Source organism: Phenylobacterium koreense (assembly GCF_040545335.1).
GTDB lineage: Bacteria > Pseudomonadota > Alphaproteobacteria > Caulobacterales > Caulobacteraceae > Phenylobacterium > Phenylobacterium koreense.
Genome location: NZ_JBEPLU010000005.1, coordinates 1 through 57,671 on the forward strand (window position 1 = coordinate 1; position 57,671 = coordinate 57,671).

General features: G+C 66.5%; 47 protein-coding genes and 1 pseudogene. 17 read left to right on the forward strand and 31 right to left on the reverse strand.

The features are described from left to right. Window positions 1–125: 125 nt before the first annotated feature. The 9 genes from ABID41_RS18965 to ABID41_RS19005 all read right to left on the reverse strand — a co-directional run bounded on the left by ABID41_RS18965 (window position 126) and on the right by ABID41_RS19005 (window position 12,699). A complete protein-coding gene (locus ABID41_RS18965) occupies window positions 126–335 on the reverse strand; it encodes a hypothetical protein (RefSeq protein WP_354298523.1) in 210 nt (69 codons plus the stop codon). Further along, window positions 332–643: a hypothetical protein gene (locus ABID41_RS18970; RefSeq protein WP_354298524.1), complete on the reverse strand. Its 312-nt coding sequence runs from the start codon at window positions 641–643 to the stop codon at window positions 332–334. Before ABID41_RS18970 ends, ABID41_RS18965 begins: the two co-directional genes overlap by 4 nt. Next, the gene (locus tag ABID41_RS18975) at window positions 637–1,581 is read right to left on the reverse strand and encodes a peptidylprolyl isomerase (RefSeq protein WP_354298525.1); all 945 of its coding nucleotides are present in this window, start codon (window positions 1,579–1,581) and stop codon (window positions 637–639) included. The genes ABID41_RS18970 and ABID41_RS18975 overlap by 7 nt, the downstream gene beginning before the upstream one ends. Then, complete coding sequence (narI, locus tag ABID41_RS18980; protein ID WP_354298526.1) at window positions 1,578–2,369, reverse strand: respiratory nitrate reductase subunit gamma; 792 nt, start codon at window positions 2,367–2,369, stop codon at window positions 1,578–1,580. The genes ABID41_RS18975 and narI overlap by 4 nt, the downstream gene beginning before the upstream one ends. Before the next feature lie 10 nt (window positions 2,370–2,379). Then, the gene (narJ, locus tag ABID41_RS18985; protein ID WP_354298527.1) at window positions 2,380–3,075 is read right to left on the reverse strand and encodes a nitrate reductase molybdenum cofactor assembly chaperone; all 696 of its coding nucleotides are present in this window, start codon (window positions 3,073–3,075) and stop codon (window positions 2,380–2,382) included. Continuing rightward, window positions 3,072–4,598 (reverse strand): nitrate reductase subunit beta, encoded by a 1,527-nt coding sequence (gene narH / locus ABID41_RS18990; RefSeq protein ID WP_354298528.1) that lies wholly within the window; start codon window positions 4,596–4,598, stop codon window positions 3,072–3,074. The genes narJ and narH overlap by 4 nt, the downstream gene beginning before the upstream one ends. After that, on the reverse strand, window positions 4,598–8,335 hold the full coding sequence (locus tag ABID41_RS18995) for a nitrate reductase subunit alpha (protein ID WP_354298529.1): 3,738 nt from the start codon (window positions 8,333–8,335) through the stop codon (window positions 4,598–4,600). Before ABID41_RS18995 ends, narH begins: the two co-directional genes overlap by 1 nt. A 521-nt stretch (window positions 8,336–8,856) precedes the next feature. Further along, complete coding sequence (locus ABID41_RS19000; protein ID WP_354298530.1) at window positions 8,857–9,849, reverse strand: alpha/beta hydrolase; 993 nt, start codon at window positions 9,847–9,849, stop codon at window positions 8,857–8,859. 159 nt (window positions 9,850–10,008) lie between these two features. After that, a complete protein-coding gene (locus ABID41_RS19005) occupies window positions 10,009–12,699 on the reverse strand; it encodes a nitrate/nitrite transporter (protein ID WP_354298531.1) in 2,691 nt (896 codons plus the stop codon). Window positions 12,700–12,888: 189 nt separating this feature from the next. Between ABID41_RS19005 and ABID41_RS19010 the strand changes: the two genes are divergently transcribed. Further along, window positions 12,889–13,206: a hypothetical protein gene (locus ABID41_RS19010; RefSeq protein WP_331932255.1), complete on the forward strand. Its 318-nt coding sequence runs from the start codon at window positions 12,889–12,891 to the stop codon at window positions 13,204–13,206. Here ABID41_RS19010 and ABID41_RS19015 read toward each other — a convergent pair. Further along, window positions 13,203–14,315 (reverse strand): tellurite resistance/C4-dicarboxylate transporter family protein, encoded by a 1,113-nt coding sequence (locus tag ABID41_RS19015; protein WP_354298585.1) that lies wholly within the window; start codon window positions 14,313–14,315, stop codon window positions 13,203–13,205. The genes ABID41_RS19010 and ABID41_RS19015 overlap by 4 nt on opposite strands. A 96-nt stretch (window positions 14,316–14,411) precedes the next feature. Further along, window positions 14,412–14,714 carry a hypothetical protein gene (locus ABID41_RS19020; RefSeq protein ID WP_354298532.1) on the reverse strand — a complete coding sequence of 101 codons (303 nt, stop codon included), beginning with the start codon at window positions 14,712–14,714 and terminating at the stop codon, window positions 14,412–14,414. Between the two features lie 257 nt (window positions 14,715–14,971). Here ABID41_RS19020 and ABID41_RS19025 point away from each other — a divergent pair, with 257 nt between their 5' ends. Continuing rightward, entirely contained in the window at window positions 14,972–17,116 is a 2,145-nt protein-coding gene (locus tag ABID41_RS19025; protein ID WP_354298586.1) for a copper-transporting P-type ATPase, read from the forward strand. 1 nt (window position 17,117) lies between these two features. Here the strand turns inward: ABID41_RS19025 and ABID41_RS19030 are convergent, their stop codons facing one another. From ABID41_RS19030 to hemA, 8 genes are all read right to left on the reverse strand, one after another. Beyond that, the gene (locus ABID41_RS19030; RefSeq protein WP_354298533.1) at window positions 17,118–17,990 is read right to left on the reverse strand and encodes a ribose-phosphate diphosphokinase; all 873 of its coding nucleotides are present in this window, start codon (window positions 17,988–17,990) and stop codon (window positions 17,118–17,120) included. Between the two features lie 2 nt (window positions 17,991–17,992). After that, complete coding sequence (locus ABID41_RS19035; protein ID WP_354298534.1) at window positions 17,993–19,510, reverse strand: thymidine phosphorylase family protein; 1,518 nt, start codon at window positions 19,508–19,510, stop codon at window positions 17,993–17,995. Further along, a complete protein-coding gene (locus tag ABID41_RS19040) occupies window positions 19,507–20,874 on the reverse strand; it encodes an MBL fold metallo-hydrolase (protein WP_354298535.1) in 1,368 nt (455 codons plus the stop codon). Before ABID41_RS19040 ends, ABID41_RS19035 begins: the two co-directional genes overlap by 4 nt. 213 nt (window positions 20,875–21,087) lie before the next feature. Then, on the reverse strand, window positions 21,088–22,671 hold the full coding sequence (locus tag ABID41_RS19045; RefSeq protein WP_354298536.1) for an alkaline phosphatase D family protein: 1,584 nt from the start codon (window positions 22,669–22,671) through the stop codon (window positions 21,088–21,090). Window positions 22,672–22,709: 38 nt separating this feature from the next. Then, window positions 22,710–25,982 (reverse strand): TonB-dependent receptor, encoded by a 3,273-nt coding sequence (locus ABID41_RS19050; protein ID WP_354298537.1) that lies wholly within the window; start codon window positions 25,980–25,982, stop codon window positions 22,710–22,712. 91 nt (window positions 25,983–26,073) lie between these two features. Further along, window positions 26,074–27,006 carry a FecR family protein gene (locus ABID41_RS19055; protein ID WP_354298538.1) on the reverse strand — a complete coding sequence of 311 codons (933 nt, stop codon included), beginning with the start codon at window positions 27,004–27,006 and terminating at the stop codon, window positions 26,074–26,076. After that, the gene (locus tag ABID41_RS19060) at window positions 26,997–27,548 is read right to left on the reverse strand and encodes an RNA polymerase sigma factor (protein ID WP_354298539.1); all 552 of its coding nucleotides are present in this window, start codon (window positions 27,546–27,548) and stop codon (window positions 26,997–26,999) included. The genes ABID41_RS19055 and ABID41_RS19060 overlap by 10 nt, the downstream gene beginning before the upstream one ends. A gap of 161 nt (window positions 27,549–27,709) precedes the next feature. Continuing rightward, the gene (gene hemA / locus ABID41_RS19065; RefSeq protein WP_354298540.1) at window positions 27,710–28,933 is read right to left on the reverse strand and encodes a 5-aminolevulinate synthase; all 1,224 of its coding nucleotides are present in this window, start codon (window positions 28,931–28,933) and stop codon (window positions 27,710–27,712) included. A gap of 389 nt (window positions 28,934–29,322) precedes the next feature. Between hemA and cyoA the strand changes: the two genes are divergently transcribed. The 5 genes from cyoA to ABID41_RS19090 all read left to right on the forward strand — a co-directional run bounded on the left by cyoA (window position 29,323) and on the right by ABID41_RS19090 (window position 34,778). Further along, complete coding sequence (gene cyoA / locus ABID41_RS19070; protein ID WP_354298541.1) at window positions 29,323–30,291, forward strand: ubiquinol oxidase subunit II; 969 nt, start codon at window positions 29,323–29,325, stop codon at window positions 30,289–30,291. Beyond that, a complete protein-coding gene (gene cyoB, locus ABID41_RS19075) occupies window positions 30,273–32,267 on the forward strand; it encodes a cytochrome o ubiquinol oxidase subunit I (protein ID WP_435530041.1) in 1,995 nt (664 codons plus the stop codon). Before cyoA ends, cyoB begins: the two co-directional genes overlap by 19 nt. Before the next feature lie 2 nt (window positions 32,268–32,269). Next, window positions 32,270–32,899 (forward strand): cytochrome o ubiquinol oxidase subunit III, encoded by a 630-nt coding sequence (gene cyoC / locus ABID41_RS19080; RefSeq protein WP_354298543.1) that lies wholly within the window; start codon window positions 32,270–32,272, stop codon window positions 32,897–32,899. Continuing rightward, window positions 32,899–33,252, forward strand: coding sequence for a cytochrome o ubiquinol oxidase subunit IV (cyoD, locus tag ABID41_RS19085; RefSeq protein ID WP_354298544.1), 354 nt, complete (start codon window positions 32,899–32,901; stop codon window positions 33,250–33,252). Before cyoC ends, cyoD begins: the two co-directional genes overlap by 1 nt. A 155-nt stretch (window positions 33,253–33,407) precedes the next feature. Beyond that, complete coding sequence (locus ABID41_RS19090; protein WP_354298545.1) at window positions 33,408–34,778, forward strand: aminotransferase-like domain-containing protein; 1,371 nt, start codon at window positions 33,408–33,410, stop codon at window positions 34,776–34,778. Between the two features lie 98 nt (window positions 34,779–34,876). Here ABID41_RS19090 and ABID41_RS19095 read toward each other — a convergent pair whose 3' ends face one another. Together ABID41_RS19095 and ABID41_RS19100 are read right to left on the reverse strand one after the other, a co-directional pair. After that, window positions 34,877–35,464 carry a DUF308 domain-containing protein gene (locus ABID41_RS19095; protein ID WP_354298546.1) on the reverse strand — a complete coding sequence of 196 codons (588 nt, stop codon included), beginning with the start codon at window positions 35,462–35,464 and terminating at the stop codon, window positions 34,877–34,879. Window positions 35,465–35,489: 25 nt separating this feature from the next. Further along, entirely contained in the window at window positions 35,490–35,915 is a 426-nt protein-coding gene (locus tag ABID41_RS19100) for an organic hydroperoxide resistance protein (RefSeq protein WP_354298547.1), read from the reverse strand. A gap of 122 nt (window positions 35,916–36,037) precedes the next feature. Here ABID41_RS19100 and ABID41_RS19105 point away from each other — a divergent pair, with 122 nt between their 5' ends. Continuing rightward, on the forward strand, window positions 36,038–36,478 hold the full coding sequence (locus tag ABID41_RS19105; RefSeq protein ID WP_354298548.1) for a MarR family winged helix-turn-helix transcriptional regulator: 441 nt from the start codon (window positions 36,038–36,040) through the stop codon (window positions 36,476–36,478). Window positions 36,479–36,608: 130 nt separating this feature from the next. Here the strand turns inward: ABID41_RS19105 and ABID41_RS19110 are convergent, their stop codons facing one another. Continuing rightward, complete coding sequence (locus tag ABID41_RS19110) at window positions 36,609–37,061, reverse strand: ribonucleotide reductase subunit alpha (RefSeq protein WP_354298549.1); 453 nt, start codon at window positions 37,059–37,061, stop codon at window positions 36,609–36,611. Window positions 37,062–37,172: 111 nt separating this feature from the next. Between ABID41_RS19110 and ABID41_RS19115 the strand changes: the two genes are divergently transcribed. The 5 genes from ABID41_RS19115 (at window position 37,173) to ABID41_RS19135 (ending at window position 41,645) form a co-directional block, all read left to right on the forward strand. Next, window positions 37,173–38,150: an AraC family transcriptional regulator gene (locus ABID41_RS19115; protein ID WP_354298550.1), complete on the forward strand. Its 978-nt coding sequence runs from the start codon at window positions 37,173–37,175 to the stop codon at window positions 38,148–38,150. A 95-nt stretch (window positions 38,151–38,245) separates the two neighbouring features. Continuing rightward, a complete protein-coding gene (locus ABID41_RS19120; RefSeq protein ID WP_354298551.1) occupies window positions 38,246–38,863 on the forward strand; it encodes a nitroreductase family protein in 618 nt (205 codons plus the stop codon). A 43-nt stretch (window positions 38,864–38,906) separates the two neighbouring features. Further along, window positions 38,907–39,452, forward strand: coding sequence for a carboxymuconolactone decarboxylase family protein (locus tag ABID41_RS19125; protein ID WP_354298552.1), 546 nt, complete (start codon window positions 38,907–38,909; stop codon window positions 39,450–39,452). A gap of 72 nt (window positions 39,453–39,524) precedes the next feature. Continuing rightward, on the forward strand, window positions 39,525–40,223 hold the full coding sequence (locus tag ABID41_RS19130; protein ID WP_354298553.1) for a glutathione S-transferase N-terminal domain-containing protein: 699 nt from the start codon (window positions 39,525–39,527) through the stop codon (window positions 40,221–40,223). 183 nt (window positions 40,224–40,406) lie between these two features. Further along, on the forward strand, window positions 40,407–41,645 hold the full coding sequence (locus ABID41_RS19135) for a hypothetical protein (RefSeq protein WP_354298554.1): 1,239 nt from the start codon (window positions 40,407–40,409) through the stop codon (window positions 41,643–41,645). Between the two features lie 125 nt (window positions 41,646–41,770). Here ABID41_RS19135 and ABID41_RS19140 read toward each other — a convergent pair whose 3' ends face one another. The 8 genes from ABID41_RS19140 to ABID41_RS19175 all read right to left on the reverse strand — a co-directional run bounded on the left by ABID41_RS19140 (window position 41,771) and on the right by ABID41_RS19175 (window position 53,297). Next, window positions 41,771–43,624, reverse strand: coding sequence for an acetyl-CoA hydrolase/transferase C-terminal domain-containing protein (locus ABID41_RS19140; RefSeq protein WP_354298555.1), 1,854 nt, complete (start codon window positions 43,622–43,624; stop codon window positions 41,771–41,773). Further along, entirely contained in the window at window positions 43,621–45,714 is a 2,094-nt protein-coding gene (locus ABID41_RS19145; RefSeq protein ID WP_354298556.1) for a 3-hydroxyacyl-CoA dehydrogenase NAD-binding domain-containing protein, read from the reverse strand. Before ABID41_RS19145 ends, ABID41_RS19140 begins: the two co-directional genes overlap by 4 nt. Window positions 45,715–45,725: 11 nt before the next feature. After that, complete coding sequence (locus ABID41_RS19150; protein WP_354298557.1) at window positions 45,726–47,009, reverse strand: acetyl-CoA C-acetyltransferase; 1,284 nt, start codon at window positions 47,007–47,009, stop codon at window positions 45,726–45,728. Beyond that, a complete protein-coding gene (locus ABID41_RS19155; RefSeq protein ID WP_354298558.1) occupies window positions 47,006–49,276 on the reverse strand; it encodes an acyl-CoA dehydrogenase in 2,271 nt (756 codons plus the stop codon). Before ABID41_RS19155 ends, ABID41_RS19150 begins: the two co-directional genes overlap by 4 nt. A 157-nt stretch (window positions 49,277–49,433) precedes the next feature. Then, entirely contained in the window at window positions 49,434–50,123 is a 690-nt protein-coding gene (locus ABID41_RS19160; RefSeq protein WP_354298559.1) for an alternative oxidase, read from the reverse strand. 164 nt (window positions 50,124–50,287) lie between these two features. Then, window positions 50,288–51,130: a DUF6544 family protein gene (locus tag ABID41_RS19165; protein WP_354298560.1), complete on the reverse strand. Its 843-nt coding sequence runs from the start codon at window positions 51,128–51,130 to the stop codon at window positions 50,288–50,290. Window positions 51,131–51,306: 176 nt separating this feature from the next. Continuing rightward, entirely contained in the window at window positions 51,307–52,629 is a 1,323-nt protein-coding gene (locus ABID41_RS19170) for an ATP-binding protein (protein WP_354298561.1), read from the reverse strand. Beyond that, window positions 52,626–53,297: a response regulator transcription factor gene (locus ABID41_RS19175; protein ID WP_354298562.1), complete on the reverse strand. Its 672-nt coding sequence runs from the start codon at window positions 53,295–53,297 to the stop codon at window positions 52,626–52,628. Before ABID41_RS19175 ends, ABID41_RS19170 begins: the two co-directional genes overlap by 4 nt. A 132-nt stretch (window positions 53,298–53,429) precedes the next feature. Here ABID41_RS19175 and ABID41_RS19180 point away from each other — a divergent pair, with 132 nt between their 5' ends. The 4 genes from ABID41_RS19180 to ABID41_RS19195 are packed head-to-tail and all read left to right on the forward strand — an operon-like array spanning window position 53,430 to window position 57,389. Then, window positions 53,430–53,819 carry a PepSY domain-containing protein gene (locus ABID41_RS19180; RefSeq protein ID WP_354298563.1) on the forward strand — a complete coding sequence of 130 codons (390 nt, stop codon included), beginning with the start codon at window positions 53,430–53,432 and terminating at the stop codon, window positions 53,817–53,819. Window positions 53,820–53,832: 13 nt separating this feature from the next. Beyond that, window positions 53,833–54,309, forward strand: coding sequence for a DUF2271 domain-containing protein (locus ABID41_RS19185; RefSeq protein ID WP_354298564.1), 477 nt, complete (start codon window positions 53,833–53,835; stop codon window positions 54,307–54,309). 7 nt (window positions 54,310–54,316) lie between these two features. Then, entirely contained in the window at window positions 54,317–56,482 is a 2,166-nt protein-coding gene (locus ABID41_RS19190; protein WP_354298565.1) for a PepSY domain-containing protein, read from the forward strand. Next, on the forward strand, window positions 56,472–57,389 hold the full coding sequence (locus ABID41_RS19195) for an FAD:protein FMN transferase (protein WP_354298566.1): 918 nt from the start codon (window positions 56,472–56,474) through the stop codon (window positions 57,387–57,389). The genes ABID41_RS19190 and ABID41_RS19195 overlap by 11 nt, the downstream gene beginning before the upstream one ends. A gap of 80 nt (window positions 57,390–57,469) precedes the next feature. Here the strand turns inward: ABID41_RS19195 and ABID41_RS19375 are convergent. Beyond that, window positions 57,470–57,589 (reverse strand): annotated as a pseudogene (locus ABID41_RS19375) (PEPxxWA-CTERM sorting domain-containing protein); the annotation flags it as partial. Window positions 57,590–57,671: the final 82 nt, after the last annotated feature.

Here is a 57,671-nt window from a genome sequence, read left to right on the forward strand (position 1 = left end):
GAGATCTTGAAGATTGCTCCCGCAAGGGCCGTGGCGTTCGGTCGAAGGCATGGAACCTAATCAACACACCCCAACATGACAAGCCCAAAACACCCATAAATCGCGCACTTTCCAGGCGCCCCGACTCAGATGACCAACCAGATCGTGAGCAGGACCGCCACGATCGTCACGGCCAGCCAGATGAACGGCCAGATGGCGACCGCATTCTTCTTGACCGAGACGGTGGCCAACGGCTCGCTGCCGTGCATGGCCTCGGAATAGTCCTTGTCCACCGATCGCTTGAGATCGGGATTGAGGCCGGGTTGGGCGTCGTTCGACGGATCGGGGGAAGTCACGAGGTCGGCTCCGTCTTGCTGGGCGGCGCGGCGCCCGCCGCGTCGAGCCGCCATTTGACCATGGTCCACAGGCAAATGCGGCCAGCATCCAGTTGATCCCTCAACCTGGACAACAGGTGAGTCCAATCCTCGGGCTGTGCGAAATCGGCGAAATCGGCCACCGCCATGCGGACATAGTCCGCCGCCGACATCGCCTCCGCGGCGGCTTGCGCCGCCACGCGATCGACGAGATCCGACGGCAGCTCGGCCATGTCGAGGGCGGCCGCCGACCGCCGCGACGCGGCCAGGATGTCGCCCAGGGTCAACATCCGCCACCGTCTGCGCAGGCGCCGAAGCCGGCGTCAGCCGGGGTGACGCTCACGCCTTCGATTTGCGCGGCCTCGGCCAGCTCGGCGACGAATTGCGCAGCCCCTATCGTCCAGCCCCGCGCCTCCAGCATGTCGCGAATCTTCGGCTCAACCACCTCGAAGGGAAGCTGACGGCCGGGGATTCGGCGCTCAAGACGCACCACATGCCAGCCGAATCGCGACCGCACCGGCGCTTGCGCAGTATGCCCGTCCGCGAGCGCTTCGATCGCCTCCTGCACCTCCCCTACGAGCTCACCGCGGCGAATCTGGCCGAGCGAACCGCCTTGCGCGCCGGTCGGACAGGCCGAGCGGGTGGCCGCCTCGGCGAAGGCCTGACGGGAATCCCCGATTTCCGCCACCAACGCCCTGGCCTCGGCCTCGGCCTGCGCCCAGGCTGCGGCGTCGTCTCCGGCCGGCTCGATCAGTATGTGCGCAGGCTCGAACAAGGTCGGCGTGACGAACTTCTCCTGCAGGCCCTCGTAGACGCGCCGCAACTCGGAAGGGCTCGGGTCGGCGGGAACGACCGCCTCCTCGAGGATCTGGCGAATGAGGCTTTCATCCTCGGTCTCGTACCGCCCCTCCCCAACGCTCTCGGGCGCCGGTCGCATGCCTCTCCGCCGGGCCTCGGCCAGCAGCAGCCTGCGCACGACCAGGGCGCGTGCCGCCGCCTCCCATGCCGCCTGGGGATCAGGACCAGGATGATTCTGCGTCTCCTGGGCGATGGCCTCGGGCGTAATCTCCTCCCCATGGACTCGCACGATCGGTTGCAGAGGACGGCTGGCCCGCCCGCCGCCGCCACAACCACAGCCGCTCGCTTCCGCGGTCGCCTGGCTTTTCGGCGGCGCGGCCGCTCGCTCGCCCGCCCGTGAAGTCGTGAGGACAAAGCGGGCGTCGGTCATTGGCTTTCTTCCACCCCTGCCCTTTGCACGACGGGACCGCCATAGCTCGGGGCGGCGCCCGCCTCTCCGTGCGAGAGCGAGGCGGGCTGAGGACGACGCACGGCGCCGCGACTGCGCACCAACTGATAGCCAGGCCGCACGAGGTAGAAGATCGGGATGCTCCAGATGTGCACCAGCCGACTGAACGGGGTGATCATGAAGAGCGTCAGCCCCAGGATGATGTGCAGCTTGTAGACCAGGGCCGCATCCACGATCAGGTCCGCGGCGCGCGGATTGAAGGTCAGGAGCCCGTTGGCCCAGCCCATGAACAGCAGCATCTCCTCGCCATTGAGATGCTGCATCGTCCAGTAGGTGGTGGCGATGCCGAGCGTAAGCTGCAGCCAGAGCAGGACCAGCACCGCGATGTCCGTCCAGTGTGAGCTGCGGCGGATGCGCGAATCGAACAGCCGCCTATGAAGCAGCAAGGTCGCGCCGACCCAGGCCATGATCCCCGCAGCGCCACCGACAAGGAGGGCCGCCCGCTGCTTGAAGCCATGCTCGATACCAACGGCGTCGAACACGTTGACCGGCGTCAGCAGGCCGACGAAGTGACCCCCCAGCAGGATGAGGACGCCCATGTGGAAGAGATTGGAGCCCAGCACCATCTGCTTGCGCCGCAGGAACTGGCTCGACTGGGACCGCCAAGTGTACTGGGCCATGTCGAAGCGAAAGATGCTGCCGACGATCAGCACAGTCACGGCGAGATATGGATACCAGCCGAAGGCGAGCTGATTGATGAAGGACTGCATGACATGCTCCTCAGCTAGCCGACGGCGGGCGGTCGGCGGGTCGCTTCCAGGCTCTCAGCTTGGCGACGAACCCGGTGGGCTGCGGTGTCTCGGGCCCGAACCTGACGGGCGCCTCTTCCCAGGCCGCATCGACCGCGGTGAAGTCGTCGGCGCTGGCGTCGGGCTGGCGACGCAGGTCCTCGATGGCGTCCGGATCCACCCGGGCGCCGGAAAGCTCGACGATCGCCTGCAGCACGGCCGCATAGGGAGTCCGCCGCTTGGCCAGGCGCTCGAACAGGGCCTGGAAGACATGGGACGGTTGGGCCAGTAACCGCCGCGCCTCGCGCGCCGGCAAGAGCGAGGCGAACTCCAGGAACGCCGGCAGGTAGTCCGGCAACTCGTCGGGGGTCATGTAGAAGCCCTGAGCGAGATAGGTCTCGCGCAGGTCGATCATGGCCTGGCCGCGTTCGCGACTTTCGCCATGCACATGTTCGAAAAGATGCAGCGACAGCGAGCGCGTACGATCGAACAGGTCGGTGTAGCGCCCCTGGAGATCGAGCAGTTCATCGCGGGCGAACTCCTCGAACAGCGGGTCCAGCGCCGATCGCGTCCTGGGCTTGAGGTCGTGTTCGCTGGCGATCGCCGCGCGCAACGACTGAGCGTCGGCCTTCAGCTCCTCGGTCGGATAGGACAACAGGAGCGATAGCGCCTTGAGGGTGCGGCTCATGTGGGGATGTCCATGTACTTCTTGCGCGGTGTGTGACCTGGCCGGCCGAAGAGGTCGGCCTTGGTGGTGCCGTTGGAACCTTCCCGGAAGGCGAAGCCGGCCGCGCCACGCAGCCAGTAGGCGTCCTCCGTGTCCTCACGGTGCGTGGTCGGGATCACGTAGCGGTCTTCGTAGGCCGCCAAGCCCATGTATCGATACATTTCCTCGATGACCGCGCCCGACAGGCCCACACGCTGCGCGATAGCTTCATTGACTACCCCGTCGACCGTCTTGGACCGCATGTAGGCCCGCATCGCGAGCATCCGCTCCAGAGCCTGGGCGACCGGCTCTTCAGCGCCGGCCGTAAGGAGATTGGCCAGATACCGCAGGGGAATCCGGAGCGAGCGGACGTCCGGCATGCCGTCGTTGACGGTCATCTTGCCGACCTCGGCCGCCGACTGGATCGGCGACAGCGGCGGCACGTACCAGACCATCGGCAAGGTCCGGTATTCGGGATGCAGCGGGAAGGCCACCTTCCATTCGCAGGCCATCTTCCAGATCGGCGAGCGGGTGGCCGCCTCGATCCAGGTCTCCGGCACCCCGTCGCGGCGGGCCCGCTCCTGAACGGCGACGTCGTTCGGGTCGAGGAAAACCGACAACTGCGCGTCGTAGAGGTCCTTGGGGTCCTCGACGCTGGCGGCCTCCTTGATGCGGTCAGCGTCATAGAGAATGACGCCGAGGTAGCGGATGCGCCCGACGCAGGTCTCCGAGCAGACCGTCGGCTGACCGGCCTCGATGCGGGGAAAGCAGAAGATGCACTTCTCCGACTTCCCGGTGGACCAGTTGTAATAGACCTTCTTGTAGGGGCAGCCGGAGACGCACATGCGCCAGCCGCGGCAGCGCTCCTGGTCGATCAGGACGATGCCGTCCTCAGCCCGCTTGTAGATCGCCCCCGAGGGACAGGCCGCCAGGCACGCCGGGTTCAGGCAGTGCTCGCAGAGCCGCGGCAGGTACATCAGGAAGGTGTTCTCGAACTGGCCGTAGATCTCCTTCTGGACGCCCTCGAAGTTGTAGTCCTGAGAGCGCTTGGAGAACTCGCCGCCGAGATCGTCCTCCCAGTTGCCGCTCCACTCGACCTTCTTCATCGGCTCGCCCGTGATCAGCGAGCGCGGCTTGGCCGTGGGTTGCGCCTGGAGCTCCGGCGCCTTTTCGAGCCATTCGTATTCGAAGGTATAGGGCTCATAGAAGTCGTCGATCTCGGGAAGATCGGGATTGGCGAAGATCTTCGACAGGATCCGCCACTTGGCGCCCATGCGCGGCTCGATGCGGCCGTTGGGTTTGCGGACCCACCCGCCTTTCCAGCGCCTCTGGTTCTCCCAGTCCTTGGGATAGCCGATGCCGGGTTTGCTCTCGACGTTGTTGAACCAGACGTATTCGACCCCCTCGCGGTTGGTCCAAACGTTCTTGCAGGTGATGGAGCAGGTGTGACACCCGATGCACTTGTCGAGATTCAGCACCATGCAGACTTGAGCGCGGACCTTCATCAGACGCGGGCCTCCTGCTCGACCTGGGCTGCAGCTTTGTCGAACCAGTTGAGCTGGCTCATCTTGCGAACGATGATGAACTCGTCGCGATTAGCCCCCACGGTGCCATAGTAGTTGAAGCCGTAGGCCAGGTGGACGTAGCCGCCGATCATGTGCGTCGGCTTCATATTGATGCGGGTGACGGAGTTATGGATTCCGCCCCGCTGGCCGGTGATCTCCGAGCCGATGGTGCCCACCAGCTTCTCCTGGGCGTGGTACATGATGGCCAGCCCCTCGGGCACGCGCTGGGAGACGATCGCGCGGGCGGTCAATGCGCCATTGACATTGAAGGCCTCGATCCAGTCGTTGTCGGAGAGCCCGGCCTTTTCGGCGTCCACCTCGCTGATCCAGATGCTGGGGCCGCCGCGGCTCAGCGACAGCATGATCAGGTTTTCGCAATAGGTGGAGTGGATGCCCCACTTCTGGTGAGGCGTAACGAGGTTCAGCACGATCTCGGCGTTGCCGTTGGGCAGTTTGCCGACGACGGACTGATAGGAACGGGTGTCGATGGGCGGCCGCCAGGTGCAGAGCTCCTCGCCGAAGGCCCGCATCCACGGATGGTCCTGATAGAGCTGTTGGCGCCCGCTGAGCGTCCGCCACGGGATCAACTCATGCACGTTGGTCCAGCCGGCGTTGTAGCAAACCTCCTCGGACTCGATCCCCGACCAGGTCGGTGAGGAGATGATCTTGCGCGGCTGGGAAGCCACGTCGCGAAAGCGGATCTTCTCGTCTTCCTTGCCTTCCGCGAGATGAGCGTGCTCACGGCCCGTGAATTCCGAGAGCGCGGCCCAGGCCCGCATCGCGACCTCGCCATTGGTTTCCGGCGCGAGCATCAGGACGGTTTCGCAGGCGTCGATGTCGGTCAGCACGCGCGGCCGGCCCTTGGTCGGACCCTGCAGCGCCGTACCATTGAGGGCCGCCAGGTGTTTGACTTCCTCCTCGGTGTTCCAGACCAGCCCCTTGCTTCCGTTGCCCTTGGCTTCCAGCAAAGGACCAATGGCGGTGAACCGCGCATAGGTGTTCGGGTAGTCTCGCTCGACCAGGCTCACCTTCGGCATGGTGAGGCCCGGGACGGGTTCGCACTCGCCCTTGCCCCAGTCCTTCACATCGTAGGGCTGAGCCAACTCCTCCGCCGCATCGTGCTGGATCGGGGTGAGCATCAGGTCGTGCTCCACCCCCAGCACCTCGGAGCACACCTCTGAGAACGTCTTGGCGATACCGCGGAAGATCTCCCAGTCCGTCTTGGAGTCCCACAGGGGATCCACCGCCGCCGTCAGCGGATGGATGAACGGGTGCATGTCGGAGGTGTTGAGATCGTGCTTCTCGTACCAGGTCGAGGAGGCCAGCACGATGTCGGCATAGAGCGCCGTGGTGGAGAGCCGGAAGTCGATGCTGACCATCAGGTCGAGCTTTCCGATGGGCGCTTCGTCGCGCCAGACCACCTCTTCGGGCCTGGCGCCGCCGGTCTTGGCGAGATCTTCGCCGATCACGCCGTGCAGAGATCCGACGAGGTGCTTGAGAAAATACTCATGCCCCTTTCCGCTCGCGCCCAGGACGTTGGATCGCCAGAAGAACATATTGCGCGGCCAGTTCACCGGGTTGTCTGGATCATGGCAGCTCATCTTCAGGGCGCCCGACTTCAGGCCCGCCGCCGTCCACTCGCCGGGATCCTGGCCGCTGGCTTTCAGTTCCCGTCCGAGGTCGAGCGTGTTGGCCTCCAGGGCCGGCGTCGAAGGAAGCCAGCCCATGCGTTCGGCCCGGATGTTCCAGTCAATGGCGCTTTCCGGCCATGCCGCGTCCTGCGCAGTGGGCGAGAGCATGTCGGTCATGCGCAGGCTGTCGTATCGCCACTGATCCGTATGGGCGTACCAGAAGGAGGTCGCGTTCTGCTGGCGGACGGGCCGAATCCAGTCGAGTGCGAAGGCCAGCGGCGCCCATCCGGTCTGAGGCCTCAGCTTCTCCTGGCCGACATAGTGCGCCCAGCCGCCGCCGGACTGACCCACGCAGCCGCAGAGCACCAGCATGTTGATGATGCCGCGGTAGGTCATGTCCATGTGGTACCAGTGGTTGATCCCGGCTCCGACGATGACCATCGACCGGCCCTTGGTCTTTTCGGCATTCTCGGCGAACTGGCGAGCCACTGAAATGATGGCCTCACGGGGCGTACCAGTGACCCGCTCGGCCCAGGCGGGCGTGAAGGGCGCGTCGTCATCGTAGCTTTGCGCGACGTTCTGGCCGCCGAAGCCGCGGTCGAGCCCATAGTTGGCGCAGAAGAGGTCGAATACCGTGGCCACCAGCGCCTCGCCGTCCTTCAACGCCATGCGGCGCGCAGGCACGTTGCGGGTCAGAACGTCCGGATGGTCGGTCGCCACAAAGGTCGCGGGCGCATCGCCCCCAAAGTAGGGGAAATCGACTGGCGCGATCTCGTCATGCGCGTCGGCGAGCGTCAGCCGCAGTCGGATGTCTCGCCCTTGCCCATCCTTCTGTTCGAGGTTCCATTTGCCCTTGTCGCCCCATCGGTGTCCCGCCGAGCCTTGCGGACAGACCGGCTGGCCCGTGCCCTCGTCGAGACCGACCGTCTTCCAGTCCGGCTTGTTCGCCTCCCCCAACGCGTCGGGGAAGTCGGCGGCGCGCAGCATGCGATCGGCGACGTAGCGGCCGTCCTTCGGGATGAGTCGCACCAGCAGCGGCAGGTCCGAGTACCTGCGGACATAGTCGTCGAAGTAGGGAACTGTCCTGCCAAGGAAGAACTCGCGCAGGATGACGTGACCCATCGCCAGCGCGAGGGCGGCATCCGTGCCCTGCTTGGGGTGCAGCCAAAGGTCCGAAAACTTGGCGGCTTCGTTGAAGTCCGGCGCCACGACGACGCTGCGGGCTCCCCGGTAGCGCACCTCGGTATAGAAGTGGGCGTCCGGCGAGCGGGTCATGGGGATGTTCGAGCCCCAGACAATCAGAAACCCCGCATTGTACCAGTCGGCCGATTCCGGCACGTCGGTCTGCTCGCCCCAGGTCTGAGGCGAAGACGGCGGCAGGTCGCAGTACCAGTCGTAAAAGCTGAGGGGCACGCCGCCGATCAGCGAAAGATATCGGCTGCCGGCGGCGTAGGAGATCATCGACATCGCCGGGATTGGCGAGAAGCCGGTCACCCGGTCGGGCCCGTACTTCTTGATCGTATAGGCGTTGGCGGCCGCGATGATCTCGTTGGCCTCGTCCCAACCAACCCGCACAAACCCGCCACGACCACGGCGGCTGACCCAGTCCTTGCGCTTCTCCGGTGCCTCGACGATCGAGCGCCAGGCCGCGACGGGAGACCGGCTCTTGCGCGCTTCGCGCCAGTGGCGCAGCAGGCGTCCACGGACCAGCGGGTATTTCAGCCGCGCGCCAGAATAGAGGTACCAACTGTAGCTGGCGCCGCGCGGGCAGCCGCGCGGCTCGTGATTGGGCAGGTCCGGACGCGTGCGGGGATAGTCGGTCTGCTGGGTTTCCCAGGCGACGATCCCGCCCTTGACGTAGATCTTCCAGGAGCACGAGCCGGTGCAGTTCACACCGTGTGTCGAGCGCACGATTTTGTCGGCCGCCCAACGTTTGCGATAGGCGTCCTCCCAGCCGCGGTCCTCCCGAGTGGTCATGCCGTGGCCGTCAGCAAAGGGCTCACGCTCGCGGGCGAAGTAGGTCAGGCGGTCCAGGAGGTGGCTCATGGGCGTCCTTGCAGAGCTGGTCGGGTTCGGAAACCGGCTATGGCCGAGGCGAAGCTGTTCACTGCGGCGGCGGCCTGGGACAGATCACCGGAGCCAAGGTCAAACTGATCGGCGATCGCAAGGCCGGCGATGCAGAAGATGGTCCAGGCCGCAAAGCACAGCGCAAACGCCGGGGCGCTCATCCAAAGTGCGCGACTAGCACGCGGCGCATTGGCGCCCAACGCTTCACTCACGGCATCCCCCGTCCTTGGGCGCACGTCTAGAATTTCACAACGACGGAGTCGTAGACTTGTTCCGGCTTACTAATGGAATCCCTTGGCAGGAGCGGCTGCATACGTTGCGCGACCGCCGCGGGCAGGCTTAATGCTCCATAAACCATGCATCTGCTTTGCGTGGCCTTCGCCTACGCGCAAAGCCTCATCGCGCGCGTCTGGGCGATGCCGTTCGACCGCCGAGACCGCCCGGGGTGCGGAGCCTCTAGTGTAGAGCTTCCGGCGCAGACGCAGCGCCGAACGCGTCCTTCAGTCGGCGGCCCCGTTCGAGACGGCGGCTCCTGCAGCAATCTTTCCGCCCGGCTCCTGCAGCATCAGTTGCAGCAAGGCATCGGTGACCCGCGGCTCCAGCCCTTCGGTGTGCCCTTTTCCAATACGCACGACGTCGGCGATCACCCGACCGTCCCGAGCGTTCGGATAGCGCCAGACCTCCGCCTGCCCAGGCCCAGCCTTCAGGCCCCACACCGGGTAGGTGCAGCGTCCGAAGTCCCAGATCTGGCCTGGCTGGTCATCGACGATGTCCGGCTGCCGGACACGCGGGCCTGCGCCGTACTTCTCGGCCCAGGGCGAGGTCTCCGGAAGGGCCACGATCTCGCGTTCTCCGGTGGTGTAGATGAAGGAGAAGTCGCCGACGGGCAGTTCGGGAGGCGGCATCGACGGGCGCGGCTCCGGCGGCGATCCGTCCGCCTTGGGCGGGCCAAATCGCGGTGTCCATTCGGCCCGGCCGAGCCGGCCTCCCGACAGGCTGATGAAGCCGTCCACACGGTCGGCGAAGAACGGCGTCTGCAGAAGCCGCGCCGAGGTCATGCCGCCCTGGCTATGCCCGGCCAGCCAGAAGGCCCGGATCGACTCCGGCCCAAGTTCGGCCACCACCAGGTTCACGATGTTCTGCAGGTGCTCGTCGTCTTCCTCGGAAATCCACACTCGCACCGGAGGCCCGCCAGGCGCGAACGGGCGCTGGACGGCTGCGGTCGGCGTTGCGATCACCAGCCGGTGGCTCTGCTTGAAGTCCACCAGCGGGAAGTAGTGTCGCTGCCAGTTCCCGAGCGATCCGCCGCCATGCAGGTTCAGAACGAAGGTGACTGGCTCTCCTGGCTGCAGGTCGCAGGGGAAATCGAGGAAGAACTTCCGCCCGGTCGCCGGATCCACGGCGTCGCCGCGGAAGGTGAGGCTCCCCGTCTCGACAAGCGCCTCGCCCTTAGCTCGGGCGGCTCCTTCCACGGTGCGCTCCAGTCCCAGCATCTGACGCTCTCCCTGAATCAGGCGTCTCAGCGCCTGAAATTCCGCAGCCGACAGTAAACCCCGCTGTCTGAGCTTCGTGAAGTCAGTCAGGCCGCAGCTAGACTTTGACGGAGCGTCTGCGAGACGACCTGGGGGATCGCCACGAGGTCGCCCCCGTCGCTACCGCGCGCGCGCAGCGCTCTGGCGCTCGACGGCGTATAGCAGGCCGCCTCTCCGGACATAGACCGCGAAGGTCAGGCCCGTGCAGCTCAGATAGAACAGCATGAAGCCCCACAGGGCGAGGTTCGCCGAACCGGTCGCGGCGATCGAAGCGCCATAGGCTTTGGGAATGAAGAAGGCCCCGAAAGCGGCGATGGCGGAGGTGAAGCCGATGACCGCGGCGGCCTCCCGGTCGGCGCGGGCCGCGTCGCCCGCGCGGCCCACCGTCTCGCGCCAGATGGCCGGGATCATCTGGAAGGTGGAGGCGTTGCCGACTCCACTGAAGAAGAACAGCAGCATGACCGTGGCGAAGAAGCCCCAGAAGCTGCCCGCGTCCAGGAACCAGATCATGCCGCCCGCCGAAGCGGTCATGGCGACGAAGACCAGCAGGCTGATGCGCGCGCCGCCGAAACGGTCGGCGAGCCAGCCCGTGCCCGCCCTCGACAGGGCGCCGATCAGAGGGCCCAGGAAGACGTACTTGAGCGAATCGACCTCCGGGAAGGCCAGACGCGCAAGCAAGGGAAAGCCGGCCGAGAAGCCGATGAACGATCCGAAAGTGCCCAGGTAGAGCCAGCACATCAACCAGGTGTGCAGTCGCTCGAAGACGGCGGCCTGGTCGGCGAAGGACGCCTTGGCGCCAGCCAGATCATCCATGCCGAACCAGGCAAGCGCCACGCCCAGGAGAATGAAGGGGACCCACAGGAAGCCGGCGTTCTGCATCCAGAGCTGTCCTCCGTCGCTCATGGACTGCGGCCCGCCGCCGAGGACGCCGAAGATGGCGATCGTGACCGCGAGAGGCACGACGAACTGCATCAGGCTCACGCCCAGATTGCCCAGGCCGGCGTTGATGGCGAGCGCAGCCCCCTTTTCCGCCTTGGGGAAGAAGAAGCTGATATTGGCCATGGAAGAGGCGAAATTGCCGCCCCCGAGCCCACACAAGAGGGCCAGGACGACGAAGATCAGATAGGGCGTGTCGGGGGCCTGCACGGCGTAGCCGATGCCGAAGGCCGGAACCAGAAGGGAGGCCGTGGAGATCGCGGTCCACAGACGTCCGCCGAACAGCGGCACGACGAAGGAATAGAAGATTCTGAGCGTTGCGCCGGAAAGCCCAGGCAGGGCCGCCAGCCAGAACAGCTCATCTGGGGTGAAGTTGAAGCCGACTGCGGGAAGCTTGGCGACGACCACGCTCCAGACCATCCAGACGGCGAAGGCCAGCAGCAGGCAGTAGGTCGATATCCACAGGTTGCGCCGCGCGATCGGCCGGCCGGCGGTCTCCCAGAAGGCAGGATCCTCGGGCCGCCAGTCGGCGATCGGGCCCCGCTGGATGGTCTTCCCGAGCGCGCCCGCACCGGCCTCGCGCGCCACGCGGGCGGCGTGCACCGACGCCATCTCCGGCAGTTCCGGCAGTTCGCCGCGGTCGACGCCCGGCTGCAGCTCCATCCGCCGGATCGCGAAGTGCATCCAGACCAGGGCGGTGAGGCTCAGAAGGAGCAGTAGGAAGAAGCAACTGGTCCAGACGCCGGTGAGGTCGTTGAGTACGCCGAACACCAGGGGCAGGACGAAGCCGCCGAGCCCGCCCACCATGCTGACGACGCCTGCCACCGAGCCGACGTTCTCGGGATAGTAGGTCGGAATGTGCTTGAGCACCGCGGCCATGCCGAGGCTCATGAAGAAGCCGAGGGCCAGCAGGGTCACCACGAACGGCGCGAGGCTCATGGAGGTGGAGAAGGCGATCGGCCCGCGGACGCCGTGGATCACATAGTCGGTCGGCGGATAGGACAGCATGAAGGCCAGGAGCGCCGATGCGCCGAACGTCCAGTATAGGACGGCGCGGGCGCCATAGCGGTCGGACAGCCGGCCCCCATAGATCCGGAAGAGGCTGGCCGGGATTGCGTAGCCTGCCGTCAGCAGGCCGGCCAGCTTCACGTCGAGGCCGTAGACGCCTACGAAGTACCGGGGCAGCCACAGGCTCAATCCGACGAAGGCCCCGAAGAGGACGAAGTAATAGAGCGAAAACCTCCAGACCTGAAGATTCCTCAAGGGCCGCAACTGTTCGGCCAGCGTCGGCATGACGGCTTCCCGCCCTCGTCCCGGTTCGTCCCGGGCCGCGAAGATGAAGACCAGCGCGACAACGATCAGACCGGCCGCCCAGAGCTGGGCGGCGACGCGCCAACCGGCCTCCAGCATGGCGACGGGCGCCAGGAACTCCGTGATCACGGCGCCGGCCGTGCCGACGCTGAAGACTCCGAAGGCCGTGCCCTGGCGATCGGACGGGACGAATTTCGAGACGTAGCTGATCCCCACCGCGAAGGAGCCGCCCGCCAGGCCGACCCCCAGGGCCGCCAGCAGCAGACGCAGATAGGAGTCGGCGAAGGACATCAGGAAGGTCGCCACGGCGGCGATCAGCATCACGATCAGGAACATGCGTCGGCCGCCGAAACGATCCGACAGGATCCCCAGCACGGCCCGGCTGAGGGCGCCGGTGAGCACCGGAGTTGCGACCAGCAGAGCAAACTGGGTCTCGGTGAGGCCGAACTCCGCCTTGACGCCCAGGCCGAGGATCGAAAAGAGGGTCCAGACGGCGAAGCACGCCGCGAAGGCGATGGTGCTGACCCAAAGCGCCCGCGCACCGCTTGGAGTGGGTTCGGTCACGCCAGTGTCCATGCCACAATCCCATCCGATCGGGGGGATTCAGAACTACCGCTCCTTGCATTCAAGTCAATACAGTCGTCATCGGTTGCAAGCCGTGCATTCGGATGCGCTGATGCGGCGCGCGGGAGGCGCTGAGAACGAGACATGGCGCATCGCCCGCCCGAGTCGTCTTGGTCCAAAGCCCTAAGGATGGCGTTCGGCCCGCAGATCCGCGCCTGGAGGGGCGAGGCGCCTCTAGGCCCAGTGTTCTGGGGCCAGGCCGTCCTGCCGAGCCTGGTCCTGGTCCTGATCTATGTGGACGCGCTCTATCGACGCGATCCGGTGGTCGAGCAGGTGGCGCTGAGCCTTTTCCAACTGCATTCGGGGTGGGCGCTGGTCTCGATCTGGCGCTGCGCCGACAATGCGACGCCGCCCTGGGACACGATCGCGCGCCTGGTGACGATCGCCTGGGCCGTCAACGCCGTGCTGGTGGCGGGCTTTCTGCAGCTCGATCTGCTGAGGCGCTAGGTACCGGGACGCAAGGCCGGCGCGCGAACGGCGCCGCGCAGACCGGTCCACATGGCGCGCGCAAGCCCGATCGCCGTCGCGACCCACGCAGCGAGCGCGATCCAGACCATCGTCTCGGCGATGGCGCGCAGAGGCCCGAACTCCGCCGCCAGCGACAGCCGCAGGCTGGCCAGGGCGTACATGCCCAGGGGGAAGACCAGGCTCCAGAGCATGGGCGTGTAGCGCAAGGGAACGCGGCGGACGCCGTGCTTCCACAGGCCGAACAGGACCAGCAACGGAATCCACCAGGTAGCCCAGGCCCACATGATTAGGGTGACCCCGTCAATGAACGGACGCATCGACATCAGGAACGGCACCCCGCTCTCCTCCAGGATCAAGGTCGAGCCCGCGTTTGCGCTGATGGCGGCCGCACCCATCACCACCCAGAGCAGCGGCGTGATATCCTCGGGTCCGACGTCGAAGAAGAATATCCGATAGGCAAAGAGCGTGATGAATATGCCGTAGAGGGCCAGGCCGACGCCCCAGAGCATGTGGATCAGCACGAACAGCGCCGGCGCCAGCTCCCGCTGATGCGGGGCGATCATGGCGCCGAGGATCACCAGCGACTCGGTGCCCACAATGGCGATGAGCCAGCCGCCGTGCACCACGTTGGCGTTGTGGGCGGAGTTGAGGAAGGTCAGCACTGCGAAGCTGAAATAGATCAGGGCGAACCAGACCGCGAAAGCGAAGAGCCACAGGCCCAGCGCCACGTCCATCAGGCCTCTCAGGTTCATCCCCAAGCCCAGCACGTCGCTCGCGGCCACCAGCGTGAAGAAGGAGAAGACCAGCCTGGGATTGGTCAAATCCGCCCAGAGCGCGCCGGAAGCGCGGACCGCCCGCAGGCCGGTGAGCAGCAGGAGCCAGGGAAAGACGACGAGGTTCAGCCCGAACAGGAGATCCGACAGGTAGCGATGGCCCTCAAGATAGAGGGTGTTTGAGATGATCCCCGAGGCCATCACCAGGGCGAAATAACCGGGGAAGAGCTTGGTCACCTCCCCATCCAGCCAGATCGCAAGCCGCCGGCCGCCTTCGAGAGGCCCGGCCTTCTCCTTGACCTTCGAGACCAGCATCGTCGACACGCCCGATCCAGCCCCCCCGACAGGGGCGACCTGAGCCTAGCGAAGGCGCACCAGACTTGCCAAGGCCATCAACCGAGCGGGTGAGCTCTACTTCACCCTTGGCGCTTTGGTCTGCTGCAGTTTGGCCGCGCACACCTTGTGCATCCGCTCCATTTCGGCGGCTGTCAGCGGCTTTCCGTTCGGCCAGGTCATGGCGCCGGTCTTTTCACGGCCATGGTCATGAACCGCCTTGCCGTCCATCTGGCGCCCCATCACCGCCCGGCACGTTTCATGGGTGGGCGCCGGAGCTTCCGCAGCCGCCGCGGGTTGGTGCGTAGCATGATCCTCTTGGGCATAGGCTGGACTGGTGAGCAGGGCCGCAGCCGCGACGACGAACATCAAGGGACGCATCGGGGGTTCTCCTCTTGCTAAGTGATCCGACCCGCTAACGCCCCATTATACCTTGAGATCGGTCAAAGCCGGCCGCCTGGTTGAGGGCCTCTTGCGGGCGTGCGTTAGTAACAGGGAGAAGCGTCGTCGCCCCCGAGGAGCTTTCCGTGCCGCGTGATCCCACAGCCCCCGAGCCGCACCGCCACGGAGACGCCGGGGCGGCCACCTCTGACGGCGCATCGTCGGCGCACGCGCATCACCGCCACCGCGCGCCGAACATGGTCCATACGCCAGCGCGCGGCGCGCCGGCCGGCACGATCTACACCTGTCCGATGCATCCCCAGATCAGGCAGCTCGGCCCCGGCGCCTGTCCGATCTGCGGGATGACGCTCGAGCCGGAGGTCGTAAGCGCCGACAGCGGTCCGAACCCCGAACTCCAGGACATGACGCGCCGGTTCTGGATCGGGCTCGCGCTGGCCCTGCCGGTGTTCGCCCTGGAAATGGGCGGGCATTTCGCCGGCCTCATGATGCTCATGGACGGCCGGACGTCTGCCTGGATTCAGTTCGCGCTGGCGACGCCGGTGGTGCTGTGGTCGGGCTGGCCGTTCTTCGATCGCGGCGCCCGCTCGCTGGCGAATCGAAACCTCAACATGTTCACGCTGATCGCCATGGGCGTAGGCGTGGCCTGGCTCTACAGCGTCGTTGCGACGGTCGCGCCGCAGATCTTCCCGGCAGCGTTCCGGGAAGCGGACGGGTCCGTCGCGGTCTATTTCGAGGCGGCCGCGGTCATCACCGTGCTGGTCTTGCTCGGACAGGTCCTGGAGTTGAGGGCGCGCGAACAGACGTCCGGCGCGATCAAGGCGCTTCTGGATCTCGCGCCCAAGACCGCTCGGCGGGTCCGTGAGGACGGCTCGGATGAGGAGGTGACCCTGGACCGGATCGCGGTGGGTGATCGCCTGCGGGTCCGTCCGGGCGAGAAGGTCCCCGTTGACGGCGAACTTCTCGATGGCCGCGTCTCCATCGACGAGTCCATGGTCACGGGCGAGTCCATGCCGGTCACCAAGGAGCCAGGCGCCAAGGTCGTCGGAGGCTCCATCAACAAGACCGGTTCCTTCATCATGCGCGCCGAGAAGGTCGGCGCCGACACCCTGCTCTCTCAAATCGTGCAGATGGTCGCCCAGGCCCAGCGCAGCCGGGCGCCCATCCAGCGCATGGCCGACCAGGTGTCGGGCTGGTTCGTGCCCGCGGTCATCCTTGTGGCCCTCATCGCCTTTGCCGCCTGGTCCGTGTGGGGCCCTGATCCCCGCTACGCCTTCGGCCTGGTCGCGGCCGTCTCGGTGCTGATCATCGCCTGCCCCTGTGCGCTGGGCCTCGCCACGCCGATCTCCATCATGGTCGGAGTGGGCCGCGGGGCGCAGGCCGGCGTCTTGATCAAGAATGCAGAGGCGCTCGAGCGCTTCGAGAAGATCGACACCCTGGTGGTCGACAAGACCGGCACCCTGACCGAGGGCCGCCCCGCGGTCACCGCCATCCGGCCAGCGACCGGTCGCGACGAGACCGAGGTGCTGCGACTGGCGGCGAGCCTCGAGCGGGGCAGCGAGCATCCCCTCGCCGACGCCATCGTTCGCGCGGCCACCGACAGGCAGCTCACCCTGTCGCAGCCATCCGGATTCGACTCGCCGGTCGGCAAAGGCGTCCTGGGCGTCGTCGACAACCAGCGGCTCGTACTTGGTTCGGGCAAGTTCCTGAAGGAGCAAGGCATCGACACCGCGGCGCTCGAATCCGAGGCGGACGCCCTGCGGGCCGACGGCGCGACCGCCATCTTCATGGCTTTGGATGGCCAGGCGGCGGCGATCTTCGCCATCGCCGACCCGATCAAGCCGACGACGTTGCAGGCGGTTCAGGCGCTCAAGGCCGAGGGCGTGCGGCTGGTCATGATGACCGGCGACAATCGGACCACCGCGATGGCCGTCGCCGGCAAGCTTGGAATCGATGAAGTCGAAGCCGAGGTGTTGCCGCAGGACAAGGCCACGGTCGTCGAGAAATTCCACCGGGAGGGCCGTAAGGTCGCCATGGCGGGCGACGGGGTGAATGACGCGCCGGCCCTGGCGGCTGCTGAAGTCGGCATAGCGATGGGCGCTGGGGCCGATGTCGCGATCGAGAGCGCGGGCGTGACCCTGCTCAAGGGCGACCTGCAGGGCATCGTCAAGGCACGCAACCTGTCGCGAGCCGTGATGCGGAATATCCGCGAGAACCTCTTCTTTGCATTCGCCTACAACGTCGCGGGCGTTCCGATCGCAGCAGGCGTGCTCTATCCCATCTTCGGATGGCTGCTCTCCCCAGCCATCGCTGCCGGGGCCATGGCGCTCTCCAGCGTCAGCGTGGTCGGGAACTCGCTACGCCTGAGGCGTGTGCGCCTTTGATCTAATACGCCAACGCCGCGGCGATCAGGGGAGCAAGCCGGAGAGCATTCGACGGGTGCGGTACGGAATCTGTCGAGATCACCCGGCTGGCGACCGCCGTCACTTGCTCAAAGGCGTCCCCGCCGAAGATGGCGTGAACGACGGCGCAATCTGGCGCCGGGAACCCCTCGGCGATGAGCCGTCGGGCCGCGGTGGCGAGGGTACGTCCGGACGAAGCGATGTCGTCGATCAGCACGGGACGCCGGCCATGATAAGAGCGCAGGTCCGGTAAGGTCATCTGGACATCGCTGTCGCCAATCCGCTCCTTCCGCAACACCACGTGCGGGGCGCCGGCCTCCGCAGCCACGCTCGCCGCCCATTGCTCGCTCTCGGCGTCAGGGCCGATCACGAGAGGGTCGACGATACAGTCCCGAATCCACCTGCCGAGCAGCGGTGCGGCGTGCAGCACGACGGTCTCGATCGGATAGAGCTCACCCAGGCTTGCGAACCGATGCAGGTGCGGATCCACGGTGATCAGCCGGTCGAAACTGCCCGAGACCAGACGCGCGAAAGAGGTCGAGCTGACGGCCTCACCCGGTTGGAACCGCTTATCCTGGCGCATGTAGCCGAGATAGGGCGCAATGAGGTTCACCTCTCGCGCGCCGAATTCGCGCGCCGCATCCGCCGCGAAAATCAGGCTCAGAAAGACGTCGTCGATACGCGCCAGGCTGCAGACCAGATCCACGACGCCACCGCCCGGATCGTCCTTGAGGCGAACATAATGCTCGCCGTCGGGAAAGCGCCGCGTCTCCAGGCTGCCCAATCGCCAGCCGCCCGCCTGAGCCAGTTCGGCTGCGAAGACCTCGTTGCCAGGCAGGGGCAGGACCAGTCGCATGCTCAGGCCTCCAGATCGAACATCTCGGGATTGGCTGCCGCGTAATCGAGGGCATATGCCAGCTCGCCCGGAGCCTCGGCGTGAACCGAGAGCAGGGGCTGGCCTTTCGCGACCTCGTCGCCGAGCCGCACATGCAACTCGACTCCGGCCGCCTTGTCATCCGGCGCGCCGGCGAGCTTGGCGAGCCGAGCCACGGTCCGGTTGTTGATCTGGACGATCCGGCCGGACCGCGTCGCCGTGATCGCGCGCACCAAGGATGCGCGCGGCGGCGTGCGCAGGCCGCCTTGCGCCTCGCAAATCCGCTGGAACTTCGCCCAGGCCCGGCCGTCGGCGAGGGTCTCCTCGGCGAGCGAAACCCCCTGGGGCGTCGGGGCGACTCCCCCGAGCTCCAGGGCGGCCCCCGCCAAGATGCAGGCCCGGCGTCGCAAATCCGCCGGGGCGTCGGCATGACCCTGCAGGACCGCCAGCACGTCCCACGCCTCCAGCGCCGGTCCGATGCCACGCCCCACGGGCTGAGCGCCATCGGTCAACATGCAGCGCAGCGTTATGCCGAACACGTCCGCTACTTCAGTAAGGCGAGCGCCAAGGTCCACGCCGGCGTCATCGGAACGCACCTTCGCAGTTGGCCCCACAGGAATATCGAGAACCACGTGGGTCGCCCCAGCCGCGATCTTCTTTGAGAGGACCGAGGCGATCAGTTGCCCCTCGGTATCCACGTCCAGCACCCGCTCGACACGGATCAAGACGTCGTCCGCCGGGCTGAGCCGCACTGCGCCACCCCAGACAAGACAGGCGCCCTCCTGTTCCACAACCCGCCGCATCGCCTTCACGTCGAGGTCGACGGGCGCAAGCGTCTCCATGGCGTCCGCCGTGCCGGCGGGGGAAGTGATCGCGCGCGACGAAGTCTTCGGCATCACGAGCCCGTGCGCGGCGGCAATGGCGACCACGATGGGCGTCGTACGATTGCCTGGCAGACCGCCGACGGAGTGCTTGTCGACGACCGCGGGGGCGTCCCAGGTCAATCGCTCTCCGACATCGACCATGGCCCGCGTTAGCGCCACGGTTTCATCGACGTCGAGCGGCAAAGCCGAACAGGCGGTGAGGAAGGCCGCCAGGTGCACGTCGGTGTAGCGGCTAGCGGCCACATCGGTGATGATCGCGGCCAGGGCCGGCGCATCCAGCCGCTGGCCATAGACCCGTCGGCGCACGCTGGACATCGACGCCAACGGCGGAGCGTGCCGGACGCTGACGGCCGCGCCCTCCTCCACTTCGAGCAGATTCCAGGCTGCCTCGGAAAGACCAGCCTCATCCTGCTCCAACAGATCGCGTCCGACCTGGTAGAGAGTCGCCAGAACGTCTCGTCCGCCAGCGCTGAGCAGCACCTGGGCCCGCGCCGCCAGCCCCTCGGAGCGACAGACGTGACAATCCTCGCGCATCAGCACGATCGGGTCGTGCTGCGTATAGAGGCCTAGCCGCCGGGCCCGCACCGTCGGCGGAGCGCTTGCGGCTTCGTTGCTCATGACAGGCGCTGAGCCTCATCCTGCTCGGAGATATGACTGTCCCATCCAAGCGCCTCCGAAATGCGCGACTGAAGCGCCAGCGCAGCCTCAGGTTCCCCGTGCACGATGAAGGTCCGTTTCGGCGGCCGCTCGAAGCCGCCGAGCCAGCGCAGGATTTCATCGGCGTCGGCATGCGCGGATAACGACGGCAGGCTGGCGATCTCGGCGTTGATCGGAATCCATTGGCCGTGGATCTTCACCTCACGGGCGCCGCGGACCAGCGCCTCGCCGCGCGTGCCTGCGGCCTGATAGCCCGCAAACAGCACCGTGTTGCGACTGTCGCGGCCGAAGGCCTTGAGGTGATGGAGCACGCGACCACCCGTCGCCATCCCGCTGGCGGATATGATCACCTTGGGCATTGGGTTGGCGCTGAGCGCCTTCGACTCCTCGACATCGCGCGTGTAGGTCGCGACGGCGCAGGAGGCTCGGCAGACGTCCGGCGGCAGGCGATGATCCTCCATATGCCGATGCAGCAGGCCCGTGGCGTCGATGGCCATCGGGCTGTCGAGGTAGATCGGGATCAGTCCGAGGTGGCCGGCGGCCTTCAGGCGCCAGAAGTGATGAAGCAGTTCCTGCGCGCGGCCGACAGCGAATGCAGGAATAATGACTGTTCCGCCACGCCGGCTCGTCCGCTCCACGATTTCGAGCAGGGCTTCGGCGGGATCGACGTTGTCGTGCTTGCGATCGCCATAGGTGGACTCCACCAGCAGATAGTCGGCGGCGGCGACAGGCTCAGGGTCGGGGGTGATGGGGTCGCCGTAACGACCAAGATCGCCTGAGAACACTACCGTCTGGCCACCCCAGCGGATTTCGGCCGTCGCCGCCCCCAGGATATGGCCTGCATGGCGCAGCGTCAGGTGTGCGCCGTGGCCGAGGTCCATCACCGAGCCAAATGGCACGGGCCGCAGGCGTTCAAGGGCGCGCTCGGCGTCGTGCTTTCCGTACAGGGGCAGCGCAGGCTTGTGGCGCGAGAAACCGTGCCGGTTCGCGAACGCCGCATCGCTCTCTTGGATCTTGGCGCTGTCGAGCAGCATCAGTTCGCAAAGATCAGCGGTCGCGGAGGAGCAGATGACCTCCCCGCGGAAGCCCTCCCGGACAAGGCGCGGCAGGTATCCGGAATGATCCAGATGGGCGTGGGTCAGAATTACGGTGTCGATGCTCTCGGGCTCGATCGGGAACGGTTCCCAGTTCTTGAGCCGCAGCGCCTTTAGCCCTTGAAACAGGCCGCAATCGACGAGAATGCGTCGTCCGCCTAGCTGCAGGAGGTGCTTGGATCCTGTGACGGTCCCGGCCCCGCCGAGCGAGGTAAGGGTAAGGCTGGCCATAACGACTCCGGCTGATGTCCCATGCAACTAGCATCACTGTACAGGGCGCCCCTTGCGCTGCATCAACCGTTAGCTTCCTGAACGCTTGGCATTCGGAAAACTGGCTATCCTGGCGAATCTCGCGCGCAAGACCACCGGCTCGGCAAGGCCGTTCGGCCGTTTCGATCCTTCAACGAGGGAGCCTCGGCTGCCGGGAGCCGCCGTCCGGCTCGATCAGCCATGCAATCCCGGCCGGCGCGGCTCGACCACATACCGCGCAAGCGTGCTGAGTTTTCCCGCCGGCGCCTGGACGCGATCGAGGACCTTCAGCTCGGTGTTCCATTCACGGCGCGTGACGTCGAAGGTCTGATATCCTCGCTGGGCGTTCACCAGGCTCACGTTGGGGCTCCCCCGCAGGATGGCGAGCGTGCCTTCGGTCTCGGCCGAACCATCGCCGCCCGACGTGATCGAGGTCGCCAGGAACTCCGTCGCCGCGGCCGGGCCATCCGGCTCGTCGTCGCGCAGCGGCACCGTCCCGACGGCATGAATATGCGCATCCCCCGTAGCGACGACCACATTGGTTAGACCTGAATCCGTGATCGTCCGGACTAGCCGGCGGCGAGCCTCCGGATAGCCGCTCCAGGTGTCGGTTCCGCCCGGTTGCACGGAGCCGTCGGGCAGCTGCCGTTGATAAGGCATGATGAACACCTGCTGAGCGAGGAGATTCCAGCCCGCCGAATTCCTCAGTCCCGCCGCAAGCCAGGCTTCCTGCCCCGCGCCGAGCATCGTGGCCGAAGGATCATCGACCGCCCGGCAGTTGGGCGCGCCGACGCGCTCGCAGAGCTGATCGCTGCGATAGCTGCGGGTGTCGAGGACGTGCATGCGCAGCAGGCTTCCATAGTCGAACCGACGGTACATGGCTGTGCGGCCCCCGCGCGGGAACTGCGCGCGGCGGACCGGCATGTGTTCGTACCACGCCTGCATCGCGGCCATCCGGCGGAGGGCGAAGAATTCGGGGGGCGTGCCGTCCTGGTCGATGTCCCCAGCGAAGTTGTTGTCGACCTCATGGTCGTCGAAGGAGACGATGAAGGCGGCGGCGGCGTGCGCCGCCTGCAGGTCGGGGTCGGTCTTGTACTGGGCGTAGCGGCGCCGGTAGTCGTCGAGGCTGTAGATCTCTCCACCCACGTGCCGCCGGTCGATGGGCCGGCCGGCCGCGTCCAGGATCACCGGCGGCTTCGCCGGGGCTCCGCCCTCGTAGATGTAGTCCCCGTAGTGGAACACGGCGTCGAGATCGTTTTCCTGGCTCAGATAGCGCCAGGCGGTAAAGAGGCCACCCTGGTAGTGCTGACAGCCCGCGCTGGCCAGGCGGACCCGTTCGGGATGATCGCCCGCCGCCGGTGCGGTCCGCGCCATCCCTGCGGGGCTGGCGTCGGCGGCGCCATCGACCCGGAAGCGATACCAGTAGGGCCGGCGCGGCTTCAGGCCATCGACCTCCACATGGACGCTGTGGGCCAGTTCGGGCCTGGCCAGCACCTCACCCGAGCGGGCGACACGCTGGAAACGTTCGTCCTCGGCGACCTCCCATCGCACGACCACGGCGAGGGGCGGCATGCCGCCGTGCTCGCCAAGCGGCTGCGGCGCCAGCCTCGTCCAGATCACGAAGCCGTCGGGCGCCGGATCGCCGGCCGCCACGCCCAGGGTGAACGGAGTGTCGGAGAAGGCCGGCGCGGCCCAAACGCGGCCGACAAGGCCGGTCATGGCGAGCAGGCCGCCACCGCCGGCGAGAAGCGCACGACGGCCGATCATCAAGCGTTCCATTCCATCACCTCTTTACGGAGCTTGTCTGAGACGGGCGGTCAGAAGACCGCGCGAAGGCCGAAGGTCGCGCTGCGGCCATACTCGCGATGGTCGCCCGCATGATCGGGGATGAAGCCGTTCGGCGTCTCGACCCCGGGCAGGACGATGTTGGTCGGCGCGTTGAGCAGGTTGCGCAGCGAGAAGAAGAGGCTCCAGTTCTGGCGTAACCGCAGGGATCCGGATAGGTCCGCGCTGACCCTGGGCTCTATGAATGAACCGGTCGAAACGCTGTTGAGCTTCTCCCCGGTCCAGGCGGTGTTCAGGTTCAGGCTGAGCGGCCCATGCTTGTAGGCCAGGGCCAGGGTCGCGAAATTCTCGGCCGAGAGGGCGATCGGCACCTCAGGTTTGGTGTGCGTGTAAGAACCGCGCACGGTCAGCCCGCTCAAGGCCCCGGGCAGGTAGCTCAGCGCGTGATTGAACTCCAGTTCGTAGCCTTCGATCTTGATCGACTGGCCATCGACCGTCCGGGTCGTGCGGAAGGTGTAGCCGGCATACTCCTGGCCGGTGTAGCCGAACTCGTCGGCGGTAAGTTCCTCCGTCTGGAAGAGGCCTTTGACCGAGTTGCGGTAATAGTTGAAGGCGATGAGGCCGACCGGCTCGAAGTATTTGGCGACCCGGATCGAGATGTTGTCCGAGATCTCCGGCTCCAGGCCTGGATTGGGCGCGGTCACGACGAGGGCCTCGTCGTTCACCGACCACACGCCGGCCAGGACGTTGACCTCCGGACGGCGGATGGTGCGGCTGTAGCCGATCTGGAGATCGGTGCTGTCGTTGATAGCGAACTTCGCCGAGGCGCTCGGGAAAAAGTAGTCGTACTTGCCCTTTCGATCGATCCGCGGCCGGCTCTCGTACTGGTACTTGATGCCGTCGATGGTGGTGGCCCGGCCGGTGGTGGCCGAAACCGCAAAGCCCGCGCCCTTCACCGCCTCGGCGGACAGTGGGTCGACCTCGCGTGCGCGCGTGCGGGTTTCCTCCCAGCGCAAGCCCGCTCGCAGGGTTAGGCGATCGGTGACCGACGAGGTGGCCATGAAGTAGGCCGCGTTGGTGTCTTCCTCGAAGTGCCGCTCGTTGGCGACGTAAGCCGTATAGTAGTCCGCTGCCGACAGCACATGCTCGAATTGCTCAGGATGGCTCAGCAGAAGTTGCCCGATCTTGTAGTTGCTGGGCATGAAGAGACGATCGGACCCCGAGATCGACGTGTAGCGGAGGCCCATGTCGTTGAAGTTCAGTTCGGTGGCGCTGGCGTTCGCCTGCATGAACTGCGCGACGTTGAGAGGCCCGACATAGCGGTACTGATGAGCGACGCGCTCGTTGCCGAAGTCGTAGACCGCGCGCTTGGCCTTGACGCCGGTCTTGAAGGTGATCGGCGCGATCGGGGTGTGTGTCTCGAAGGACAGATTCAGCGCTCCGCCGGCCATTTCCGTGCGCGCATAGCGGCCGTCCTGGGCCGTGACGACGATGCTGCTAGCCTTGTAGCTGGCCGGATCGGCCCAGTCGGGGCCGCTGGTCTGGACGATCTGGAAGTCGGTCTCCATTAGCCCGCTGCGGGAGGCTGAGAAGTTGCCGGCAGCCGATGGCGCGGTGACCAGGTTGTAGATCGCGCCTTCCCGCCCGAGTGGATTGTAGGTGCTCGAGGAGTCCGAGTACGAGAGGTTGCCGTCGAGGGAGAAATGCTCGCCGGTGAACTCGAAGCTTGGCACGAAGGTCTGCCCCCTGCCGCGCTTGGAGATGATGTTCGACTGAGGAGAGACCCCGAACTTGTCGGCGGGTTGCTGGGTCGTGAAGTCGAGAGCCGCATCGCCGATGACGCCATAGGTCCGGGCGCCCGTGGTGAAGAGCTTGGTGCGTTGCCCTGACCAGAGATAGGCGTCGTTGTGGATCGCAGAGAGCGAAAGGATCAGGTTGTCGCTGGCTCGGTAGTCCAGGGTCAGCGAGGCGGCGAAGCGTGAGACCTCCTGCCCGCGCATGTGCGCGTTGATGGTGGTCATAGCCATCGGGTCGGGGCTGACCGCGTTGGGGACATAGCTCCGCGGATAGAAGGCCTGCTCCATCTCAGTATAGGTGTTCGACTGGCTGACGCTGGCCACCACGCCGAGCCGATGGTCGAAAAAGACATTGGAATATTCGAACTGACCGCTCGGGCTGATACGACGATCATGATCACCCTCGCCGGGGCCGGTGGCCCGATCGTTCCACTGGTCCGAATGGGTGAAGCCGCTGACCTGGGCGACCACTCGCCGCCCCTTGCGATCAAAGGCCCGCTTGGTCCGCAGGTTGATGGTGCCGGCCGGCGCGTTGGCGTCGACGTCCGCGCTGGTGGTCTTCGAAATCTCAATGGAGTCGATGCTGCTGAGCGAGACCTGCTCGAAGGAGAAGGAACGCGAGGTCGACGAGCCGGCGTTGGCGTCGGCAGCCGCCATGCTCACGCCATTGACGGTGACGGCCGTGTACTCAGGCGGCAGGCCCCGCAGACGCACGTAGCGCACCGTGTCGTCCCCATCGCCTTCGGTGTCGACGCCGGGCATGAACTTGATGAACTCGCCGACATTGCCCTCGGCGATGTCGCCGAACGACTCCGATGAGAGGCTGTTCTTGATATCCATCGACTCGCGCTGGCTCATGATCGCGCGCGCGTCGCCATCGCGGACGGAGGCCGTGACGATAACATCTTCCACGACGACAGCTTCTGCGTCGGCCGGACGCCGAAGGCTGATCTCGATATTGGTCGTCGCGCCGGACGCGACATCGACTTTCAGGGTCTGATCGGCGAAGCCCATGAAGCTCACCGTGACCTGCGCCGCGCCCGTGGGCACTTCGGTCAGGCGGAACTCGCCCCGCTCGCCCGAGGTGGTGGCGCGGCTCTCCCCGCCCGAGGTGGTGAGGCGAACGATGGCGTTGCGCATGTACTCGCCACTGGCAGGATCGAAGACCCGGCCGATGACGGAACCATCAGACCGGGCCACGCCCAGGGTGAGGGTGCGGCCGCTGTCGGAGCGGACAGCCAGTCCGCTGCCCTTTAGCCCACGCTGGACGCCCTCACGCGCATCGAAGTCACCGACGACAGCCGCGGTCCGGCGACCGACGAGGTCTTCCTGCGCGGCGAGCAGTTGCAGACCAGATTGCCGGCCGAGTTCCTGCACGCCGCTCTGCGCCGCCTGAGCCGGCACGTCGAAACGGCGCACCTGGGCCTGAGCGCCCCAGGCCACGCCCATCGCGACGACCGACACGCCGCTCGCCCAGACGGCGGCCCCGCGGTGGAGATTGGAGACCATAATCGCACCCCGAAATTTGTGTTTTCGAAGGTGGACGATGAAGCCCGCGGGAACTTCCTCCACGCGGAGGCCAATATTTGTTGTGAAGCTTCTATGACCCCGTCATGGAGCCCAACAGGATTTCGTGGTCATGCACCTCGATCCTCGTCGAAAGGAGCTCGGCATTGGCGCGCGCGAAACCCTCTGCGTCCAAAATTCTGAACACCCCGACCACCCTGCGTTCGGCGATCTCGGGCGCGACGCGGATAGGCCGCGAGCCATACTGATTGAACTCTGCGGCCGCCTCCGAGAGCGTCTCACCGTCCAGCATGATCAGGCCGTCGCGCCAGGCTAGGCGCCGGCGGATGCGGCCAGGGTCGAGTTGGCTCCTCTGCATCGGCTTGCGCTTGTCCAGGCGCAGGCTCCCGCCCTCGGAAAGCAGCATGTCCCGGCTATCGCCCTCCCCACGGATACGCACGGTTCCTTCCGACACCACGACCTCGGTGGAATCGCCGATTTCTCGAACCGAGAATGCCGTGCCAACTGCAGTCACCGTCGCGGTCGAGGTCGCGACGACGAAGGGACGCCCGGCGTCCTTTGCAACGTCGAACCAAGCCTCCCCGGCTCGCAGGTCGATCCGCCGCTGGGCCTCGGAATAGCGCACGACGAGTTGGGTCTGTGAGTTCATCACTGCTTCGGAGCCGTCGGCCATGGGGAAACGGCGCACCTCTCCCCGGACGGTCCGAACGTTCTGTCCCCTTACGAACTGGACGCCCGCGCCCACCAGAACGGCGACGCTGGCGGCGAGGCCGCCGGCCAGCACTCCCCGCCGCCCGATCCGGCGTCGTGGGGCAGATTTTAGATGAGCCGCCCCCACCGCTGCGGCCCAGACGGCCTGTGCGCGCACGAGCGCGCCCTGGCGGCGAGGGTCCCCGGCGAGCCAGAGGTCCAGCGAGATCCGCTCATCCGGCGTGAGGCCGCGATCCATGGCGACCGCCCACTCGGCGGCCTCGCACTCCAGGGCCTTCTGCGAGTCTACCGCCATTCGCGCCGCCTCAAGGCTCGGGGCGGCGCCAACCCATCCTCCGCCGACAGGTCGGCCAGCAAGAGGCGCAGCGCCTTGGCCGAGCGCTTCTCGACGGTGCTCTCCGGCACGCCCAGGCGGCGCGCGATCTCCTTTTGCGGCAAGCCCTCCACACGCCGCATCAACAGGACCTGGCGGAGCTTCTGTGGCAGTCGCTGAATCATGCCGAACACCTGGCGCAGTTCGTCCCTCCCGGCGGCGATCCTCTCGGGATCGGCCCCTTCATCTACGACGAACGAAGACTGCAAATCCGCCACGACCGCAATCGGCGTGATCCGCGCTCGCCGCATCTGTTCGAGTATGACGTTGCGGACGACCGTGAAGAAATAGGCGCGCGGTTCGCGGACCGCGGCCAGGTTGGAGGCTGCCGCGATGCGGGCATAGGCCTCCTGTATCGCGTCATCGGGGTCGAACCCGCCAAGGGTCGAGCGCTGAAGCCAGCGCCGGACGTCAGGCTCGTGAGGCACGATCCGTTCGGCGATCCATGCGATCGGATCGTGCAACGCCATCTCCTTCGGAAGAAGGCGCCCCTTAGTCGGATTGCGCGAAGATTTTACGACGTCGCCGAGCGCTTCCCGCCTTGCTCAGACGGCGAAATCGCGCGGCATCCGACAGCGTCCCGATTCCGCCAGGCTCGGCGGCTACGTCCAACGTGCAGAAGGCCTCAGGCCGCCTGCTGCGCGCCGGGCCAGCCGAGGTCGCGGCCGACGGCGATCAGCGCATTGATCAGCGCGTGCATATGCGCCTCGGTGTGGAAGGGCGTCGGGGTGATCCGCAGGCGTTCCTGTCCGCGCGCGACGGTCGGATAGTTGATCGGCTGGACGTAGATGCCGTGCGCGGCCAGGAGTCGTTCGCTGATGCGCCGGCAGAGATGCGCGTCGCCGACGATGACCGGCAGGATGTGGCTAGGCGTGTCGAGCACCGGCAGGCCGGCCTCCTCGAGCATAGCCTTGAGCCTGGCCGCATTGGCCGCCTGGAGCGCGCGGTCTTCGGGATGAGCCTTGACGTGCTGGACCGCGGCGAGCGCGCCAGCGGCCAGATGCGGGCAGAGCGAGGTCGTGAAGATGAAGCTGTCGGCGAGACTGCGGATCACGTCGATCAGGATGGCCGGACCGGCGACATAGCCGCCCATGACGCCGAACGCCTTGGCCAGGGTCCCTTCGATGATGGTTAGCCGTTGGGCGAGACCTTCGCGTTCGGCGATGCCGCCGCCACGCGGTCCGTAGAGGCCGACGGCGTGGACCTCGTCGAGATAGGTGATGGCCCCGTGCTTTTCGGCCACGTCGCAGATGGCCGCGATCGGGGCGATGTCGCCGTCCATGCTATAGACGCTCTCGAAGGCGACGATCTTCGGGCGATCGGGATCGACGCGGCTCATCAACTCGTCGAGGTGAGCCGCGTCATTATGCCGGAAGATGAGCTTCTCAGCTCCCGAGCGGCGGATGCCTTCGATCATCGAATTGTGGTTCTGGGCGTCGGAGAAGATGACGCTATTCGGAAGAACGCGGCCCAGCGCCCCGAGCGCAGCGAGGTTCGAGATCCAGCCAGAGGTGAAGATCAGCGCCGCCTCCTTGCCGTGGAGCTCGGCCAGTTCGGTCTCAAGCGCGACGTGCTGGCGGTTGGTGCCGGAGATGTTGCGGGTGCCGCCGGCGCCCGCGCCGGAGAGGTCGATGGCTTCGTGCATCGCCGCCAGAACGCTGGGATGCTGGCCCATGCCGAGATAGTCGTTGCTGCACCAGACGGTGACGGCCTGCGCCTGCCCGTCCGGGCGATGCCAGAGCGCTGTCGGAAACGCGCCGGCTACGCGCTCGAGTTCGATGAACGTCCGATAGCGACCGTCCAGCTTCATGCCCGCGATGAGGTCGCGGAACCTTGAGTCGAAATCCATAGCCTTCACCGTTGCGATGCCCCATCGAGGGCAGCCATACATAACGCGCTAATTTGTACGCCCAATTCCCTTACACAATAGACAGGCCACGCCTGGCTATCAACGCCTGCAGCGCGATGGAGCCAGACACTCGCGCCGAACGTCGAGCTGCCTGACTGAGACACTAAATCCTTTAAAATCAATCTATCTCGCCAGAAATTAGGCGGCAGGGCACCACTAACTCGCTCCACAAGAAGGCCTTGGACGCTAGGTTGGGCATTTTGTCCAAGGCGTGCGAGTACCCTTGACCTCCATACATTTGACGGCATTTGTCAGGCCATCGAAACAGACAACACGCCCTAGACAGCCCATCGAGCCGAGGCCGCCACCAGGCTCAGAAGGATATTGATTTGCCGCTCCGCCGATCATCACGGCCTTCCGAAGAGGCTCCGCCGCCGCTCGGCAAGTTGCGGGCCCGCCTTGGCCGCATTGCCCTGCCCCTCCTCTTGCTGCCGCTCTCCGCCTGCAGCCACATGGAACTGCTCAACCCGAAAGGTTCGATCGGCGAGCAGGAGAAGGACCTGATCCTGATCGCCAGCGGCCTGATGCTGCTCGTGGTCATTCCGGTGATGGTGCTGACCCTGGTCTTCGCCTGGCGCTACAGAGCCGGGAACACCAAGGCGACCTATTCGCCGACCTGGGCGCACTCCACGAAGATCGAGGTAGTCGTCTGGTCGATCCCCTGCGTGATCGTCGCCATCCTCGCGGTCCTGATCTGGCGGACCACCCACGCCCTGGACCCCTACAGGCCGCTGGAATCGCAGGTGAAACCGGTCAACGTCGAGGTCGTCGCGCTCGATTGGAAATGGCTGTTCATCTATCCCGACTACGGGATCGCCACGGTCAACCAGCTCACGGTGCCGGTCGGCGCGCCGATCAATTTCCGCCTGACCTCGGCGTCGATGATGAATTCGTTCTTCATCCCGCAACTGGGCAGCCAGATCTATGCCATGGCCGGGATGCAGACGAAGCTGCACCTGATCGCAGACGAGCCGGGCACCTATGCGGGCCGGTCGGCCGCCTTCAGCGGTCCAGGCTTTTCCGACATGCAGTTCAACGCTGTCGCTGTGCCGCATGACGAATTCGACGCGTGGGTGAAGCGCGCGCGGTCGGCGCCAGCCCCGCTCGTCCTGGATGAGGCCGCTTACCGCGACCTCGAGCAGCCCAGCTTCGACACCCCCTCGACGGTCTACGCGCGGGTATCGCCCGGCCTGTTCGACAGCATCGTCGACCGCTTCATGGTCGGACGCATGCCGGCGCTCGCCCTGGAAGGTGGAATTTGCACGCCCGACGGGCTGGCATTGCAGAGGATCTACTAGTGTTTGGGAAGTTCTCGCTCGACGCGATCCCGCTCCACGAACCCATCATCATGGGGACTGGCGTCGTTGTCGTTCTGGCAGGGATCGCCGCCCTTGCCCTGATCACCTATCACCGCAAGTGGGGGTACCTGTGGTCCGAGTGGATCACCACCGTCGACCACAAGAAGATCGGCGTCATGTACTTCGGCCTCGGCCTGGTCATGCTGCTGCGTGGCTTCGCCGACGCCATCATGATGCGCGCCCAGCAGGCGATGGCCGCGAACGACGCGGCCGGATACCTGCCGCCGCACCACTACGATCAGATTTTCACGGCGCACGGCGTGATCATGATCTTCTTCGTGGCCACGCCCTTCATCCTCGGCCTGATGAACGTGGTCGTACCCCTGCAGTTGGGCGCGCGCGACGTCGCCTTCCCGTTCGTCAACTCGCTGGGCTTCTGGCTGTCGGCGGCGGGCGCGGCGCTGGTGATGGTCTCGATGTGGGTCGGCGACTTCGCCGCCACGGGCTGGGTCGCCTATCCGCCGCTCTCGGGGATCGCCTACAGCCCAACCACCGGCGTCGACTACTTCATATGGTCGCTACAGGTTTCAGGGCTAGGCACGACACTGGCCGGCGTGAACTTCGTGGTCACGATCCTGCGCATGCGGGCGCCCGGCATGAACCTGATGAAAATGCCGGTCTTCGTCTGGACCGCGCTGATCACCAACGTATTGATCGTGGCGATCTTCCCGGTGCTGACCGCGACGCTCGGCCTGCTCACCATGGACCGCTACCTGGGCATGCACTTCTTCACCAACGAGCTTGGTGGGAATGCCATGATGTACATCAACCTCATCTGGATCTGGGGCCACCCAGAGGTCTACGTACTGATCCTGCCCTGTTTCGGAGTGTATTCGGAGGTCATCGCGACCTTCTCCGGCAAGCCGCTGTTCGGCTACAAGTCGATGGTCTACGCCACCTCGTCCATCGGCGTGCTGTCGTTCTTCGTCTGGCTGCACCACTTCTTCACTATGGGATCGGGCGCCAACGTCAATGCCTTCTTCGGCATCATGACGACGATCATTTCGATCCCGACCGGCGTGAAGCTCTTCAACTGGCTCTTCACCATGTACCAGGGCCGGATCCGCTTCCACTCGGCGACGCTGTGGACGATCGGCTTCATGTTCACCTTCGTCATCGGCGGCATGACCGGCGTGCTGCTCGCGGTGCCGGGCGCGGACTTCGTGCTGCACAACTCGCTGTTCCTGGTGGCGCACTTCCACAACGTTATCATCGGCGGCGTGGTCTATGGCTGCCTGGCGGGCATGAGCTTCTGGTTCCCCAAGGTGTTCGGCTTCAAGCTGAACGAGTTCTGGGGGAAGGTCTCGTTCTGGTGCTGGTTGGTCGGCTACTGGCTCGCCTTCACGCCGCTCTACATCCTCGGCCTCAAAGGGATGACGCGGCGGATGAACCACTACGACATGCCCGACTGGCAGCCCTATCTGGTCGTGGCCCTGATTGGCGCGGTCATCATCGGCATCGGCATCCTGGCCATCCTCGTCCAGATCTATGTGAGCATCAGGGACCGAAAGCAGAACCGTGACCTGACCGGCGATCCCTGGGACGCGCGAAGCCTGGAATGGTCGACCGCCTCGCCGGCGCCCTTCTACAACTTCGCGCACATCCCTCACATCACCTCGCTTGAGCAGCACTGGGAGGACAAGGAACTCGGCCGGGCCTGGCGCAAGCCGGACCGCTACGAGGACATCCACATGCCGAAGAACACGTCGGCCGGCTTCGTGATCGCCGCCTTCAGCTTCGTCCTGTGCTTCGCGCTCGTCTGGCACATGTGGGCGATCGCAGCGGCAGGCCTGGCCGGCATGTGCGCTGCATTCATCGCCCGCAGCTACGACCGCGACACCGACTATTACGTCCCGGCCGCCGAGGTCGAGCGCATCGAGAAGGAGCGCCACGCGCTCCTGACCAAGGCAGCGTAAGCATGAACATTTCCGTCTCCTCCTCGTCCCTGGCGGTGATCGAGCCGACCACCGCCGAGGCGCACCACGCCCATGATGACGGCTCCAGGACCGTTCTCGGCTTCTGGATCTACCTGATGGGCGATTGCCTCATCTTCGCCTGCCTGTTCGCGACCTTCGCGGTGCTCGCCGAAAACGTCGCCGGCGGCCCGAGCGGGCGCGAGCTGTTCGACCTTCCCTACGTCGCCGTCGAGACGGTCCTGCTGCTGGTGAGCAGTTTCACCTTCGGCGTCGCGGCCCTGAACATCCAGACGGGCGACCCCGGCAGGGTGATCTTCTGGCTGGCGGCCACCGCCCTGGTTGGCGCGGCGTTCATCGGCATGGAGGTTCACGAGTTCGGCCTGTTGATCGGCGAAGGCGCAACGCCTGGCCGCAGCGCTTTCCTCTCCGGCTATTTCACCCTCGTCGGGACGCATGGCCTGCACGTCACGGCCGGCCTCGTCTGGCTCGCCGTGATGATCCACCAGGTCTACCGCTTCGGACTGGACGGGGTCGTGCGGCGGCGGCTCGCCTGCGTCAGCCTCTTCTGGCACTTCCTCGACCTGGTCTGGGTCTGCGTCTTCACCTTCGTCTATCTGCGGGGAGCGATCTGATGGCTGGCGCACGCGCAGCGAGCCATGGCGGACTGAAGGCCTATACGGTCGGGTTTGTCCTGTCGTTGGGGCTGACGGCGCTCTCCTTCGCGGCGGTGATGAGCGGCCTCATCCCCCGGGAGACGCAACTTCCGGCGATCACCGTGCTGGCAGTCATCCAGCTGCTGGTCCAGCTCGGCTTCTTCCTCCACCTCGGCGCCTCGCCCGAGCAGCGGAGCAACACCGCGATATTCGTCCTGACCATTCTGCTGATCGCCACGGTCGTCGCCGGCTCGCTGTGGGTCATCCACAACGCCAACGTCAACATGATGCCGATCCAGATGTCGCCCGAACAGGCGCGCGCCCGGGAGTAGTTCCCCCCTCCCCGCCCGCCCGGAGCCCTCGGCCCTGCCCCGGCCGGGGGCTCTACCCCCACCACTGCCCAAGAGCGGTCCAACAACTCCCACACGGAGGCCACACGCCAAGACGCAACCGTATGCTAAATAGCCGTACATCTGAGGAGGGGCCCATGTGGAAGCCACGGCTGATCGAAGACGCCCGGATGAAGTATCTCGGGATCGTCGAGGCGCTTGAGGCCGATATCCGGCTGGGTCGCGTGAGCCGAGGCGACCGCTTGCCGCCCCAGCGCGCCATCGCCGAGGCGCTGGATGTGGACCTGACCACCGTGACGCGAGCCTTCAACGAAGCTCGCCGGCGGGGCCTGGTGCAGGCGCAGGCCGGCCGGGGCACGTTCATCAGCGAGACGCTCGATAGCGAGGTCCGCGAGCTGGTCCGGCCGCTCATCGACCTGAGCATGAATATCCCGCCGCAACCCATCGACTTCCGCAAGGCCATCCCGAGCGGAGTCGCCGCCGTTTTGAGCAGCGCCCGCGGGTTGCTCAACCTGCACTATCAGGAGAGCACCGGAGCCGAGCCTGATCGCCAGGCCGCCGCCGGATGGCTCGGAAGGCGGATCGAGGGCGTGGCCGCGGACCGGATCGTCGTCACTGGCGGCGCGCAGAGCGCGCTGTTCGCCGTCTGCGACCTGTTGCTCAAGCGCGGCGACGTCGTCGCGGCCGGCGCCATGACCTATCCGGGCATGAAGGCCGTCGCCATCCAGAAAGGACTCACGATCGAGCCGCTGGACATGGACGACCAGGGGATCATCCCGGCAGCCTTCGAAAGGGCCTGCCGCGAACGCGCGCCCAAGGCGCTCTATGTGATCCCGAGCATCGACAACCCGACGACCGCGACCCTGCCGGAAGACCGGCGCCGGGCCTTGGTCACGACGGCGCGCAAGCATGGCGTCGCCATCATCGAAGACGATCCCTACTCGCCCCTTCGCCCGGACCGGCTGGTGTCGTTCGCCGAGCTGGCCAGCGACATCACCTGGCACATCGCGACGCTTTCGAAGTGCGCGACCCCGGCCCTGCGCGTGGCCTATGTGGTGGCGCCCACCAGCGCCAAGGCCCTGCTGCTGGCCGGCGTGCTGCGCGCGACGATTCTCATGGCGCCGCCGCTGATGTCGGCGCTGGCCAGCCGCTGGATCGCCGACGGCGCCCTGGACGACATCGCCAAGGCGATCCGCGCAGAGAACGCCGAGCGGCAGAAACTGGCGACGTCGATCCTGGGGGGGTTCGGCTTCGCAGCCGATCCGCACGGCCATCACCTGTGGATGCGCCTGCCGGGTCATTGGCGCGCCGTGGACTTCGCCGAGCACGCCGACCGCGCCGGCGTCTCGATCGTCCCGAGCTCAGCCTTCGCCACGGTCGCCCATCCGGTCGAGGCCGTCCGGATCTCCTTGGGCGTCGCGCCCGACCGAGGAGACCTGGAGGACGCCCTGACCCAGCTCGCCAGCCTGATCACCCAGCCCTCATTGGGCGCCAGGGCGGTCGTTTAGTCCGGCAGGAGCCTGCGCTCGGGCTGCCAACGGGCCTGGCCGACAATCGGGGCAAAGATCCGACGGCCGAAAGCCGGCCGCCGCGATCCTCAGCCAGATCAAGCCGCAGCGGTCGGCGGCGTGGCCTTTGCCCCCCTGGCGGTGAGCCAGAGAGCGGAGACCAGGAAGTAGAAGGCGCCGAAAGCCGCGTAGGGAGCAACGGTCGTGAGGGTGTCGACCTGCGCCCCGCCCGCCATCTTGACGAAGAAGGCGCCGGCCAAGGCTGACTGGGCGCCGCTGAGGATCATCGCCCATTGGGCGCCATAGCTCTTCCAGCGCCGGACGCCCGTGGCCAGTTGCAGCAGGCCTGCGACGAACGCCCATAGTCCAAAGGCGGCGAGCATGGCGTTCATGCCGACGACGCCGCCCACGGCGACGCCGATGGCCGTCAGGAGGCTGACGACGACGTTGATCGCCTGCGTCCGGTTCTTCGCCAGGCCGCCATTGAGCCGGGCGTCGGCAAGGTTGGCCAGCGCATCCCAGAGCGGATAGGCGATCAGCATGACGACCGCGAGCGGCGGCAGCGCCTTGGCCAGAGTGAAGGCGACGACGACCCAGACGGCGGCCACCATGAAGCGAACGGCGTAGTAGTTGCGCAGCCAGGTCCGCCTCTGGGCCATGCGGGTTTGCGAAACTTTATCTTGCATGAGGAAGCTCCTTTCCGAGGCGGGGTCAGGCGACGGTCAGGCCGACGTCGAGGTTGTTGCGGGTGGCGTTGGAGTACGGGCAGATCTGATGTGCGGCCGCGACCAAGGCCTCCGCTTCCTCACGGGCGACGCCCGGCAGGCTGATGACCAGATCGGCGGTGACGCCAAAGCCGCCTTCCGAGCGCGGGCCGATGCCGACAGTGGCGGTCACCGAGGCGTCGCTGGGAACCTTCACCTTCGCCTGCTGGGCGGCGACCTTAAGCGCGCCGAGGAAACAGGCCGAATAGCCCGCCGCAAACAACTGCTCGGGATTGACGCCTTCACCGCCGGCGCCGCCGAGCTCCTTAGGCGTGGAAAGCTGAACGTCTAGGCGACCGTCGTCCGACCGGGCGTGGCCATCACGGCCGCCAGTGGCGACAGCGCCGGTGCGATAGAGAACATTAACGGACATGGCCGTACCTTTCGATTTATCGTGCGATATTGTTTATCGCGATAAATTAAGGCTATCGACACGGAGGCGCGCCGTCCACCGTTTTATTATCGCGATATCGTTTTTCGTGATAAGGAGGTCGTGTGACCCATGACCTGACCCTCGAAGACCAGCTTTGCTACTCGCTCTATGCGACGTCGATGGCGATCAACCGCATCTACAAGCCGCTGCTCGACAGGCTGGGGATCACCTACCCCCAGTACCTCGTGCTCAGCGCGCTGTGGGAGGAGGACGGTCGCACCGTCGGCGCCATCGCCGAGCGGCTGTCGCTGGAATCGAGCACCATCACGCCCCTGGTGAAGCGCCTGGAGATGGCCTCCTTGGTCACACGCGCGCGCCAGGCGGACGACGAGCGGCGAGTGCTGGTCTCACTGACCGATCGCGGGCGGGCGTTGAAAGAGGAAAGCCGCTGCCTGGGGGAGGCCCTGTTTACCCGGTCGGGCATGAAGGCCGAGGAACTGATCTCACTGAACCGGGAGGTGCTGCGATTGCGCTCCGCCCTGACCGGGAACGAGATCGCCTGACGAACGGCCATCTCCAGCCTGGCCTTCCTAAGGGCCAATCTGCGCGTTGCCCCTTCCCACCGGGTGCGGACTTAGGGCGATCAGCGCGCCAGGCCGAGGCCCGCCTGCCGCGGCCGGCAAGGCCGCCGCGTCAGGAAAGGACGAGTGGGTCGCCCCGTCGATCATAGGCGGCAAAGCGGCCGAAAGCGCCAAGGCGCACGGCTTCGACCATCGATTGAAGCGCGCTCTCGACGGCGTCATTTTCCGGGGGCTTGCCGTCCCGACCGGAGAGGGCGGCGGCGAACACGACCTGCCAAGGTGGGCCGGCGAGCTCGGATTCCGCGGCCAGGGCTTCGAATCCGGTAAGTTCGCTGGGCGATTTGTCGACGCACATTAGCGGAGCGAGCGCCCCGCCGCGCCCAGCGAGAAAGTGCGCGCGCTGGGCCGGCGTGGGGCGGTCGGGCAGTTCTGCGGCCGCGAAGACGAACAGCAGCCTGTGCGGCTCAGACTGTTCGCGGGCGACGGCCAGGAGTTGCTGGAAGTGGGATGTTTCGGTCATGGCAGGCAGGTAGCCGAAATTATGGCGCGCGGACTTGCGCCACATCAAGCTCTCGCGGCGCCGCGCGCCCATCGGCGGGATCCGCCCCTTCTTCTGCCGGCGGCCGAAACGTAACTGCGATAGGCTGCTTGAGCGTTCCGAGTCCCCAGAGGTCCCATGTCCCAAGCCGACTGGCTTAGTCACCTCCTGAAAATGATCACGATCACCGGCCAGTTGGAAGTTCGCTGCGCCTATGGCGCGCCGTGGCGGGTGGCCTGGGCCAAGTCCGCGGCGCACGAAATTCCCTACCATGTCGTGCTCAAGGGCCGGGCCGTCATCGAGGATCCGGAGACGAAGACGGCCAGGGAACTCGCGGGCGGCGACATCGTGCTGTTGCCCCACGGGGCGGCGCACGTGCTGCACGACGGCAGCGGTCGCGCACCCGCGCCGACCCACGAAAGCCGGGGTTCGGCGGGATGGATGCTCAGCCAGAACGACAGCCGGGGCGAACACCTGGACATGCTGTGCGGGCGCTTCTTCATCGAGCCGCCCCATGATCGGCTGATCCGCAACTACCTGCCCACCAACCTGGTCGTGCGGGCCCTGGACGGCCAGGGCGACGCGCACGTCGAAGCCGCCTCAAGCCACCTGGCCAGCCTCATCGGGCTGATGCGGATGGAGTCCGCCGGCGACAAGCCGGGCGGCGGCGCCATCCTCAACGCGCTTTCCTCGGCGCTGTTCACGCTGGTGCTGCGCGCGGCCAGCGAATCCGCCGAGGCGCCCGAAGGCTTGTTGGCGGTGGCCGGCCATCCACGACTGGCTCCGGCCATCGCCGCGATGTTGACCGATCCGACGCGAGCCTGGAATCTGGCCGATCTGGCGCATTTGTGCGGCATGTCGCGGGCCACCTTCATGCGGCGCTTCCAGGATAAGCTGGGACGCTCGGCCGCCGACCTCTTGACCGACATCCGCATGAGCCTAGCCGCCAACGAGTTGAAGAAGCCGGCGGTCAGCACCGAGGCCGTGGCCGAGGCGGTCGGCTATCAATCGGTATCGGCGTTCCGACGTGTGTTCGCCGACAGAATGGAGATGACGCCCGGACAATGGCGCCGTCTGGCCCGCGAGGGCGAGCAGACCCGCACCGCCCATAATTGATCCTTTTGAGCATGTTATTGAGCTGATTGCGTCTCGAAATCAGCAGTTGTGGGGCCTACCAAAAGGCTCTCAGCGACCTGATGAAAGACGCGCCCATGACCAACCCCGTCATCGAAGTTATTCTTAGCCGCAGCGCCGCCAAGTACTACGACCCCGCTGCGGTCCTGAGCGACGACCAGATCCGCGAACTGGTGCAGATCGGCGCCAGCGCGCCGACATCCTTCCACTTGCAGAACTGGCGCTTCATCGCCGTCCGCACGCCGCAGGCCAAGGCCCGGCTACGTCCGATCGCCTGGGATCAGCCCGCGATCACCGACGCCGCCGTCACCTTCATCATGGTTGGCCAGTTGGCCGACGCCAGCACGATCCCGAAGCGCCTGGCCCCGGTGGTGGAGGCGGGCATCATGCCAGCGCACCTCGTGCCGGAGTGGGAGCTCCCCGCCCGCGGTCTTTATGACGATCAGCCGCAGCGCCAGCGGGACGAGGCGGTCCGCTCTGCCACCTTCGGCGCCGCGGCGATCATCTATGCGGCCCGCTCGCTGGGCCTGGGCTCGACGCCGATGATCGGCTTCGACGCCGAGGCGGTGCATCGCGAGTTCGGCCTGGCCGAGGACGAAGTGCCGGTGATGCTGCTGACCGTCGGACCCGAGCGCTCGGGAAACTGGCCGCAGAAGCCGCGCCTGCCCGTCGCCGACGTGCTGCACTTCGCGTAACCCCAAAAATACATCATAAAATCAGTATATTATGGAGATTCTCATGGCGAGAACTGCTGTCCCGACGCCGGAACAAACCCCGGCGGCCTCCAAGCCCACCCTCGACGGGTTCACCAAGAACATCGGGTTCACCCCGAACATGATGGCGCTCTTCGCGCAGAGCCCGGTCGCGTTCAACGCATGGGCTGCTCTGCTCGGCTCGCTGAGCAAGACGCTCGACGTGAAGACGCGCGACAGCATCGGCCTGGCCGTTTCCGAAGTGAACGGCTGCGACTACTGCCTGACGGTTCACAGCTTTACGGCCGAGCACATGGCCAAGCTGCAGGCCGACGAGATCATCCTCGCCCGGAAGGGCCACGCCAGCGACGCCAAGAGGGACGCCGCCGTCCAGTTCGCGCGCAGGGTCATCGAGACCCGCGGCAAGGTCAGCGACGCCGATGTGGAAGCCGTTCGCGACGCCGGTTACACCGATGCGAACGTCATGGAGATTGTCGCCCTAGTTGCGATGTTTTCCCTGACCAACTTTTTCAACAACGTGTTCGATCCCGAGAGGGACTTTCCGCCCGTCGCGCCGGCTGGCTCGATCTGAACCCCAAAGGCCCAGGCGCACCCCATAGCGCCTGGGCCTCTCCCATGCGCCGCAAGTTCAGGAGTAGAGAAATTGACCCTCGACCATCCCATTTTCACCCGCTGGCCGGCGCAACACCCTGATCGTCTGCAGCTCTTTTCCGCCCCGACGCCCAACGGGGTGAAGGTCGGAATCATGCTTGAGGAAACCGGCCTCGCCTACGAGCCGCACCGGATCGACATCGGGGCGAACGAAAGCCAGGACCCGGCTTTTCTGGCGCTCAATCCCAATGGCAAGATTCCGGCGATCTACGATCCGGACGGGCCGAGCGGAGAGCCCTTGGCCCTGTTCGAGTCCGGCGCGATCCTGCTTTATCTCGCCGACAAGACGAGGCGGTTCATCCCGGCCGATCCGAACGCCCGCTACGAAACCATCCAGTGGGTGATGTGGCAGATGGGCGGCGTCGGGCCGATGTTCGGCCAGGTCGGTTTCTTCAATAAGTTCGCCGGCAAGGACTATGAGGACAAGCGCCCGCGCGATCGCTACGCCGCCGAGGCCGCACGGCTACTCGGTGTGCTTGACGAGCGGCTGGCGGGCCGCGAGTGGGTGATGGGCGCCGACTACAGCATCGCCGACATTTCGCTGCTGGGCTGGGTGCGCAACCTGATCGGCTTCTACGAAGCGCGCGAACTCGTCGGCTTCGACCGCTTTTCCCGGGTGCAGAGGTGGCTCGATCACGGTCTCGCGCGTCCGGCGGTGCAGCGTGGGCTGGAAGTCACCGCGGCGGCTTGAAGCCGCTCGCCCCTTGAACCTCTTCGTTGCGTGGAAAAGGTCGTGAGCGTTTTCCAACGCAACGAAGAGAGCCGCCCCCCCATCCCTCCACCTCTCGAGCGAGTTCGACCTGGCCCGCTGTGGGCTGGCGAATGCTTTCGTTCACGATCTTCGCGCGACACTCTTGAGAAGGAGGAATCGACGATGGATCCCGGATCCGGTCTTCATGATCTGTCGGCCGAATCGACGCGCGCGCCCGAGGCCCTGCCTGTAGAGCGGCTGGTCTCCGCCGGTCTCGAGGCGACGCTCGAGCGCTTTGACGACCCGGCGCTTCTCAGCGAGGGCAAGGTGAGCGTCATATCGCTCGAGGCGGTGAGCCAGCGGTTCGGCGCGAAGTGGCCTGTGCGACGCAGCCAGGTCTATGACCATGTCGCCCGTACGCTGCAGCGCCATCTGGGCGTTCAAGGCTACTACGCCCGGGTTTCGGAGACCGACTACCTGATCGCCCAGCCCGCGCTCAGCCGCTTTGCGGGGCAAGCCAATTGCCTGCGGTATCTCCGCGAGATCCTGGGGCATTTCCTGGGCGAGGCTCATCTGGCCGACGATGGGGTCCACCAGGTCACCCGGGTGACGCAAAAGGCTGTGGAGGCGCGGAAGGTCGACGCACGGCATGTCGAGGAAGCCGAGCGCAGGGAGATCGCCGCCTCGAGGCCGGCGGCTTCAGGCCAGGGCAGGAGCGTGGTTCAATGGTCGCCCTTCGTGGCCGCCGACGGCCGCTCCCTCCACGTTTCCTGCGCGCTCGAACCAGTCTACGAGCTGAAGAGCTACGCTCGGATCGGCATGCGCCTTACGCGGCGCGTCCTGTCGGACGAGACGGGCGAGACCCTGACCGCCGCCGAGGTCGCCAATCTGGCGCGAGCCGACATCATCAGGATCGACATAGCGACCATCGCCAGAGGCGTTGAGCGCCTGAGCGTTCAGGACGGTGACAGTCGCGAGCAGTGCCTGATCGTTCCGATCTCATACACCACCCTCTCTAGCCAGCGAGGACGTGCGGAGATCGTAACCGTCTTCAAGAGCGCGCGCTCGCGGGTCAAACGCGGCGTGATATGCGAGATCGGCGACATTGAAGGCGTGCCGCACGGCGCGCTGGCGTCGACCGTTTCGCTGATCCGCCCCTTCGCCCTCCTCGTCGTCGGCCGGATTGCGGCGAACGCGCCTTCAGCGCTGATCGTTCAGCTCAAGGGGGTCGGGCTACAGGGGCTCGCCTTCGAATGCCCCGGCCACCAGAGGGAGGCCGAGTTCGCCGAATGGGCGACGAAGTCCATAGGAGCCGCGAAACACGTCGCCCGATCGGTCCTGATCTACGGAGCGGACTCGGCGGGCAAGGCGGGGCTCGCAGGCGTCTTGGGCGCCAGCCACGCTAGCCTACGCCAATTTTAGGCGGCGCGGTTTCCAGCCGCTCGCGCAGCCCCTTGCAGATCGCAACCCAAGCCCTGAACCGCCAAAGCGGACTTTCCGCGAGTTCGATGCGGCAGGCCGCCGCCCGCGCACGGTGAGCGTGCGACTCAGTTCCCCATCGAGTGACTGGGCGCGCGCGCCTCGGCCTTGGAGATCGCGCCGCGGACGAGGAAGGCGCTCAACCAATCGCGAAGGCTTCTTGGCCGGTCGAGCGCAAGGCGCGCCAGCTTGCGCTCATGCCGGCGACCGCCGGCCATGCCCGCGATGGCCAGCCGGGCCATGGCAGGTAGGTCGCCGATCGCCCCTTTCAACAGCCCAAGCGCCGGCAGGAGCGCAAGTTCCTCCTCGTCGAAGTCCGACCCGAAGGGGAGCGGCGGCGCCAGGCCGGCGCGCTTGAGCGGCTCCAGAGCCTCCGCAATCCTTTCCGGCGTGTTGCCGGCGTGCTGCGCAGGGATGACGTAGCCCGCCTCCAGCTTGTTGCTGCGCTTGGCGGCGTCCAGCAATTCGGCCTGAAAACGGGAATCGGCCACGCCCAGCAGAGCGACGATGACATCCCGGTCGGTCCGGCCCCGCAAGTCGGCCACGCCATACTCGGTGATCACGATGTCCCGCAGATGCCTGGGGATGGTTCCGTGGCCATAGGACCAGAGGATGTTCGAGGTCGCCGTCTTCCCCTGCCCGTGCACGGCGTCCAGGGTGATGATCGAACGGGCGCCTTTCAGGGCGAAGGCCTGGGCCACGAAGTTGTATTGACCCCCGACACCGCTGACGACGCGGCCGTCTTCCAGGCCATCGGATACTATCGCGCCCAGCAGGGTCGCCATCATCGCGGTGTTGATGAACCGCGCGCCCACCCGAGCCTGGCGCTTGATCTCTTCGTTCCCATAGAGCTCGTTGACGTACGAGATCGCCCGCATCTGGAATTTTGCCAGCTCCTCGGGCTCGGCTTCGCAAAGCGCGCGATAGAAGGATCGCGGACCCAGGAAGAAGCCCGCCTCGAGAACCGCCCCCTCCACTTCACGCTTGAGGATTCCGGCGCGGCGCAGGTCCCAGAGGCAATCGACAAACATCTCGGTCGCGGCATAGAGACCCTGGTCGAACGGGCCAGCCTCGAAGCTCCCCGCCCCAAGCCGCGCCATGGCCGCGCCGAACGCCTCTGGCTGGCGCTGCCTGACGATCAAGGCCTGGGCGACGGCGTCGCTGGTCGATCCGATCCCCATCTGCAGCGTCCCGCCATCCCGGACCAGACCGGCGGCATGAAACCCGATCGCGTAGTGAGCGTCGGTCACCGGCTCCTTGGGCGGACCAAACAGCGGAAACTGCACCCCTGGTCCCTCCAGCAGATGGCTGCATGTCTCGATCGGCATATCCCCTTCGCCAGGCATGAACGGAAGCTCGTCGTTGACTTGGCCGACCAGCAGGAAGTCCGTCTCGCCCCTTTGCCGGGCTGCAAGCAGATCAAGCGTGATGTCGGTATTGCATGAGAGGCTCAGTCGCCCCCCACGTCGGGCGACCAACTGGGCGACGAGGTTGACGCCGCGGTCGAGGAGATAGGCGGCGGCGTGGGTGTAGTTGGCCGAGATGTAGCTGCGCTGCGCGCTGTGAACTCCCAGACGCGTGCCGGCCTGAAAGAAGAACTCATCGACCGTAACGTTCGCCGGCAACGCATCGCGGCGCTGAAGATCCACATAGGCGAGGGCCGGATATCCGCCCATGGTCCGCTCGATAACGGGTCCCAGAAAGCGACGCTCAAGATCAGTCTTGGGCTGCGGTGGCTCTAGGGTCAGGGCCGAGAAGATCTGCAGCCTGACGTCACGATCGGCCATGGCGCGGGCGATCAGGGCGTTCGCCAGGTGATTGGCCTTGCCCAGGCCGAGCGGCAGGCCAAGCACGATGTCTCCACCCAGCTGCTCGACCAGGACGTCTGCGAGCCGTTGAGGATCGGAGAAGCTCTTCCTCATGCCTCCAGCCTGGACCAGCCGTCCGAGGGCCGGAAGCGCCGGCCGAATTTCACCTCCAAGGCTTCCAGCCGCTCGCGCACCTGCGCAAGGCCGCGCTGTTTCGCATAGTGCAAGGGCCCGCGCCGGAATGGCGCGAAGCCGGCGCCGAAGATCATCGCAGCATCGATGACATCTGGATCGTCGCTCACCCCTTGGGCGAGGAGTTCCGCGCAGGTGTTGATCATCGGCAGCACCAGACGATCGCCCATGTCCGGATCGGGGTCTGACGCGCCGCCGGCCTTGATGGCCTTGCCGTCCCGCCAGACGTAAAGCCCCTCGCCGCTCTTGCGGCCCAGCTTTCCGGCCTCGACCTTCTGCCGCAGCCAGTCCGGCGTCTCGGGCATATCCCAGTCCAGCTCCCGCTTGAGCATGTCGGCGACCGCCAGGCAGATATCGAGCCCGACCTGATCGGCCAGCTCAATCGGTCCCACCGGCATGCCGAAGTCTTCGGCGGCCTGGTCGATGGTTTCCTTGGCGATCCCCTCCTCGATCATCGCCACCGCTTCGAGCAGGTAAGGCGTGAGGGCTCGGTTGACGATGAAGCCCGGCGCGCTGCGCACCGGCGCCGGCAGCCGCTCCAGGCCGGCGACGAAAGCGCGGGCCGCATCGGCGACATCGCCCGCCAGGCCCTCGTGGCTGACGACCTCCACGAGCTGCATCCGGGAAACCGGATTGAAGAAGTGAAGCCCCACGAACCGCTCTGGCCGCGCCAACCCCTCGGAAAGCATCTCCAGGCGGATAGAAGAGGTGTTGGTGGCCAGGATCGCCGAGGGCTTCATCTGCGGCTCCAGGCCGGCATAGATGCTCTTCTTCAGGTCGGTCTTCTCAGGAGCGGCCTCGATGACCAGATCGGCATGCCGGACGCCATCGCCCTTCAGGTCGGGCGTTAGGCGATCGAGCGCGTCGCGTTCGGCCAGCCGGTCGCCATGGGAAATCTTGCCGTAGAGCTCGGCGGCCCGTTTGATCGCCCCAGCTATCGGCTCGGCCTTGACGTCGCCGAGCGTGACCTGAAGGCCCTTCCAGGCGCACCAGGCGGCGATGTCCCCGCCCATGGCGCCGGCGCCCACCACATGCACGCGCTTGATCTGGCTCTCCGCGCTCCCCAGGCCGCGCAGTTTCTCGCGCAGGAGAAAGACGCCGATCAGGTTCTGGGCGGCTTCGGAGACCACGAGCTTGGCGAACGAAGCCTGCTCGGCGAGCTTGAGCGCCGCATCGTCGCCGCCGTACTGCTCCCAAAGATCGATCAGGGCATAGGGCGCGGGATAGTGTGCGCTGGGCGCCTGGCCTTCGGCTTCCTGGCGCATACGGGCGGCGGCCAGTCGCCGGGCGGGCCCGGCTTCCTTGAGGCGGTCGATGAAGCCAGGCTCGTGCGCCCGCAGCTCACCCCTGGCGGCGGCTGCCACCGCCGACCTGACGTGGCGTTCTGGAACGACAACGTCCACCAGCCCCAGCGCCTTGGCCTGGGCGGTGTGGATCGTCTTGCCGGTGAGCATGAAACTCATGGCCTGCAAGGGGTCGATCAGGTTGGTGAAGCGCGCCACGCCGCCAAGGCCAGGGTGCAGCCCGAGTTGCACTTCCGGAAAGCCGAAACTCGCCCCTTCCACAGCGATACGGAGATGGCAGGCCAGGGCGATTTCCAGACCCCCGCCCAGCGCATAGCCGTGCACCACCGCAACCGTCGGGATCGTCAGGCGCTCCAGCCGATCGATGATGGCGTGGGCCTTGGCCATCTGCGTCTCGATCGCCTGGGGGTCGGCGGCGCCCACGAACTGGCGGACATCGGCCCCGGCGATGAAGCCTGCTGGCTTGCCGGATCGGATCACTAGTCCCCGCGGCCGATCGACCTCAAGGCGATCGAGGATCTTGTCGAGCTCGAGGAGCACGTCTTCGGAAAGGGTGTTGGCGCTGACGCCGGCCTTGTCGAGGACTGCCCAGGCGACGTTCTCCCTGTCCCGGGTCAAGCGCCAGTGCACATAGTCGGGCGGCGTGGCGCTTGTCGGCCCCAGATCGAGGACGCGCGGCGCAAGGAAGGTCAGGACAGGATCGCTCATCGCTTGGCCCCTCACGCCCGTTCAAGCAGCATGGCGCCGCCCTGTCCGCCGCCGATGCATTCGGTGGCCACGCCCCTGTGCAGACCGAGCCGCTCGAGGGCGCCGATGAGATGCAGCACGATGCGATTGCCGCTCGCGCCGACCGGGTGCCCCAGCGCGATCGCTCCACCATCCACATTGAACCTTGCGCGGTCGATCGCGCCCACGGCTCCCTGCGCCCCAAGGACATGGCGGCAGAAATCGGCGTCCTCGAAGGCTGCCAGGCAGGCGAGCACCTGGGCGGCGAAGGCCTCGTTCAGTTCCCAGAGTTCGATCTCGCCCAGACTCAGCCCGTTTTTCTGCAACAAGGCGTATGAGGCCAGCACCGGCCCCAGACCCATGATGGAAGGATCAAGCGCTGCCCAGGCGCTATCGACCAGCACGGCCCGCGGCCGCAGGTTCCAGGTCTTCACCGCCGCCTCTGACGCCAGGATCACCCAGCTCGCACCATCGGTGATCTGGGAGCTGTTGCCGGCGGTGACCTTGCCGAACGGCGGGTCGAACGCCGGGCGCAGTCCGGCGAGCTTTTCGGCGGAGCTCTCGGGACGCACCCCATCGTCATGATCGAAGAGCTCGCCGTCCCGCCCGAAGGCGGTCACGATCTCGTCCTTGAGCCACCCTTCCTGCTGGGCCAGGGCCAGCCGCCGATGGCTTTCCACGGCATAGGCGTCAGCGGCTTCCCGGCCGATCTCGAACAGGTCGGCGAGGACCTCGGCGGTCTGTCCCATGGAGAGGTCGGTGATCGGGTCAGTGAGGCCGCGTTCGAGCCCGACCACCGGGGTCAGCATGTCGGGCCTGAAACCCGCAAGCGCCTTGGCCCGCTGCGTGGCCGACTTGGCGGCCTGCAACTGCCCAAGCCAGGTCGCCGTGTCCTGCTTGAGCACGAGGGGGGCGTGGCTGAGCGCCTCGGCGCCGCCCGCCAGGACGAGGTCCGACACCCCTTCCCTGATGTAGCGGAATGCAGTGTCGATGGACTGCATGCCCGAGCCGCAATTGATCGCCACGGTGAAGGCGGTCATCTGAGGACCGCAGCCCAGCCTCAGGGCCGCGACCCGCGCGGGGTTCTGCTCGTCGGCGATGACGTTGACGCAGCCGAGGATGACCTGATCGAAGGCGTCGGCCGGAAAGGGCTGCCTCAGCAGAAGCGGCCGCCCGGCCTGGACCGCCAGATCCACCGGGGTGAAGGGGCCCGGCCGTCCCCGAGCCTTGATGAAAGGCGTCCTGGCGCCGTCGATGATATAGACCGGCCGGCTCACGTCAGGGCGTCCGCGGCGAGCTTGGGCGACGTTGTCGCTGCCCTGTCGGGCTCTCGATGTCTGGATGCAAGTTCGTCGTGGCCGAAGTCGTCGACCGCCACCACGGCGGCGACTGCGGCGTCGGCCGCCTCCAGCGCGGCGATCTCGGCCGGCGAAAGCAGGCCCTGACCCTCCGCCCGCCAGTCGCGGATCTTCCGCTCGCGCAGACGGTCGTGGATCGGCTGGGTGTCGACGACCTGGTTGAAGGCAGAGATGAGCTTGCCGACGGCCTCGTCGGCCCCGCCGACATAGACGTTCTCGACTAGTCGGGTGCGGGTCTCCGACGGCTCCAGCAGCAGCGCGGCGCAGGCGCGGACCACATCGTCCGACGGACCGCGGCGACGGGCGCCGAAGGGCAGCACGACCAGCCTCAGAAGCCAGGCGGCCAGGCGATTGGGCAGGTTCGCGAACACCTCGTCGAAGCGCTGTTCGATGGTGGCGAAGGCGGTTTCGGCGCACCAGGCCAGCAGCGGGAAATCGGCGTCCTGCCGGCCTTCGTCCTCCCAGCGCTTGAGAGCCCCGGAGAGGAAATAGAGCTCGGAGAGGATGTCGCCGAGGCGCGCCGATAACATCTCGCGGCGCTTGAGCGCGCCGCCGAGCGTCAGAAGCACAACATCAGCGGTCAAGGCGAAGCCTGCCGCATAGCAACCCATTCTCCGATAATAGGCGCGAGCTCGGCCCGCGTCGGGCGCCGGCGAAAGCGCGCCATCGGACCAACTGCGCGCGAAGGCCCGCACGGTCGTGCGTAGGGTGTGCGCGACGTGTTTCCAGAACACCTCGTCGAACTGCGCCAGGCCACGCGCCTTGTCCGCGTCGCCGATCGCGAGGATTTCCTGCAGCAGGTAGGGATGGGCGCGAATGGCGCCCTGGCCGAACACCATCAGGCTGCGCGTGAGGATATTGGCGCCCTCGACCGTGATCCCGACCGGAACGGCGCGATATTGCGAGGCCAGATAGTTGTTCGGTCCTTCGATGACCGCCTTGCCGCCATGCACGTCCATGGCGTCATTGACGACGATGCGCATGCGCTCGGTCGCGCCGGCCTTGAGCAGCGCCGAAATGACCGAGGGATGGCGGCCAAGATCGAGACCCGCGCAGGTCAGCCGCCGCGCCCCGTCCACCAGGTAGGCATGGCCGGCGATGCGGGCCAGTCGCTCCTGCACGCCTTCGAACTTGCCGATCGACAACCCGAACTGGGTGCGGATACGGGCATATGATCCGGTCGTCAGAGCGCTGAAGGCGGCGGCGGCGCCCGACAGCGCCGGAAGCGAGATGCCGCGGCCGGCCGCAAGCGCGGTCATCAGCATCTTCCATCCCTGCCCCGCCCGCTCGGCGCCGCCGATGATCAGGTCGAGAGGAATGAAGACGTCCTCGCCCCAGTTGGGACCGTTCTGGAAGGTCTGGAATGCGGGCAGGTGCCGCCGCCCGATCTGGACGCCTGGAAGATCGGTCGGCACGAGCGCGCATGTGATGCCGATCTCTTCATGCTCCCCGAGCAAATGCTCGGGATCGCGGAGCTTGAAGGCGAGGCCGAGGATCGTGCAGACAGGACCGAGGGTGATGTAGCGCTTGTGCCAGTCAAGTCGGACGCCCAGGACCTCCTTGCCCTCCCATTGGCCTCGGCAGACGACGCCCTCGTCGATCATCGCCGATGCGTCGGAGCCCGCTTCCGGACTGGTGAGGCCGAAGGCGGGAATTTCGCGTCCGTCGGCCAGCCGCGGCAGCCAGTAGTCCTGCTGGGCCTTGGTCCCGAACCGCATGATCAGTTCGCCGGGTCCCAGCGAGTTCGGCACCATGGCGGTCACCGCCGCAGAGATCGAGCGTGTCGCCAGCTTCCTGACGACTTCCGCATGGCCGAAAGCCGAGAACCCCAAGCCACCGAATTCCTTGGGGATGATCATGCCGAAGAAGCGCTCGCGCTTCATGAAATCCCAGGCTTCCGGGGAAAGGTCGCGGGTCTCCCAGGTCATGCTCCAGTCGTCGAGCATGGCGCAAAGCTGCTCGACGGGCCCGGCCATGAAGGCCTGCTCTTCGGCCGATAGCGCCGGCTTGGGAAAGGCGAGCAGCTCGTTCCAATCGGGATCTCCGGTGAACAGGGCCGCATCCCACCAGACGTCGCCCGCCTCGATCGCCTCACGCTCGGTCTGCGAGAGGGCCGGCATCACGCCCGCGGCCCAGGAGAAGATCGGGCGGGTGAGCACCGACCGGCGCAAGGAAAACTTGGTCATGGAGCCGCCATCGTAGCTATAGCGGCATAACGCCGACGAGAGCGCCCGGCTCCTCCTGGGCGCTCAAATCTCCTGTCGGCGCGTGAAAGATCGTGGCCCGATATCTTAGCGGTTCGATGCCCGATGACCGGGTCACGCCGGACACGCTGGGTCCGGGCTAGGCGGCCGTCTTCCACATGGGTTCCAGCCCCACATGCGGCGGGCAAGGCGCCACGGCTTCGAGCGGCAGGCCGGCCAGTTCGTTGGCATAGCCGTGGTTGACATCCCGGTGGTGAGCCTCATCGGCGCGGACGACCAGCACGACGTCCCGCAGGGTGGCGGTCTCGGGCAGCCCCCAATAGCGCTTCGCGAGTTCCGGCGCCGGCACGTTCGGCGATCTGCCCTCGTCGATCTCAGCCAGGTAGTGCGTGTAGCTGATCACGGCCTCTTCTTCGAAGTAACCGACCACGCGGTGGGCAGTCTTCGAAGAAACGAGGTAGAGCATGAAGAAGAACAGATAGAAGACCCACTGCACGGCCACGATCACAAATCGCTCGAACAACGTGGGCTTTGCGACCTCGATGAAGGTCATCAAATGCATCCGTTCGTTCTCGGCTTCGTCCATCAGGGTCTTGATCCACCCGCGGTCGTCGCACATGCGACGAAGGCACTTCAGGTGATTGATGGTGGCGCCGACCATCCCCGGCACGGCGGCGACGGTTTCAAGGACGACTGCTCTGTGCCCGTACCGCTTGGCGAAGAACGTGTCGGCGCAAAAGCGCAGGAGCTTGGTGAAGCCCAACGCGACACGGTCGGAAAAGCCGGCGGGCTGGTGATGAAGCGGATTTACGGATGGGGCGTCAGCCATAGAAGTTGATCCTTGCGATCAAGGGCGGTCTCAGCCGCCGCGTTATGGCGATCGATTAACGCGCGGGCACGCGCGAGGACATTCGGGAACGCGCCTTAAGTGCTGGCCCGGAGCCGCCTCGCGGGACGAGAGAAGCCTCCCGAGATCAGTACGCAACACGCGATTCAGCGAAAACGAATGGCTGACACACGCGCCCGGTAGAATGGGAAGTACTGGTCGGTTCCGAACCAGTTGCCACCGTCGACGGCCCAAGCGACGCGGTAGCCGTCGACCTCACGCACTTCGCCGATCGTTCCGCCGAAAGGCTGAAGTCGCCATTGTCGCTCGGGGTTCTCGCGGCTCCAGCGCTGGATCAGGACGGCCAGCGGGCGACCATCCGGAGCGACGGTGAGGTCGATCACGTGTTCTCGCCCCGGGAGCGTCACCACGGCGCGCGCGGTGACCGCATCGACCGGGAACCATTTGACCTGGGCCGAAGGCAGCATGGTCGCCGGCGCCCAAAACACTGACTCCGCGAGCGCCCGGCCTTCTGCTGACCGGGCGAAGTCTGTGGAACCTCCCGCCCGCACGATAGGGATCAGTCCATAGAGCCAGAACCGGGTCCAGGCTCGGCCGCGAGCATAGCCGTCAGACCCCGAAAGCCACATGCGCGGTGTCCCGGCCCTCAGGCGCCAAACGAACCCGGCTGGCCCGGCGATCACCTGATCGGCCTTCATGGGTAGGTAGTTCGGCTTCTCCTTAACACCCAAACTGATCTCGCCGCCCATCTCGATCTCGGCGACGGTGCGAAGCCGGGCGCCGGGTTGAATGGCGAAAAGAAAGTAGCGCCGGGCCGGGTCCGGCAGGTCCTGGACGGAGGCCGGATCGAAGTGGCCGCTCGAAATAGCCCCTGCCGCGCGGAGGTCGGCTTGCGCCCGTCCCTCGGCGCGCCGGTCGCTGAGGCGCAGTAGCTGGAGAGCCAGAAGGGCGGCGACCGGCAGAGCAGCAATCGTCAAGACTACGAGCATGGGCATCCAGGAGTTCGACGGGTTGCCATAGGCGAGGGTGTCGCCAGCGTCGTCGAGCAGATTATCGACAGCAAGGCCAAGACTGACCCGCTCCGACAGCAGTCTCAGGCCGCCCCGCGCCGAGTTGGCCGTAGCGCGGAGCGGGCGCGCCTTCGGCTACTGAACGGGCTCGCGCTTTACTGCCGAGGATCGAAGACCGCGAGGAAGCCGCTCGACTTCCCCGGAACAGGAGAGACCAGCTCCAATCGTCCTTTCGACGCCCGCGCGATGCTGTCAGCAATGGCGAGGCCAAGACCCGAGCCCGGGCCGACGGCCTTGGCCCGTTCAAAGCGCTGTTTCAGTCTGCGCAACTGGTCCGCGGGGATGACCGGCCCCTCGTTGGAGACGCTGAGCCTCCCCGAAACGGAAAGCACGATCTCGATCGGCGTCTCTGCGGGGGAATGGTTCAGCGCGTTCTCGATCAGGTTACGCGCCACAATACCGAAGGCGTCGGGGTCCATGTGCGAGAGCGCCTGGTCGGGCATGTCGACATGCAGACGCCCGCCAGCGCCCTCACGGCGGAAGTCGTCCAAGGTCAGCGACAGGACGGGAGTCAGATCGCGTTCGATCTCGCTCAAGACTCCCGCCCCCTCCGCGCGAACTAGTTCGAGAAGCTTCTCGGCCAGCCGCGCCAGCCGCTTGAGTTCGGCCTCCAGGGCTTGCGCCCGCTGTCGCTGAGGTCCCTGCTCCAGTTCCCGGGCGAGCCGCTGGGCCTGGGCCAGCGCGGCGGCGATCGGTGTCCTGAGCTCATGTGCCGCCGAGGACGTGAACGCCCGTTCGGCGTCCAGTGCGCGCGACATCCGCTGCATCAGCCGATTGACGGATTCGCCCAGCGGCTTGAACTCGACCTGCAAGCCGTCAGTAGCGACCGGCGCCAGGTCGGTCTCATCACGATGGCGGATCGCCTCGGACAGTTGGGTCATAGGCCTCAAGCGAGCGCGGGTCAGCCACCACACCCAAAGCACGCTGAGCGGCAGCAGCCCGGCCATCGGCCAGGCCAGCGCCCGCAGCGTATGGACCAGCGTCTCGCGGCGGTGATCGAGGGGCTCCGCCACCACGATCCGATAGGAGCCGGAGACCGCCGCCGTCCCATAGAGCCGGTAGCCGTGCCGGTTCCAGAACCCCAGGCGCGGCCCGTCGGAGAAAAGCTTGCGATGTGCATCGTGGGAAAAGAGCAGGACGTGGTCCGAGCCATCATAGACGGCGTAGGTCAGATACTCGTCCTCGGCGTCGAGCGGGGAAACCTGACGCGCCAGGGGCTCGTCGACCGAGTTGGTGAGTTCCACGACGGCGATCGACAGGATGCGTTCGGCGACCTCCTGCAGGGCGCTGTCCGAGACCTTGTTCAGTTCATGCCGCAACACTCCACCCGCCAACAGGAGGGCCGCAAGCCACAGCACCGCCACGCCGAACGCCACGCCCAGGGACAGGTCGCGGCGCAGGCTACGCGGCCGGCTCACGCCGCCGCTCCCGGGTGGCCCAGGCGATAGCCCAGGCCACGCAGCGTCTCGACGGCGCCCCGGCCGAGCTTCTTGCGCAGGCGACTGACATAGACCTCGATGGTGTTGCTCTCGACCTCGCTGTCGAGGGCGTAGAGTCGTTCTTCGAGCTGCGGCTTGGTGAGGATCGAGCCGGGGCGCTGCAGCAGGGCCTCGAAGATCGCCCATTCCCGCTGCGACAGGTCGATCCGTCCGTCCGGCCCGAAGATGCTCCGGGACGCCAGGTCGATCTCCAGCGATCCAAGCTGGATCAGCGGATTTGGATTGCCGGCATAGCGGCGCGCAACCGCTCCGATCCGCGCGGAAAGCTCATCCAGATCGAAGGGTTTGACCAAATAGTCGTCAGCGCCGGCGTTGAGCCCCTCGATCCGCTCGGTGATGCGATCGCGGGCTGTGAGGATGATGACCGGCGTGACCGACCCGTGCGCGCGCAGACCGCGCAATAGGCCAAGTCCGCTCCCGTCCGGCAGCATCAGATCGAGCAGGACCAGATCATAGGCGACGCTGTCCAGGCAGGCGTGCGCATCCGCGAGCGTCATGACCCGATCGACGCAGTGGCCCTCGGCCAGGATCTGGTCCTGGACAGCCATGCCCAGCCCGGGGTCGTCCTCCACCAATAGAATTCGCATGCCACTCTCCGCCGACGAATGGCCATGCTCTCACAAGCTGACGCTACGCTGAACGCGGATCGTCGGCTCATTCAGGCGCATGTCAGCCTCGCGGACCAGAAACGCACCGTCGCTCATGTGAAAGGAGCTGCGATGCGCCGAGTTCTGATCCTGCTGGCGTTGGGCGCCGGCCTAGCCGCTGGAGGCGTCGCCCTGGCCGGCGATCATTGCGACCGCCCGATGCGGGACTGGCGCCCGCGCGAGGCCGTCGAAGCGAGGGCCGGGAAACTGGGCGTCGAGGTTCACCGCATCCGCACCGATGACGGCTGTTACAAAATCTATGGGCGCGCGGGCGATGGCCGGCGCGTCGAGATCGAGATGGACCCGGTCACCCTCAAAGTCCTGGAGACCGAGTACGGCGACCAGGAACGACACGAAGAGGGTCGCGGCCACCACGAAGGCCGGCGCGCGACGCCGCCGGCGCCATCACGGTCGGTTCCAACCAATCCGCTGATCGGTCCTGCGACCGCCGTCACGAAATAATCCGAGGCGTCAGATGAAAAAGAAGACTGCTGCAACGACCGCCCTGTGCCTGACGCTGGCCATGCTGGCGACGCCGGCCTTGGCCCGCCCGGTGACGATCACCACGAAGATGAAGCCCTATGGCGGCGAGGCGGCCTATCTCGCGCTTTATCTCACCGACGCCCGCGGGGCTTACAAGGGCACCTTGTGGGTCGCCGGACGGAAGGCGAAATACTGGTCCCACCTCTCCAACTGGTATCGCGCCACCGGCGGCGCGCCGGCCGGCGTCGATGCGGTCACCGGCGCCAGCGTCGGGTCGGGGCGCACCCTGACCGTGACCGTCGCTCTCGCCGACGCCTTGATCGACGCAGGCTACCAGATCCGCGTGGATAGCGCCGTCGAGGACGGCGCGGACCGTCCGGTCGACGCGGCGGTCGCCCTCACCACCAGGGGAAAGCGGCTGCCCGTCGCCGGCAAGGGCTTCGTCCAGTCCCTGCAATACAACTTCTGAGCGTTTAATGACCCGCAGGTTACATTCGATCGCCGGACTGGCCTTCGGGCTGGTCCTGGCGCTGCTGGCTGGAACGGGCGCCGTCCTGTCGCTCGATCCGGCCCTTGAAGGGGCGCAGGCCCGCCCCGGCGGCCGCACGGTCGCCGAGCTGGCCGCCAAGGTCGCCGCGACCCATCCTGGCGTCGAAAGACTGGAGCGCCGGGCCAACGGCGTCTTCATCGCCAGCTTTGCCGGCCCCCAGGGCTATGAGACCGTGCAGATCGACCCCGCGACCGGAGCCGACCTGGGCCCCTGGGAGGCGTCCGGAGCGATGCTCTGGGTTCGAGGATTGCATCGATCCCTGCTGCTCGATGACGCCGGCAAAGCGGTCACGGGCGCCAGTGCGACCGTCATGGCGGTTCTCGGCGTGACCGGCCTCCTGCTGCTGGCCGGCATGCTCGGCGGCTGGCGGCGGCTGGGACGGCGGGTGCGCAGCACGGGCGCGAACCGCTGGCACGCCGTCGTCGGGCGGGCGGCGCTGGCGGGCCTGACGGTCTCAGCCCTCACCGGCATGTGGATGTCGCTGGCGACCTTCGGGATCGTGAGCGACGGCCGCGCGGGCGCGCCGGCCTTCCCCGAAGCCGTCGCCGCGTCCGCACCCGCGCCGGTCCAGACCCTCGCGGCCTTGCGGCAGGTTCAAGCTGGCGACTTGCGACGGCTGACATGGCCCATGGCTGGCGACCCGACCGACGTGTTCGGCCTCCAGACCGCGGACGGCTCGGGTTATGTGGATCAGGCGACCGGGGGGCGGCTCAACTGGCAGGCTGACTCGCCCGCGCGGGTGGCGTGGGAATGGGCCTATCGGCTGCACACCGGGCAAGGGTTGTGGTGGTTCGGCCTGTTGCTGGGCGTTTCCGCGCTAGCCGCGCCGATCCTGGCGGGCACGGGCGGATGGATCTGGTGGAAGCGGCGCGCCGCCCCCCCGCGCATCGCCGGCGCCGTGGCGATGGCGAACGCCGACGTCGTCGTTCTCGTCGGCTCGGAAGGTGGCGCGACCTGGGGTTTCGCCGCGACGCTGGCCAAGGCCTTGGCCGCTGCGGGACGCAAGGTCCATCTCGGCGCGATGAACGACGCAGGCGCAATGCCGAAGGCGAAGGCGCTGATCCTGCTGACCGCCACCTATGGCGATGGCGCGGCGCCCGCGTCAGCGTCGCGGTTCCTCGCCCGCATGGAGCGGATGGACAAGATCCCGGTCGCGGTCCTGGGTTTCGGCGACCGCAGCTTTCCCGCCTATTGCGGCTTCGCCGAGACGGTTTCGGCGGAGTTGGCGGACGGCGGCTGGCCCGAGCATTTGCCATTGACGCGTATCGACCGTCAGTCCGTTCGCGACTTCACACTTTGGGGTGAGGCCCTGGGCCGCGTCCTTGGCGTTCCGCTGCAACTGCATCACCGCACCGCCACGCCCGCTTCCGTGTCGCTGCGGCTTGTCGAACGGCGGGCGTTTGGCTGTGCAGTCGGGACGCCTTCGGCCGTCCTTCGCTTCGAGGCCGCCCAAGGCGCCGGCCTGCCGCGTTTCGAGGCCGGCGACCTTCTGGGTGTGATGGCGCCCGGAACCGATGCGCCGCGCTTCTACTCGCTGGCCTCCGGCCGCCGGGACGGCTTCATCGAGATCGCCGTGCGCCGGATGCCGGACGGCCTGTGCTCAGGCTATCTGCACCGGCTGGAGCCGGGAGACGAGATCCGCGCCTTCGTCCGGCCGAACCCCGGATTCCGCGCAGCGAAGGGACGCGCGCCCGTCATCCTCGTCACGGCTGGCTGCGGGATCGGCCCGGCGATCGGCCTGTTGCGCCATATGCGGCCAGGCCGGTGCACGGCTCTCTATTACGGCGTCCGCGACCCGCAATCGGATTTCCTCTACCAACAGGAGACCGCGGCCATGCTGGCCGACGGCCGGCTTTCGCGCCGCGTCATGGCCTTTTCCCGCTTCGGTGATCGCGCGCGTGTCCAGGACCGCCTCGGCGAGAACGCCGAGGAACTGGCGGACCAGATCCGGGACGGCGGACAGGTGCTGATCTGCGGCAGCGTCGCGATGGCGCGCGGCGTCGCCGAAAGGTTCGAGGAGATCCTTCGCCCCACCGGGCTGACGGTCGCCATGCTGAAGGCCGAAGGGAGGTATCTTGAAGATGTCTACTGACATCCTGGTCACGCTCAACGGCCCGACAATGGGCACGCGTTGGTCGGCTCGCCTGGCGTCGCGCCACGCCTCGCCGGACCTGACCGCCGCCCTCCAGAACGCCGTGGATCTCGTGGATCGCCAGATGAGCACCTGGCGCGCCGACAGCGATCTGATGCGCCTCAACAGGGCGGTCCAGGGCGGATGGGTCGATGTCGGCGCCGAGTTGATGGAGGTGCTGAATGTCTCGGCCGAAGTCACGGCCGCCTCGGACGGAGCCTTCGACATCGGTGTCGGCGAAGCGGTCAGCGCCTGGGGTTTCGGCGCAGCTCAGGGCCAGGCGGACGAAACCGCGATCCGGGCCGCTATGGGCCGGCGATTGCGGGCGCAAGTCGAATGCCGTCCCGGGGCGGGCCGCGCCCGGCGCTTGAACGACCGGCGCCTTGACCTGTCGGGCGTCGCCAAGGGGTTCGCCGTCGACCAAATGGCCAAGGTGTTGCGCGGGCGGCAGATCCCCGACTTTCTCGCGAGCCTCGACGGCGAGATCATCGCCCATGGCCGACGTCCCGACGGCCGGCCGTGGGCTGTGGCGCTGGAAGAACCCGATCCTGCGCGCCGCGCCGCGCGCGGGGTGATTGAGGTCACGGACTGCGCCTTGGCGACCAGCGGCGACTACCGCCATCGTATTCAACTGGGCGCGGCCTGGCTGTCGCACACGATGGACCCGCGGTCCGGCGCCCCGGTCCGCAACCGCGCCGCCAGCGTTACAGTCCTCGCCGCGGACTGCGCCAGGGCCGACGCGTGGGCGACTGCGCTGATGGTTCTTGGGGAGACCGACGGTCCGGCTCTCGCGCGCGCCAAGGGGATCGAAGCGATCTTCCTGATCCGTGAGGAGGTGGGGTTCAGGGAGGAGGCGACATTACGTTAGAGGTCCGTCCGGAGCTCAAAAAGCAAAGGCCACGCAGCGCGGTGGCTGCGTGGCCTTCAATCGTCAGGCCTTCGTCGGCTTTACGCAGCGAGACCGGGGATGGCGCGACGCCGGCGGATCGTGGCGCCGGCCAGGCCGAAACCAGCGATCATCATCGCCCAGGTAGCCGGCTCGGGAACGGCCGAGCTGAGGCCCTCCACGCGGAACTGCTTTCCCGAGCCGATCGCCGGATCGAACGTGAACGCCAGGCTGGTGATCCCCGGACCCCAGACGGTGAACTTG

What these genes read in the sequence shown, in the direction of transcription:
- ABID41_RS19010 (WP_331932255.1), top strand. Translation starts at nt 12,889, where the DNA reads ATGGCGTTCGGCCCGCAGATCCGCGCCTGGAGGGGCGAGGCGCCTCTA.
- ABID41_RS19090 (WP_354298545.1), top strand. Translation starts at nt 33,408, where the DNA reads ATGTGGAAGCCACGGCTGATCGAAGACGCCCGGATGAAGTATCTCGGG.
- ABID41_RS19055 (WP_354298538.1), bottom strand. Translation starts at nt 27,006, where the DNA reads ATGGCGGTAGACTCGCAGAAGGCCCTGGAGTGCGAGGCCGCCGAGTGG.
- narH (WP_354298528.1), bottom strand. Translation starts at nt 4,598, where the DNA reads ATGAAGGTCCGCGCTCAAGTCTGCATGGTGCTGAATCTCGACAAGTGC.
- ABID41_RS18970 (WP_354298524.1), bottom strand. Translation starts at nt 643, where the DNA reads ATGTTGACCCTGGGCGACATCCTGGCCGCGTCGCGGCGGTCGGCGGCC.
- ABID41_RS19120 (WP_354298551.1), top strand. Translation starts at nt 38,246, where the DNA reads ATGACCAACCCCGTCATCGAAGTTATTCTTAGCCGCAGCGCCGCCAAG.
- ABID41_RS19180 (WP_354298563.1), top strand. Translation starts at nt 53,430, where the DNA reads ATGCGCCGAGTTCTGATCCTGCTGGCGTTGGGCGCCGGCCTAGCCGCT.
- ABID41_RS19125 (WP_354298552.1), top strand. Translation starts at nt 38,907, where the DNA reads ATGGCGAGAACTGCTGTCCCGACGCCGGAACAAACCCCGGCGGCCTCC.
- ABID41_RS19000 (WP_354298530.1), bottom strand. Translation starts at nt 9,849, where the DNA reads ATGCTGGGACTGGAGCGCACCGTGGAAGGAGCCGCCCGAGCTAAGGGC.
- ABID41_RS19030 (WP_354298533.1), bottom strand. Translation starts at nt 17,990, where the DNA reads ATGCGACTGGTCCTGCCCCTGCCTGGCAACGAGGTCTTCGCAGCCGAA.
- narI (WP_354298526.1), bottom strand. Translation starts at nt 2,369, where the DNA reads ATGCAGTCCTTCATCAATCAGCTCGCCTTCGGCTGGTATCCATATCTC.
- ABID41_RS18975 (WP_354298525.1), bottom strand. Translation starts at nt 1,581, where the DNA reads ATGACCGACGCCCGCTTTGTCCTCACGACTTCACGGGCGGGCGAGCGA.
- ABID41_RS19015 (WP_354298585.1), bottom strand. Translation starts at nt 14,315, where the DNA reads ATGCTGGTCTCGAAGGTCAAGGAGAAGGCCGGGCCTCTCGAAGGCGGC.
- ABID41_RS19140 (WP_354298555.1), bottom strand. Translation starts at nt 43,624, where the DNA reads ATGAGGAAGAGCTTCTCCGATCCTCAACGGCTCGCAGACGTCCTGGTC.
- ABID41_RS19155 (WP_354298558.1), bottom strand. Translation starts at nt 49,276, where the DNA reads ATGACCAAGTTTTCCTTGCGCCGGTCGGTGCTCACCCGCCCGATCTTC.
- cyoD (WP_354298544.1), top strand. Translation starts at nt 32,899, where the DNA reads ATGGCTGGCGCACGCGCAGCGAGCCATGGCGGACTGAAGGCCTATACG.
- ABID41_RS19135 (WP_354298554.1), top strand. Translation starts at nt 40,407, where the DNA reads ATGGATCCCGGATCCGGTCTTCATGATCTGTCGGCCGAATCGACGCGC.
- ABID41_RS19035 (WP_354298534.1), bottom strand. Translation starts at nt 19,510, where the DNA reads ATGAGCAACGAAGCCGCAAGCGCTCCGCCGACGGTGCGGGCCCGGCGG.
- ABID41_RS19175 (WP_354298562.1), bottom strand. Translation starts at nt 53,297, where the DNA reads ATGCGAATTCTATTGGTGGAGGACGACCCCGGGCTGGGCATGGCTGTC.
- ABID41_RS18995 (WP_354298529.1), bottom strand. Translation starts at nt 8,335, where the DNA reads ATGAGCCACCTCCTGGACCGCCTGACCTACTTCGCCCGCGAGCGTGAG.
- narJ (WP_354298527.1), bottom strand. Translation starts at nt 3,075, where the DNA reads ATGAGCCGCACCCTCAAGGCGCTATCGCTCCTGTTGTCCTATCCGACC.
- hemA (WP_354298540.1), bottom strand. Translation starts at nt 28,933, where the DNA reads ATGGATTTCGACTCAAGGTTCCGCGACCTCATCGCGGGCATGAAGCTG.
- ABID41_RS19025 (WP_354298586.1), top strand. Translation starts at nt 14,972, where the DNA reads ATGGTCCATACGCCAGCGCGCGGCGCGCCGGCCGGCACGATCTACACC.
- ABID41_RS19195 (WP_354298566.1), top strand. Translation starts at nt 56,472, where the DNA reads ATGTCTACTGACATCCTGGTCACGCTCAACGGCCCGACAATGGGCACG.
- ABID41_RS19110 (WP_354298549.1), bottom strand. Translation starts at nt 37,061, where the DNA reads ATGTGGCGCAAGTCCGCGCGCCATAATTTCGGCTACCTGCCTGCCATG.
- ABID41_RS19020 (WP_354298532.1), bottom strand. Translation starts at nt 14,714, where the DNA reads ATGCGTCCCTTGATGTTCGTCGTCGCGGCTGCGGCCCTGCTCACCAGT.
- ABID41_RS19045 (WP_354298536.1), bottom strand. Translation starts at nt 22,671, where the DNA reads ATGGAACGCTTGATGATCGGCCGTCGTGCGCTTCTCGCCGGCGGTGGC.
- ABID41_RS19095 (WP_354298546.1), bottom strand. Translation starts at nt 35,464, where the DNA reads ATGCAAGATAAAGTTTCGCAAACCCGCATGGCCCAGAGGCGGACCTGG.
- ABID41_RS19185 (WP_354298564.1), top strand. Translation starts at nt 53,833, where the DNA reads ATGAAAAAGAAGACTGCTGCAACGACCGCCCTGTGCCTGACGCTGGCC.
- ABID41_RS19165 (WP_354298560.1), bottom strand. Translation starts at nt 51,130, where the DNA reads ATGCTCGTAGTCTTGACGATTGCTGCTCTGCCGGTCGCCGCCCTTCTG.
- ABID41_RS19050 (WP_354298537.1), bottom strand. Translation starts at nt 25,982, where the DNA reads ATGGTCTCCAATCTCCACCGCGGGGCCGCCGTCTGGGCGAGCGGCGTG.
- ABID41_RS19115 (WP_354298550.1), top strand. Translation starts at nt 37,173, where the DNA reads ATGTCCCAAGCCGACTGGCTTAGTCACCTCCTGAAAATGATCACGATC.
- ABID41_RS19040 (WP_354298535.1), bottom strand. Translation starts at nt 20,874, where the DNA reads ATGGCCAGCCTTACCCTTACCTCGCTCGGCGGGGCCGGGACCGTCACA.
- ABID41_RS19160 (WP_354298559.1), bottom strand. Translation starts at nt 50,123, where the DNA reads ATGGCTGACGCCCCATCCGTAAATCCGCTTCATCACCAGCCCGCCGGC.
- ABID41_RS19100 (WP_354298547.1), bottom strand. Translation starts at nt 35,915, where the DNA reads ATGTCCGTTAATGTTCTCTATCGCACCGGCGCTGTCGCCACTGGCGGC.
- ABID41_RS19145 (WP_354298556.1), bottom strand. Translation starts at nt 45,714, where the DNA reads ATGAGCGATCCTGTCCTGACCTTCCTTGCGCCGCGCGTCCTCGATCTG.
- cyoC (WP_354298543.1), top strand. Translation starts at nt 32,270, where the DNA reads ATGAACATTTCCGTCTCCTCCTCGTCCCTGGCGGTGATCGAGCCGACC.
- ABID41_RS19190 (WP_354298565.1), top strand. Translation starts at nt 54,317, where the DNA reads ATGACCCGCAGGTTACATTCGATCGCCGGACTGGCCTTCGGGCTGGTC.